58 protein-coding genes and 1 riboswitch (1 of these 59 running past the window's edge) are annotated in these 54527 nt (G+C 70.9%); of the genes, 23 read left to right on the forward strand and 35 right to left on the reverse strand.

Annotated features, from left to right (window positions below; all coding sequences use genetic code 11):
- Nucleotides 1-96 precede the first annotated feature (96 nt).
- Nucleotides 97-744, reverse strand: coding sequence for a PAQR family membrane homeostasis protein TrhA (trhA, locus tag ACWCSU_RS31115; protein ID WP_449939764.1), 648 nt, complete (start codon nt 742-744; stop codon nt 97-99).
- Between the two features lie 47 nt (nt 745-791).
- A complete protein-coding gene (locus tag ACWCSU_RS31120) occupies nt 792-2324 on the reverse strand; it encodes a penicillin-binding transpeptidase domain-containing protein (RefSeq protein WP_449939766.1) in 1533 nt (510 codons plus the stop codon).
- Between the two features lie 67 nt (nt 2325-2391).
- Here ACWCSU_RS31120 and ACWCSU_RS31125 point away from each other — a divergent pair, with 67 nt between their 5' ends.
- Entirely contained in the window at nt 2392-3195 is an 804-nt protein-coding gene (locus tag ACWCSU_RS31125; RefSeq protein WP_357699218.1) for a spermidine synthase, read from the forward strand.
- Nucleotide 3196: 1 nt separating this feature from the next.
- Here the strand turns inward: ACWCSU_RS31125 and ACWCSU_RS31130 are convergent, their stop codons facing one another.
- Entirely contained in the window at nt 3197-3874 is a 678-nt protein-coding gene (locus tag ACWCSU_RS31130; protein WP_449939769.1) for a response regulator transcription factor, read from the reverse strand.
- Entirely contained in the window at nt 3867-5609 is a 1743-nt protein-coding gene (locus tag ACWCSU_RS31135; protein ID WP_449939771.1) for an ATP-binding protein, read from the reverse strand. Before ACWCSU_RS31135 ends, ACWCSU_RS31130 begins: the two co-directional genes overlap by 8 nt.
- Nucleotides 5610-5742: 133 nt before the next feature.
- Here ACWCSU_RS31135 and ACWCSU_RS31140 point away from each other — a divergent pair, with 133 nt between their 5' ends.
- Entirely contained in the window at nt 5743-7179 is a 1437-nt protein-coding gene (locus ACWCSU_RS31140) for a serine hydrolase (protein ID WP_449939774.1), read from the forward strand.
- On the opposite strand, the gene ACWCSU_RS31145 is transcribed toward ACWCSU_RS31140, so the two are convergent.
- From ACWCSU_RS31145 to ACWCSU_RS31185, 9 genes are read right to left on the reverse strand one after another with little or no spacing between them, the layout of a single operon-like run.
- Nucleotides 7174-8712, reverse strand: coding sequence for an amylo-alpha-1,6-glucosidase (locus tag ACWCSU_RS31145; RefSeq protein ID WP_449939776.1), 1539 nt, complete (start codon nt 8710-8712; stop codon nt 7174-7176). The genes ACWCSU_RS31140 and ACWCSU_RS31145 overlap by 6 nt on opposite strands.
- Complete coding sequence (locus tag ACWCSU_RS31150) at nt 8713-9534, reverse strand: carbohydrate ABC transporter permease (protein ID WP_449939778.1); 822 nt, start codon at nt 9532-9534, stop codon at nt 8713-8715. It abuts the gene before it with no gap.
- A gap of 10 nt (nt 9535-9544) precedes the next feature.
- Nucleotides 9545-10474 (reverse strand): carbohydrate ABC transporter permease, encoded by a 930-nt coding sequence (locus ACWCSU_RS31155; RefSeq protein WP_357699206.1) that lies wholly within the window; start codon nt 10472-10474, stop codon nt 9545-9547.
- 3 nt (nt 10475-10477) lie between these two features.
- Complete coding sequence (locus ACWCSU_RS31160; protein ID WP_357699204.1) at nt 10478-11767, reverse strand: ABC transporter substrate-binding protein; 1290 nt, start codon at nt 11765-11767, stop codon at nt 10478-10480.
- Between the two features lie 34 nt (nt 11768-11801).
- Nucleotides 11802-12557 (reverse strand): SDR family NAD(P)-dependent oxidoreductase, encoded by a 756-nt coding sequence (locus tag ACWCSU_RS31165; protein ID WP_357699202.1) that lies wholly within the window; start codon nt 12555-12557, stop codon nt 11802-11804.
- Nucleotides 12554-13732, reverse strand: coding sequence for an ATP-NAD kinase family protein (locus tag ACWCSU_RS31170; RefSeq protein WP_449939783.1), 1179 nt, complete (start codon nt 13730-13732; stop codon nt 12554-12556). The genes ACWCSU_RS31165 and ACWCSU_RS31170 overlap by 4 nt, the downstream gene beginning before the upstream one ends.
- A gap of 3 nt (nt 13733-13735) precedes the next feature.
- A complete protein-coding gene (gene gcvPB, locus ACWCSU_RS31175; RefSeq protein ID WP_449939784.1) occupies nt 13736-15292 on the reverse strand; it encodes an aminomethyl-transferring glycine dehydrogenase subunit GcvPB in 1557 nt (518 codons plus the stop codon).
- The gene (gene gcvPA, locus ACWCSU_RS31180; protein WP_449939786.1) at nt 15289-16620 is read right to left on the reverse strand and encodes an aminomethyl-transferring glycine dehydrogenase subunit GcvPA; all 1332 of its coding nucleotides are present in this window, start codon (nt 16618-16620) and stop codon (nt 15289-15291) included. The genes gcvPB and gcvPA overlap by 4 nt, the downstream gene beginning before the upstream one ends.
- Nucleotides 16617-18563: a beta-galactosidase gene (locus ACWCSU_RS31185; RefSeq protein ID WP_449939789.1), complete on the reverse strand. Its 1947-nt coding sequence runs from the start codon at nt 18561-18563 to the stop codon at nt 16617-16619. The genes gcvPA and ACWCSU_RS31185 overlap by 4 nt, the downstream gene beginning before the upstream one ends.
- A 112-nt stretch (nt 18564-18675) precedes the next feature.
- On the opposite strand from ACWCSU_RS31185, the gene ACWCSU_RS31190 reads away from it, so the two are divergent.
- The 4 genes from ACWCSU_RS31190 (at nt 18676) to ACWCSU_RS31205 (ending at nt 21325) form a co-directional block, all read left to right on the forward strand.
- Nucleotides 18676-19314, forward strand: a complete 639-nt coding sequence (locus ACWCSU_RS31190; protein ID WP_357699192.1) for a GntR family transcriptional regulator — start codon at nt 18676-18678, stop codon at nt 19312-19314.
- 65 nt (nt 19315-19379) lie between these two features.
- The gene (locus ACWCSU_RS31195) at nt 19380-20351 is read left to right on the forward strand and encodes a pirin family protein (protein ID WP_357699190.1); all 972 of its coding nucleotides are present in this window, start codon (nt 19380-19382) and stop codon (nt 20349-20351) included.
- A 63-nt stretch (nt 20352-20414) separates the two neighbouring features.
- On the forward strand, nt 20415-20963 hold the full coding sequence (locus ACWCSU_RS31200; RefSeq protein WP_449939792.1) for a MarR family winged helix-turn-helix transcriptional regulator: 549 nt from the start codon (nt 20415-20417) through the stop codon (nt 20961-20963).
- Nucleotides 20960-21325 carry a nuclear transport factor 2-like protein gene (locus tag ACWCSU_RS31205; protein ID WP_357699186.1) on the forward strand — a complete coding sequence of 122 codons (366 nt, stop codon included), beginning with the start codon at nt 20960-20962 and terminating at the stop codon, nt 21323-21325. The genes ACWCSU_RS31200 and ACWCSU_RS31205 overlap by 4 nt, the downstream gene beginning before the upstream one ends.
- Here ACWCSU_RS31205 and ACWCSU_RS31210 read toward each other — a convergent pair.
- The 6 genes from ACWCSU_RS31210 to ngcE form a co-directional block, all read right to left on the reverse strand.
- The gene (locus ACWCSU_RS31210) at nt 21318-21644 is read right to left on the reverse strand and encodes a nuclear transport factor 2 family protein (RefSeq protein ID WP_364084643.1); all 327 of its coding nucleotides are present in this window, start codon (nt 21642-21644) and stop codon (nt 21318-21320) included. The two genes, ACWCSU_RS31205 and ACWCSU_RS31210, sit on opposite strands and share 8 nt — an antisense overlap.
- Entirely contained in the window at nt 21641-22747 is a 1107-nt protein-coding gene (locus ACWCSU_RS31215; RefSeq protein WP_357699182.1) for a low temperature requirement protein A, read from the reverse strand. Before ACWCSU_RS31215 ends, ACWCSU_RS31210 begins: the two co-directional genes overlap by 4 nt.
- Nucleotides 22748-22795: 48 nt before the next feature.
- Nucleotides 22796-23341, reverse strand: coding sequence for a superoxide dismutase family protein (locus ACWCSU_RS31220; RefSeq protein WP_364084646.1), 546 nt, complete (start codon nt 23339-23341; stop codon nt 22796-22798).
- 79 nt (nt 23342-23420) lie between these two features.
- Nucleotides 23421-24275, reverse strand: coding sequence for a carbohydrate ABC transporter permease (locus ACWCSU_RS31225; protein ID WP_357699179.1), 855 nt, complete (start codon nt 24273-24275; stop codon nt 23421-23423).
- Entirely contained in the window at nt 24275-25192 is a 918-nt protein-coding gene (locus ACWCSU_RS31230; protein ID WP_357699177.1) for a carbohydrate ABC transporter permease, read from the reverse strand. The genes ACWCSU_RS31225 and ACWCSU_RS31230 overlap by 1 nt, the downstream gene beginning before the upstream one ends.
- Before the next feature lie 4 nt (nt 25193-25196).
- On the reverse strand, nt 25197-26645 hold the full coding sequence (ngcE, locus tag ACWCSU_RS31235; RefSeq protein ID WP_449939797.1) for an N-acetylglucosamine/diacetylchitobiose ABC transporter substrate-binding protein: 1449 nt from the start codon (nt 26643-26645) through the stop codon (nt 25197-25199).
- 154 nt (nt 26646-26799) lie between these two features.
- Here ngcE and ACWCSU_RS31240 point away from each other — a divergent pair, with 154 nt between their 5' ends.
- Nucleotides 26800-28035 carry an alkyl sulfatase dimerization domain-containing protein gene (locus tag ACWCSU_RS31240; RefSeq protein ID WP_449939800.1) on the forward strand — a complete coding sequence of 412 codons (1236 nt, stop codon included), beginning with the start codon at nt 26800-26802 and terminating at the stop codon, nt 28033-28035.
- A gap of 36 nt (nt 28036-28071) precedes the next feature.
- Here ACWCSU_RS31240 and ACWCSU_RS31245 read toward each other — a convergent pair whose 3' ends face one another.
- A complete protein-coding gene (locus ACWCSU_RS31245; protein ID WP_449939803.1) occupies nt 28072-28983 on the reverse strand; it encodes a hypothetical protein in 912 nt (303 codons plus the stop codon).
- A complete protein-coding gene (locus ACWCSU_RS31250) occupies nt 28980-29522 on the reverse strand; it encodes an RNA polymerase sigma factor (protein ID WP_449939805.1) in 543 nt (180 codons plus the stop codon). The genes ACWCSU_RS31245 and ACWCSU_RS31250 overlap by 4 nt, the downstream gene beginning before the upstream one ends.
- A gap of 92 nt (nt 29523-29614) precedes the next feature.
- On the opposite strand from ACWCSU_RS31250, the gene ACWCSU_RS31255 reads away from it, so the two are divergent.
- Nucleotides 29615-30055 carry a nucleotide triphosphate diphosphatase NUDT15 gene (locus ACWCSU_RS31255; protein ID WP_449939806.1) on the forward strand — a complete coding sequence of 147 codons (441 nt, stop codon included), beginning with the start codon at nt 29615-29617 and terminating at the stop codon, nt 30053-30055.
- A gap of 9 nt (nt 30056-30064) precedes the next feature.
- On the opposite strand, the gene ACWCSU_RS31260 is transcribed toward ACWCSU_RS31255, so the two are convergent.
- From ACWCSU_RS31260 to ACWCSU_RS31275, 4 genes are all read right to left on the reverse strand, one after another.
- Nucleotides 30065-30403: a hypothetical protein gene (locus tag ACWCSU_RS31260; RefSeq protein WP_449939808.1), complete on the reverse strand. Its 339-nt coding sequence runs from the start codon at nt 30401-30403 to the stop codon at nt 30065-30067.
- 206 nt (nt 30404-30609) lie between these two features.
- Complete coding sequence (locus tag ACWCSU_RS31265; RefSeq protein ID WP_449939810.1) at nt 30610-31470, reverse strand: hypothetical protein; 861 nt, start codon at nt 31468-31470, stop codon at nt 30610-30612.
- A gap of 374 nt (nt 31471-31844) precedes the next feature.
- A complete protein-coding gene (locus ACWCSU_RS31270; RefSeq protein ID WP_357699163.1) occupies nt 31845-33059 on the reverse strand; it encodes an aminotransferase class III-fold pyridoxal phosphate-dependent enzyme in 1215 nt (404 codons plus the stop codon).
- A complete protein-coding gene (locus ACWCSU_RS31275; RefSeq protein WP_357699161.1) occupies nt 33056-33976 on the reverse strand; it encodes a carbohydrate kinase family protein in 921 nt (306 codons plus the stop codon). Before ACWCSU_RS31275 ends, ACWCSU_RS31270 begins: the two co-directional genes overlap by 4 nt.
- 70 nt (nt 33977-34046) lie before the next feature.
- Here ACWCSU_RS31275 and ACWCSU_RS31280 point away from each other — a divergent pair, with 70 nt between their 5' ends.
- Both ACWCSU_RS31280 and ACWCSU_RS31285 read left to right on the forward strand, forming a co-directional pair.
- On the forward strand, nt 34047-34631 hold the full coding sequence (locus ACWCSU_RS31280) for a TetR/AcrR family transcriptional regulator (RefSeq protein ID WP_449939812.1): 585 nt from the start codon (nt 34047-34049) through the stop codon (nt 34629-34631).
- 62 nt (nt 34632-34693) lie between these two features.
- Nucleotides 34694-35332, forward strand: a complete 639-nt coding sequence (locus ACWCSU_RS31285; RefSeq protein ID WP_449939813.1) for a class II aldolase/adducin family protein — start codon at nt 34694-34696, stop codon at nt 35330-35332.
- A 23-nt stretch (nt 35333-35355) separates the two neighbouring features.
- Here the strand turns inward: ACWCSU_RS31285 and ACWCSU_RS31290 are convergent, their stop codons facing one another.
- Nucleotides 35356-36924 (reverse strand): DUF885 domain-containing protein, encoded by a 1569-nt coding sequence (locus tag ACWCSU_RS31290; RefSeq protein WP_449939815.1) that lies wholly within the window; start codon nt 36922-36924, stop codon nt 35356-35358.
- Between the two features lie 23 nt (nt 36925-36947).
- Between ACWCSU_RS31290 and ACWCSU_RS31295 the strand changes: the two genes are divergently transcribed.
- On the forward strand, nt 36948-38165 hold the full coding sequence (locus ACWCSU_RS31295; RefSeq protein WP_357699153.1) for a DUF4032 domain-containing protein: 1218 nt from the start codon (nt 36948-36950) through the stop codon (nt 38163-38165).
- On the opposite strand, the gene ACWCSU_RS31300 is transcribed toward ACWCSU_RS31295, so the two are convergent.
- The gene (locus ACWCSU_RS31300; protein ID WP_364084685.1) at nt 38159-38761 is read right to left on the reverse strand and encodes an NAD(P)-dependent oxidoreductase; all 603 of its coding nucleotides are present in this window, start codon (nt 38759-38761) and stop codon (nt 38159-38161) included. The two genes, ACWCSU_RS31295 and ACWCSU_RS31300, sit on opposite strands and share 7 nt — an antisense overlap.
- Nucleotides 38762-38815: 54 nt before the next feature.
- Here ACWCSU_RS31300 and ACWCSU_RS31305 point away from each other — a divergent pair, with 54 nt between their 5' ends.
- The 5 genes from ACWCSU_RS31305 to ACWCSU_RS31325 all read left to right on the forward strand — a co-directional run bounded on the left by ACWCSU_RS31305 (nt 38816) and on the right by ACWCSU_RS31325 (nt 41316).
- Entirely contained in the window at nt 38816-39166 is a 351-nt protein-coding gene (locus tag ACWCSU_RS31305) for a winged helix-turn-helix transcriptional regulator (protein WP_357699149.1), read from the forward strand.
- Nucleotides 39167-39303: 137 nt separating this feature from the next.
- The gene (locus ACWCSU_RS31310) at nt 39304-39678 is read left to right on the forward strand and encodes a roadblock/LC7 domain-containing protein (RefSeq protein ID WP_357699147.1); all 375 of its coding nucleotides are present in this window, start codon (nt 39304-39306) and stop codon (nt 39676-39678) included.
- 3 nt (nt 39679-39681) lie between these two features.
- Complete coding sequence (locus ACWCSU_RS31315; protein WP_449939817.1) at nt 39682-40515, forward strand: hypothetical protein; 834 nt, start codon at nt 39682-39684, stop codon at nt 40513-40515.
- A gap of 32 nt (nt 40516-40547) precedes the next feature.
- The gene (locus ACWCSU_RS31320) at nt 40548-40919 is read left to right on the forward strand and encodes a roadblock/LC7 domain-containing protein (RefSeq protein ID WP_357699143.1); all 372 of its coding nucleotides are present in this window, start codon (nt 40548-40550) and stop codon (nt 40917-40919) included.
- Between the two features lie 25 nt (nt 40920-40944).
- Nucleotides 40945-41316 carry a hypothetical protein gene (locus ACWCSU_RS31325; RefSeq protein WP_352352019.1) on the forward strand — a complete coding sequence of 124 codons (372 nt, stop codon included), beginning with the start codon at nt 40945-40947 and terminating at the stop codon, nt 41314-41316.
- Between the two features lie 9 nt (nt 41317-41325).
- On the opposite strand, the gene ACWCSU_RS31330 is transcribed toward ACWCSU_RS31325, so the two are convergent.
- The 4 genes from ACWCSU_RS31330 to ACWCSU_RS31345 form a co-directional block, all read right to left on the reverse strand.
- The gene (locus ACWCSU_RS31330) at nt 41326-42207 is read right to left on the reverse strand and encodes an alpha/beta fold hydrolase (RefSeq protein WP_449939818.1); all 882 of its coding nucleotides are present in this window, start codon (nt 42205-42207) and stop codon (nt 41326-41328) included.
- Between the two features lie 54 nt (nt 42208-42261).
- The gene (locus ACWCSU_RS31335; protein ID WP_449939820.1) at nt 42262-42975 is read right to left on the reverse strand and encodes a hypothetical protein; all 714 of its coding nucleotides are present in this window, start codon (nt 42973-42975) and stop codon (nt 42262-42264) included.
- Between the two features lie 176 nt (nt 42976-43151).
- Nucleotides 43152-43286, reverse strand: a riboswitch (cyclic di-AMP (ydaO/yuaA leader).
- Between the two features lie 165 nt (nt 43287-43451).
- Nucleotides 43452-43652: a DUF5302 domain-containing protein gene (locus tag ACWCSU_RS31340; protein ID WP_357699139.1), complete on the reverse strand. Its 201-nt coding sequence runs from the start codon at nt 43650-43652 to the stop codon at nt 43452-43454.
- A gap of 47 nt (nt 43653-43699) precedes the next feature.
- Nucleotides 43700-45154, reverse strand: coding sequence for an MDR family MFS transporter (locus ACWCSU_RS31345; protein ID WP_449939823.1), 1455 nt, complete (start codon nt 45152-45154; stop codon nt 43700-43702).
- 56 nt (nt 45155-45210) lie between these two features.
- Between ACWCSU_RS31345 and ACWCSU_RS31350 the strand changes: the two genes are divergently transcribed.
- The 4 genes from ACWCSU_RS31350 (at nt 45211) to ACWCSU_RS31365 (ending at nt 47896) form a co-directional block, all read left to right on the forward strand.
- A complete protein-coding gene (locus tag ACWCSU_RS31350; protein WP_357699135.1) occupies nt 45211-45708 on the forward strand; it encodes a PadR family transcriptional regulator in 498 nt (165 codons plus the stop codon).
- A gap of 84 nt (nt 45709-45792) precedes the next feature.
- Nucleotides 45793-46779, forward strand: coding sequence for a rod shape-determining protein (locus ACWCSU_RS31355; RefSeq protein ID WP_449939826.1), 987 nt, complete (start codon nt 45793-45795; stop codon nt 46777-46779).
- Complete coding sequence (locus ACWCSU_RS31360) at nt 46776-47345, forward strand: DUF421 domain-containing protein (RefSeq protein WP_357699131.1); 570 nt, start codon at nt 46776-46778, stop codon at nt 47343-47345. Before ACWCSU_RS31355 ends, ACWCSU_RS31360 begins: the two co-directional genes overlap by 4 nt.
- An 89-nt stretch (nt 47346-47434) precedes the next feature.
- Complete coding sequence (locus ACWCSU_RS31365) at nt 47435-47896, forward strand: hypothetical protein (RefSeq protein WP_357699129.1); 462 nt, start codon at nt 47435-47437, stop codon at nt 47894-47896.
- Between the two features lie 4 nt (nt 47897-47900).
- On the opposite strand, the gene ACWCSU_RS31370 is transcribed toward ACWCSU_RS31365, so the two are convergent.
- From ACWCSU_RS31370 to ACWCSU_RS31385, 4 genes are read right to left on the reverse strand one after another with little or no spacing between them, the layout of a single operon-like run.
- Nucleotides 47901-49115 (reverse strand): ABC transporter permease, encoded by a 1215-nt coding sequence (locus ACWCSU_RS31370; RefSeq protein ID WP_357699127.1) that lies wholly within the window; start codon nt 49113-49115, stop codon nt 47901-47903.
- Nucleotides 49115-49915 carry an ABC transporter ATP-binding protein gene (locus ACWCSU_RS31375; RefSeq protein WP_449939830.1) on the reverse strand — a complete coding sequence of 267 codons (801 nt, stop codon included), beginning with the start codon at nt 49913-49915 and terminating at the stop codon, nt 49115-49117. The genes ACWCSU_RS31370 and ACWCSU_RS31375 overlap by 1 nt, the downstream gene beginning before the upstream one ends.
- A gap of 53 nt (nt 49916-49968) precedes the next feature.
- Nucleotides 49969-51099: an efflux RND transporter periplasmic adaptor subunit gene (locus tag ACWCSU_RS31380; RefSeq protein WP_449939832.1), complete on the reverse strand. Its 1131-nt coding sequence runs from the start codon at nt 51097-51099 to the stop codon at nt 49969-49971.
- Nucleotides 51099-51614 (reverse strand): hypothetical protein, encoded by a 516-nt coding sequence (locus ACWCSU_RS31385; protein ID WP_357699121.1) that lies wholly within the window; start codon nt 51612-51614, stop codon nt 51099-51101. The genes ACWCSU_RS31380 and ACWCSU_RS31385 overlap by 1 nt, the downstream gene beginning before the upstream one ends.
- A 132-nt stretch (nt 51615-51746) precedes the next feature.
- Here ACWCSU_RS31385 and ACWCSU_RS31390 point away from each other — a divergent pair, with 132 nt between their 5' ends.
- From ACWCSU_RS31390 to ACWCSU_RS31400, 3 genes are all read left to right on the forward strand, one after another.
- Complete coding sequence (locus ACWCSU_RS31390) at nt 51747-52403, forward strand: response regulator transcription factor (protein WP_357699119.1); 657 nt, start codon at nt 51747-51749, stop codon at nt 52401-52403.
- Entirely contained in the window at nt 52400-53599 is a 1200-nt protein-coding gene (locus ACWCSU_RS31395; RefSeq protein ID WP_364084724.1) for a sensor histidine kinase, read from the forward strand. The genes ACWCSU_RS31390 and ACWCSU_RS31395 overlap by 4 nt, the downstream gene beginning before the upstream one ends.
- A 70-nt stretch (nt 53600-53669) precedes the next feature.
- On the forward strand, nt 53670-54527 hold the 5' portion of the coding sequence (locus tag ACWCSU_RS31400; protein ID WP_449939835.1) for a serine/threonine-protein kinase. Its footprint extends 729 nt past the window's final position; only the first 858 of its 1587 coding nucleotides appear in the window; it begins with the start codon at nt 53670-53672; the stop codon falls past the right edge of the window.

The raw sequence follows: 54527 nt of genomic DNA on the forward strand, positions 1-54527 counted from the left end.
CGCCCCTGGAGGTTCTCAACGAGGCCCTTTCAACCCAGACGGCCGCATAGGCTGCGCTCATAACACAGCTGTCCGGAATCACCGTGGCCCCTCAGTCTACATGTGGGAGTAGACCACGATCGACACCGCGATGTACTGCACCAGGTACGCGGCGATCGTGAAGGCGTGGAAGACCTCGTGGAAGCCGAACCAGCGCGGCGACGGATCGGGCCGGCGCAGGCCGTAGACGACGGCGCCCGTCGAGTAGAAGACCCCGCCCACGGCCACCAGCACGACGGCGGCCACCCCGGCCCCTTCGAGCAGTTGCGGCATCACGAAGATCGCGGTCCAGCCCAGCGCCAGGTACAGGACGGTGTAGAGCCAGCGCGGCGCGCTCATCCAGAACACCCGGAACAGCACCCCGGCCAGCGCGCCGCCCCACACGACGGACAGCACGGCGACCCTGGCCGCGCCGTCGAGGGCCAGCAGGCCGAACGGCGTGTACGTGCCCGCGATGATCAGGTAGATGTTGGCGTGGTCGAACCGGCGCAGGACCTCGGCCAGGCGCGGCCCCAGCGTGCCCCGGTGGTAGGTCGCCGAGATGCCGAACAGCAGCGCCGAGGTGATGGCGTAGACGCCGGCCGCCAGGCGGGCCTGCTGGGTCGGGCCGAGCGCCACGAGCACGAACCCGGCCACCAGCGTCACCGGCAGCGCCCCGGTGTGCAACCAGCCTCGCAGCCTCGGCTTCACGGTGATGGTCGTCATGTAACCTACGGTACCGTAGGTTACGGATTCGGCTGAAGTGCCGCTGGTCACAGTCCGTTCAGGAAGCGCACGGCGATCGGCACCGCCGCCGAGCGGCCCGAGCCCCCGTTCCTGACGAACACGCAGAACGCCAGGTCGTCCCGGTAGCCGATGAACCAGCCGTGCGACGTCTGGCCCTCGACCTCGGCGGTGCCCGTCTTGCCCGCCACGCCCGCCGGCAGGCCGGCCTGGCTGGCCGTCCCGTGGTCCACGACGGCGGCCATCATCTCCCGCAACGCCCCGACCACCCCCTCGTCCAGGTGGACGTCCGGGAACGGCTCGCCGTCCACGCGGCGCACGTCGTCCTCCGACAGCAGGCGGGGCGAGCGCCACGTGCCGCTCTGCACGGCGGCGGCCACGGTGGCCATGCACAGCGGGGTGGCCACCACCGTGCCCTGGCCGATGACGTTCAGGGAGAACATGTCGGTGTCGTCGGTCTCCTGCATCGTGCCGCACCGGCCGCCTACGCCCGTCGCCATCGTCCGGTCGAACCCCCACCGGGCGGCGGTCGCGCGCAGGTCCTCCATGGTCAGCCTGGTCGTGGCCTGCTCGACGAAGGTGGTGTTGCAGGAGTAGGCGTAGGCGTCGGCGAAGGTGACGGTCCCCCGGTCCGCGCCGCCGTCGTTGCTGATCGGCGCCGAGAAGTCCGGCGTGTACGAAGCCGGGCAGCCCATCTCGTCGGCCGGCGTGACCCCCTTCTCCAGCAGCGCGGCGGCCACGATCGTCTTGAACGTCGAGCCGGGCGGGAAGGCGTCGCGCACCGCGCTGAAGTTGTCCTCCAGCCGGTCGGCCAGGGCCAGGATCTCGCCCGTGCTCGGTCTGAGCACCACGATCGAGGAGTCGGCCACGCCATCCAGGGCCCGCGCGGCGGCCGCCTGGACCGGCCGCGACAGGGTGGTGCGCTCGACGTTCGCCTTCGGCAGGCGGCTCAGCAGCGCCTTGTCGGGCTGTCCCGGCACCCTCGACACCAGCTCCAGCCCCTTGTTGGCCTTGGCGAACTCGGGCTTGAGCGGGTTGAGGTAGGAGTCGGCGTAGCTGTCGTTGGGGATCCTGGCGCCCTCGCTGGTGACCAGCTCGGCCGCCGTCGCCTCGACCTCCTCCAGCTCCAGCGTGCCGCCGCCCTTGAGCAGCGGGTGCAGCGTCTCGGGCGTCCACAGCACCCGCCAGGTCCGGTCGCGCACGCCCAGCCGCAGCGTGCTCTCGAACGGCCACGGCCCGAGGTCGGTCAGCTGGCGCACGCCCGCGAAGCGCACCTCGGCCGACTCCTCCCCCGTGCCGCGCACCGGGCCCGGCGTGAGGCTGATCGACTCGACGCCCAGCTTCTGCGACAGCGAGCGGTGCCGGTCGAAGAAGTCGGCCGGCGGCCGGTCCACCAGCAGGGCCATGCCCGCGACGTCGCCTTTCCGCCAGGCGTCGAAGTAGGCGGCGGCGGTCTGGGCGGCGCTGCCCTTGACGTGGTCGGCGGCCAGAACGGCGAAGGCGCCCGCCCCTAATATCGCGACAACCGCGATGACGAGCACAATCAGCCTTCTGCGTCGCATACGGTTCTCCCAGGGAGGGATCAGCGTGGCACGTGGACAGCGGGAACCGATGCCTGGCCTTTATCCGGTGACGTTCGGTGAGGTCGAACTTCTCCGGGACCTGGACAGGCAGGACGGCTGGGTGCTGTCCAAGGATGGCGTACCGCAGTCGTACGTTGACCTGCAAGACCCGACATTTCTGGATTTCGAGTACGTCCGGCTCATGGCCGACGTCATCGACCTGCTGCCCGAGGGGCCGCTGAGCTGCGTCCACGTCGGGGGCGGCGCGTGCACGATCCCCCGCTATGTCGCGGCCACCCGTCCGGGCTCGCGGCACATCGTGATCGAGCCCGACGGCCTGCTGGTGAACCTCGTCCGCGAACAGCTCGACCTGCGCTCGGTCCCCCGGCTGAAGGTCATCGTCGCGGGCGGCCGCGAGGGCACGGCCAAGGTGTGGGACGAGTCGGCCGACCTGGTCGTGCTGGACGCGTTCACGGGCGCCACGATGCCGGTGGAGCTGGCCACCGTGGAGTACATGGGCGACCTGGCTCGGGTGCTGCGCCCGGACGGCACGCTGCTGGTCAACATGGCCGACGGCAAGGGCCTGGCGTTCGCCAAGCGGCTGCTGGCCACGGTGTGCGACACGTTCCGGCACGTGGCGCTGCTGGCCGAGCCGGGGATCATGCGGGGCCGCCGGTTCGGCAACCTGATCGTCGCGGCCTCGCGTACGGAGCTGCCGCTCGACCTGCTGACCCGGCGCGCGGCCGGCGGGCTCACCCAGGCGCGCTGCCTGCACGGGGAGGCGCTGAAGAACTTCATCGGCGGGGCCTACCCCATCAAGGACGGCGACTCAGTCCTCGCCCCGGTCCCGCCCCCGGCCGTCTTCGGCTGAGTCAGCGGTCGGCCGGGCCGAGGTAGGCGAGCACGGCGGCCACCCGTCTGTGCACGTCGCCGCTGTTCTCCAGCCCCAGCTTGGTGAAGATGGCGTTCACGTTCTTCTCCACCGAGGAGATCGACAGGTGCAGGGCGCGGGCGACGCCGGCGTTGGAGCGGCCGTGGGCCATCTCGCGCAGCACGTCGCGCTCCCTCGGGGTCAGCGACTCCCCCTGCCCGCGGACCTCGCGCCTGGCCAGCAGGCCCTCGACCACCTTGGGGTCGATGACCGAGCCGCCGCCGGAGACCGCCCGGATCGCGCCGAGCAGCTCGTCGAGGTCGCCCACGCGGTCCTTCAGCAGGTACGCGAACCCGGCCGTCCCGTGCTTGAACAGCTCGAAGGCGAACAGGGCGTCGGAGAACTGCGACAGCACCACCACGCCGATGCCGGGATGCGCGGCCCTGATGCGATGGGCCGCGTCGATGCCCTCGAAGCCCTGACGCCACTGCCCTCCGGGCATGCGGATGTCGGTGACGACGACCTGCGGCTCCAGCCTGCGTACGGCGTCCAGCAGCTCGTCGGCGTCGCCGACCGCGCCGACGACGGTGACCTCGCCGGACAGTTCGAGGAGCTGCCGGGTGCCCTCGCGTACCAGGTAGTGGTCGTCGGCGACGACCGTGCGGACGGGCTCAGGCATCGGCCGGCACCCAGGCGTGCATACGCGTCCCCTTTCCGGGCTCGCTGTCGAGTTCCATGCCGCCGCCCAGCGCGTCCAGGCGGTCGGCGAGCGTGGCCAGGCCCCGGCGGGCGGCGGCGGCCGGGTCGAAGCCCTTGCCGTCGTCGGCGACGGTGGCCCGTACGCGGCCCGGCGCCAGGGTCAGGCGCACCTCGATCCGGGCGGCGTCGGCGTGCTTGAGCGCGTTGGCGACGGCCTCGCTGACGGTGAAGTACATCGCGCCCTCGATCTCGTCGGCGAAACGGCGGGCCCGCAGCCCGGGGTCGGAGGTGACGGTCGTGGGCACGGGCAGCCGGGAGCAGCGTTCCTCGACGGCCTCCACCAGGCCGCCCTGGCTGAGCGCCGACGGATGGATGCCGGCGGCGAGCTCGCGCAGGTCGGTGAGCGTCTGGCGGGCCTGCTCGCGCAGGCGGGCCAGCGCGTCGGGGCCGGCGCCGGTGACGCGGGCCAGCTCCAGCCCGGCGATGAGGGCGACGAGCTGCTGCTGCACGCCGTCGTGGATGTTGCGCTCGATCCGCCGTCGCTCGGCCTCCTGCGCGTTGACCAGGCGGGCGACCAGTCCGGCGCTCTGGATCGCCAGCCCGGCGGGCACGGCCAGGGCCTCCAGGAAGCGCCGGTCCTCCCGGTCGTACCGGCCGGCTCGGCGCGGGCCCAGCTCGATGCGTCCGAGGCCGCCGCGCACGGGCACGGTCAGCGCCGTCCCGCCCTCCTCCTCGCCCGCGGCCACCCGGGTCCCGTCGGCCAGCTCCACGGCCGCCCACCTGGCCTCCAGCCCGTCGCGGACGGCGGCGGCGAGCCGTCCGAGCTGCTCGACGGGCTCGGGCGTGGCCGCCAGCGCGGTGCCGAGCCCGGACAGCACCTCGTCGACGGTGGGCCGCAGATCGAAGATCAGGTGCAGGCGGGAGCCTCGCAGGCCGAACCGGATGTCGAGCAGCCGGTACCGGACGATCCCCACCAGGACGGCGGCCGGCAGCGCCGTCATCAACGCGAAGACGCCGATCAACGCGGCACCCCACAGCCGCGCGCTCAGCACGTACAGAAGCAGCACGCCCGCGAGGAGCTGGACGGCGGCGCCCGCGACCATCCAGGCGTACTGGCCGCGCTCGGCCGGCTCGCTGCGCCGCCAGCGGACCACGAGCCCGGCGAGGACCACGACGGCTGTCAGGAAGACGAGGAGCTGGCCCAGCGCGCTGGCCAGGGACGCCCAGATCAAGGCGGCGGACAGCTCGGCGGGCAGCTCTCCCGGCCGGGCGGGATCGGTCACGAACAACCCGTATCCCACCGTGTGCATGGCGATCGCGATCCCGCCGAACCAGGCCACGGGCCGCCAGCGGCGGGACGGCAGGCGGCCGTCGGGAAAGAGCAGCGGGACGAAGATCCAGGTCAGGCCGAAGTACATGGCGTAGAACGCGGACATCCAGACGACGACCGGCCCGGCGTAATGGAACCTGATGGCCAGGCCGGAGCCCAGCGTGCCGAGGCCGAGGCAGGCGGCGGCGGCCAGGAACAGCCAGCCGTAGCGCAGGTCGGCGCGGCGGACGACGAGCAGCCAGCCCAGCGCGGGCAGCACCACGCCGAGGACGGCGTAGGCCCACTCCTGCGGCGCGATGCCCGTCCGGGACTCCATCAGCGCGCCCGCGAGGGCGCCTCCGGCCCCGATCGTCGCCAGCGACCCGGCGAGCAGCCTGGAACTCATGAACCACCATCGTCCGGGGGAACTGAAAGGGCGTCTATGAGGTTATCCGCACCTTTCATGCGGCTACCCTCACCTGCGAGAACGGTGGCCCATATGGTGGGCGCGGGCCCTGCCGCGGCTGTTGGCTGGGGTCATGTCTCACCACAAGTTCCCGGTTCCGGCCACGGCCGGGGTCAGGTCTCACCACAGGTTCCCAGTTCCGGCCACGGCCGGGGTCAGGTCTCACCGCAGGTTCCCCGTTCTGGCGACGGCCGTCATGGCGGCGGCGGTGACCGCCTGCGCGGCGCAGCCCGTCCCCGCCCTCGCCACGGTCACGGCCGCCACCACGTCCACCCCCGCCGCCCGCGTGGCGGCGGAGATCCCCGACACCCCCGCCGGCAGGCAGCTCACCTGGCTGCTGGACGCCGTCAACCGGCTGCCGGTCGGCGACGCCGAGCTGGCCGGGCACTTCGCGCCGAGCTTCCTCGAACGCATCCCTCCGGCGCAGGTCAACCAGGCGCTGGCCGGGTTCGGGGGCCTGCGGCTGGACAGGCTGGACCAGGCCCAGGAGCGGTCGCTGTCGGCCACCGTCACGGCGGCCGGCAAGGCGTTCACCCTCGCGCTCAGCGTGGACGGCACCGACAGGATCGACTACATCCAGTTCAGCGGCGTCGCACCGGCGAGCTGGTCGGAGCTGGACCAACGGCTGCGCCAGGTCGCGCCGCGCGCCGGCTTCCTGGCCGCCGAGCTGACCGGCGACGGCCGCTGCCGCCCGGTGCACGCGGTGGCCGGCGCGAAGACCTTCCCGCTCGGCTCGATGTTCAAGCTGTACGTGCTGGGCGCGGTGGCCGAGCGCATCAGGAGCGGCGCGTTCGGCTGGGACACCCGGCTCACGATCCGGCCGGAGCTGAAGAGCCTGCCGAGCGGCGAGCTCCAGGACCGCCCGGACAACAGCCAGGTGACGGTGCTGGAGGCGGCCCGGCTGATGATCTCCATCAGCGACAACACCGCCGCCGACCTGCTGATCGACAAGGCCGGCCGCCGGACAGTCGAGCGGGTCATGCACTCGTGGGGCGGCGACCGGCGCAACGTGCCGTTCCTGACGACCAGGGAGCTGTTCGTGCTCAAGGGCGCCGACCACCCCCGGTACGCCGAGCGGTACCTGTCGCTCGGCACGTCCGCGCGCCGCGACTACCTGGCCCGGGTCGTGGACAAGGTGCCGGTGTCGAAGGTGCGGGCCTGGAGCGAGCCGCGCGAGCTGGACCGTCTGGAGTGGTTCGCCACACCCGCCCAGGTCTGCCGGGCCTACGGCGAGCTGGCCCGGCTGAAGGACGCCCGCGTCGGCGAGGTGTTGTCGATCACCGACGCGGGGTTGCGGCTGGACAAGGCGCAGTGGCCCGTGGTGTGGCACAAGGGCGGCTCGGAGCCGGGCCTGGTGGCCATGAGCTTCCTCGCCCGTACGGCCGGCGGCCGGACGTACGTGGTGTCCACGACCGCCGTGAACCCGTCCGCGCCGCTCCAGCAGGGGCCGGTGGCCCAGGAGCTGCTGACGCTGACGCGGGGGGCGTTCACGCTCGTCACGTCCTCATAGGGCGGCGTGGGCGAGGTCGACGAACAGGGCCGAGGACCAGCCGAAGCCGGTCGTGGCGCGGCCCGCCCGCCGTCCCGTGAGGGGGTTCCAGTACTCGTACAGACCGCCGCCGTCGCGCACCATGGCCAGGGTGCGCGCGGCGAGCTCGTCGGCGACGTCCGGACGGCCGGAGCGGCGCAGGCCGTCGATCAGCAGGTAGTTGACGTTCAGCCAGACCGGGCCGCGCCACATGGCGTCGGGGTCGAAGCGCGGGTCGTCGAAGGCCACCGTGGGGACCGGACGTTCGGCCCAGAAGGAGGGCGAGGTCAGGTCCTGGACCAGCCGGTCCGCGATCTCGGCCGGGAGGCGGCCGGTGAGCAGCGGCATGAGGTCGAGCGGCGTGCGCACGTCGGCGTCGGCAGCTCCGGCGACCTTGGTGACGAAGCGGTGGCCGTTCCAGCGGCGTTCGACCATGCGGTCCACGAGTTCCTGCGCCCTGGCCCGCCACCCGCCGGCGTCCTTGCCGAGCACGGTGGCGATGTCGCCCAGGCGGTCGTACTGGAGGGCCAGGTAGGAGTTCAGGTCCGGGGGCTCGGCGCGCGGGCCGCCGTCCCAGATCGGGCTGTCGTCCAGGCCCGACGAGTACGGGTGCAGGTACTCGGCCAGGCCGTCGCCGTCCGGGTCGGAGTGGGCGAACCACCATTCCTGCGACCTGACCAGCGGCTCGTAGACCTCGGCCAGGAAGGCGGGATCGGGGTCCACCTCGTGGATCTTCCACACGGCCCACGCGGTGAGCGGCGGCTTGGTGACGGGCACGACGTGCCGGATCGGCTCGCCGCCGACGTGCTGGGCGAGCCGGGCCAGGTCGGAGCGCGGCAGGTCGGTGGTCTCGGCGAGCACTCCGTGGTCGTGCACGACGTCGGGGATCAGGCCGTCGGGCCGCTGGTTGTCGAGCAGGATGCGGATCTGCTCCCTGGCCAGGGCGGGGTCGGCGTGCCTGAGGGCGATGGCGTGGAAGTAGGAGTCCCAGTTCCACAGGCCGACGTAACCGTACTTGGAGGGGACGAGGGACTCCCTGCCCTGGATGCGTACCAGGTTGACCGCCAGCGTCCACCAGGCCTGCTCGGCGCGTTCGCGCAGCTCGGCGGGGACGGCGGGCATCCGGGCGAACCAGGCGGCCCAGCGTTCGGCGGCCCGGGCCAGGACCTCGGCCCCGTCGCGGACGGTCGGCTCGCCGGCGAGGGTGACACAGCCGTCGATGGCGGTCTCGCCGCCGTCCCAGACGGCCCGGGCGCCCTCGCCGACCGCGACGAGGGCGCCGGGGTCGGCGAAGGCCAGGGTCACGTCGCCGTCGAGCTCCACCCGGTCGGGCAGGGCCCGGCGTACGCGCAGCTCCCGGGAGCCGGCGTAGAACCGCAGGCCGGCGCGGACGGTCGTGTCGTCGAGCCGGGTCTCGTAGAGCGCCTCGGCGACGCGCAGCGAGCCGTCGTCGGCCGCCATGACGAGCAACCGCGAGCCGCGCTCGGTGAAGGGGCGTTCGCGCAGGTCCAGCACTTACTTTCCTCCCAGGCCGGAGGCGGCCATCGAGTTGATGATCTTCCGCTGCCCGATCAGGAACGCGATCAGCGTCGGCACCACGGCGATCGCCGAGGCCGCCAGGATCTGCCCGTAGTCGGTCGCGCCGTGCTGCTGGGCGAACTGGCTGAGCAGCAGCGGGACGGTGAACAGCTCCGGCGTGTTCAGGAAGATCAGCGGGAACAGGAACGAGTTCCAGGACGCCAGGAACACGATGATGCCGAGCGCGCCGAGCCCCGGCCGGATGTTGGGCAGCACGATGCTCCAGAAGCACCGCCACCGGCCCGCGCCGTCGATCCTGGCCGCCTCCTCCAGCTCGATCGGCACCGCCCTGATGAACTGGCGCAGCAGGAACACCGCGAACGGGTTCGCGATCGTCGGGACGATCAGCGACAGATGCGAGTCGATCCAGCCGAACTTGGCCAGCATCAGGTACAGCGGCACGATCGTCACCTGCGACGGCACCATCTGCGTGGCCAGGAACAGCACGAACAGCACGCCCGAGCCCCTGAACCTGATCCGGGCGAAGGCGTAGGCGGCCATCGCCGAGGTGAGCAGGGTGAGCACCACGTTCAGGGCGGCGATGTAGAAGCTGTTCCAGTACGCCAGCCCGAACGGCATGGTCGACAGCGCGTCGGGATAGTTCTGCCAGGTCCAGGGGTCCGGCAGCCAGGCGGTCGGGTCGTTGATCATCTGCCGCACGCCCTTGGCGGAGGTGAACAACATCCACACGAACGGGAACAGCATGAGCAGCCCGCCGATCGTGAGCGCGGCGTGCAGACCGATCTGCCGTGATCTCATGCGTACCGCCTCACGAGTCGTAGTGGACGAAGCGCTTCTGCGCGGCGAACTGGACCAGCGTCACGAGCAGCGTCAGCACCAGCAGGATCAGGGCGGCCGCGCTGCTCGGCCCGAACTCGAACTTCTTGAAGCCGAGATCGAAGATGTGGTACACGATCGTGCGCGCGCCCTCGTTGTCCTTCGGGTCCACCAGCACGTAGATCTGGTCGAACGCCTGGAACGAGCTGATCACCGCGACCACGCTGGAGAAGAAGATGGTGGGCGACAGCAGCGGCAACGTGACCGACCGGAAGATCCGGAAGGGGCTCGCGCCGTCAATCCGGGCGGCCTCGACGACCTGCGGCGGGATGGTCTGCAGCCCGGCCATGAAGATCACCACGTTGAGGCCGAGCGAGGACCAGATCGTCACCACGGCGATGGCCACGATGACCCAGCCGGGGTCGAGCAGCCAGTCGGGGCCGCTGACGCCGAACCAGCGCCGGAGCGAGGTGTTCAGCACGCCGTTCTCGTCGCCGGCCAGGATGACCTGCCACATCAGGGCGACGGCCACCGAGCTGGTGACGACCGGCATGAAGTACACGACCCGGTAGACGTTGCTGCCCTTGATGCTGTTCAGGGCCACCGCGATCAGCACCGCGAGGGCGAGCCCGAACGGCACGGTCAGCAGCGCCAGCTTGACCGTGTTCCACACCGCGCGGCCGAACAGCGGGTCGGTGAGCTGGGCGGCGAAGTTGGACAGCCCGGCCCACGACTTCTCGCCGAGCCCGTCCCAGTTCATGAAGGCCAGCACCACGGCGAACCCGAGCGGGATCACCAGGAACACCACCAGCGCGCCGACCTGCGGCGCGAGGAAGATCGCGGCCCACCAGCCGTCGCGGTCGCGCAGCTTCTTGGCGGGCCGCGCGGCGGTCTTGCCGCGCGGCCCGGCGAGCACGGCCATCCGCTAGCCCAGCTTGCCGTCGACGAGGGTCTGCAGCTCGGTCATGCCCTGCTCGAAGCCGAGCTTGCCCTGCCAGACCTTCATCAGGTGCTCGTTGATCGAGGCGGTCAGGCCGGGCACCGCGACCTCTTCGGGATAGTTCGCGAAGCCGGTGTCACGCACGTCGAGGAAGGTCTGGGCGTGCGCGGGGTAGTTGCCGGCCAGCACGACCTGCTCGGCGCCCTTGATCGAGGGCACCGCGCCGCCGTCCTTGAGCCGCATGAGCTGGCCCTCCTTGCTGACGAACTCCGTCAGGAAGGTGAAGGCCTCCTTGGGCTGCTTGGTGCCCTTGTTGAGCGACAGGTAGGAGGCCGCCACGGCGCCGGGCATCGGCTCGCCGGTCTCGGACGGGAACGGGACGATGTCGTAGTTGTCCAGCTCGCCGCCCTTCTTGACGATGTCGATCACCCAGCGGCCGCCGGCGTAGAAGCCGACCTTGTGCTTGATGAGCTGGGTGTTCCCGCTGTTGCTCGCGGGCTGCAGGTCCGCGCTCAGGAACGTCTTGTCCTGGTAGCCCTTGGCCAGCGTCTCCAGCGCCTTGCGGGACTTGGGGTCGGTGGTGGCGACGAACTTGCCACCGTCCCAGACCTTGCCGCCGAAGCCGGAGATGACCGAGTACGTGGATCCGTACCAGTTCCAGTAGACGGACCCGCCCAGGCCCGCGGCCTTGAGCTTGGCGTTCATGTCCAGGTACTTGGCCATGGTCCACTGCTTGGACGCGTTGAGGGTGGCCGGGTCCTCGGTGATGCCGGCGGCCTTCAGGGCCTTCTTGTCGTACCAGAGGACCTCGGGGTTGGTGTCGTTCGGGACGCCGTAGATCTGGCCGTCCTTCTTGGCGCCGCCGTACACGCCCTCGAAGAAGTCCTCGGGCTTGCTCTTGGAGTCGGGGCCCGCGAGCTGGTCGTTGAGCGGCTGGACGACCCCGGCGGAGACGAACTTGCCGATGTTGTCGTCGCCCACGAAGAACACGTCGGGGGCGGTGCCGCTGGTGAGCTGGGCGAGCAGCTTGGGGTGGTAGTCCTCGTACTTGGCGACGGACTCCAGCTTGAGCTTGATGTTCGGGTGGCGCTGCTCGAAGTCCTTGGTGAAGGACTCGTAGAGCTTGACGTCCTCGGCCGATCCCCAGGTGGACCAGCGGACGGTGACCTGCCCCGCGGCGGCGTTCCCGCTCACGCCTGGAACATTCCCGCCACCGCCGCTGCAGGCGGTGGCGGCGGTGGCGAGCAGACCCAGTACGGCCAGCGCACGCTTCATGATGGGCTCCTTCAGGGGGTGGTGCTGTTGGGGGCTACGCGAGCCCGCCGCCGTCGACGACGAGAGCGGATCCGGTGACGTAACTGGCGGCGTCGCTCGCCAGGAAGAGGACGGCCTGGGCGATCTCCTCGGGGCTGCCGGAGCGGCCCATCGGCCGGTCGGCGGCGTCGGCCTCGAAGGCGGCCCAGTCCTCGTTGAGCTGGCGGGCCTCGTCCCGCAGCATCGGGGTGTTCGTGTCGCCGGGGTTGACGGAGTTCACCCGGATCCCGGCCTTGGCGTGGTCGATCGCCAGCGCCCTGGTCATGTTGACGACGGCCGCCTTGGAGGCGCAGTAGGAGATCGCGTTCCCACCGCCCTTGAGCCCCCAGCCGGAGCCGGTGTTGACGATCGAGCCGCCCTCGGTCATGAGCGGGATCGCGTGCTTGCACATCAGGAACACCGAGCGCACGTTGACCGCCATCACGCGGTCCCACTCGTCCACGTCGAGGTCGAGCGCGGTGGTGCGGCGGATGATGCCCGCGTTGTTGAACAGCACGTGCAGGCCGCCGTAGGTGTCCACGGCCGTGCGGGCGATGCGCCGGCAGTCCTCCTCCGCGGACACGTCCCCCTGGACGGCGACCGCGGACGCCCCCGCCTGCGTGATCGCCTTGGCCGTCTCCTCGGCCCCCGCGCCGTCGATGTCGGCGACGACGACCTGGGCGCCCGCCTCGGCGAAGAGCACCGCCGTCGCCCGGCCGATGCCGGAGGCACCGCCGGTGACGATCGCGACCTTGCCATCGAGCCTGTTCATCCGTAGAACTCCTCACTTGCCGCACAAATGCGATAAATCGTGCTTTCGCGGTATCCGGTGATCACCCGTACGTGCCCGGCCAGCTTCCGGTCCAGTTCCTGGTCCCCGCTGTCGGCCAGCAGCGGCCGCCCCCCGAGCCCGGCCAGCTTCTGCTGCGTGGCCAGCACGACCAGCCGGTCGCCACCGCCGCCCCCGAGCACCTCGTCGAGCACCCGGGGCGAGACCTGCTGGTTGCCGCGGCCGAGCACGAAGCCCTGGCCGCCGATCACCGACAGCACGATGACCGATTCCCGGCCGCGTACCAGCTCGAACAGCTCCCCTTCGGTCACGTCGGCGGCCACCAGGTCCGCGCCGCCGTCCGCGCGGGCCTCGACCACGTCCACGCCGAGCAGCGTGGTGGCGAGCCCGAGCTCCCTGCCCACCGCCGCCGTGGTGGCGCCGGGGCCGAGCACGTAGCGTGCCCCCGGCCGCAGCCGGGCCGCGACCGCACGGGCGATGCCCTCGACCGTGGCCGGAGCCGCGTCCGAGGAGCCCGCCTTGCGGCCCGACAGAGCCGCGCGACCTGCCGGGACGCGCAGGCTACCGTAGAGCCGGGGGCTGACGAGCCCCCGGCGGTAGCGCTCCTCGTCCAGGTCCACCACTTCGGCCTCGACGGTCTCCGGCCGGGCCAGGAAGTCGGCCGCGACGAACCCGGCGGTGGCCGGGCTGAGCGCGAAGCAGCCCGAGTACACCTTGACCCCGGCCGGTATGCCCAGCACGGGCGGCGCCTGGCCGCCCAGCTCCCGCGCGGCGTCGAGCACGTCGCGGGCCGTGCCGTCGCCGCCGGCGAACAGCAGCAGGTCCACGTCCGCCAGCGCGGCGACGGCCGCCCGCGTGTCGGCCGCGGTGGTCGCGTCCTGGACGCCGGAGGACACCAGCTCGTACGGGACCGCGGCGGCGCGGGCGCTGTCCTCGCCCATCGCCCCCGCCACGGTCACCAGCCGGACCCCGGGACGGCGGGCCAGCAGCGTGGCGACGGCCTGCGCGGCCCGCCGCCCGGCCTTGGGCTCGGCGCCCTTGGCCAGGGCCGCGCGCTGCACGTCGGCGCCGTCGCTGCCCTTGAGCCCCACGGACCCGCCCAGCCCGGCGACCGGGTTGACGACCAGCCCGATCACGCCGTTCCCTCCGGACGCCATGGCTCAGCCGCCCGCGGCCAGGTGCTTGCGCACGTACGCGCGCCAGGTCGGCGCCCACTGCTTGGGGTCGTTGAGCGGCGTCGGGTCGATCTTGTGGATCGTCTGGTTGTAGGGCGCGCCCTTGACGAACTCCGGGTCCCGCCGCGCCTCCGAGGCGACGTGCTCCAGGATCGCCGCGTACTCGTCCAGGTCCTCCCGCGAGTACGACTCCGTCGGCTCCAGCGTGAACGGCTCCGGCACCAGGTACGGGTGGTGGCTGGTCCAGTAGTGGACGCCGAAGTCGGCGGCGCGCACGCCGATCTCCTCCGAGTGCACCCCCGTCTCCTCCGACAGCTCCTGCCAGGAGTAGCGGACCTGCTCGATCCGGCGCTGGTTCCACGGCGCCGAGGCCCCGGGGATCTGCAGCACCTTGTGCATCAGGTAGTTGTTGTTCAGCGCCGCCGTCTCGGCCACCTCGCGCAGCCCCTTCGCCCCCAGGGTCATGATCCAGGCGTAGGCGCGCACGATGTTCGGGGTGACGCCGAGGAACGGCCGGATCTTGCCGACGGTCTGCGCGGGCGTCTCCAGCCCGTACGCGTCGCCGTCGAAGGAGACCACGGGCCCGGGCAGGAACGGCTCCAGCTCCGGCGAGACGCCGCAGGCGCCGGCCGCCGGGCCGCCGCAGGCATGCGGGGTGGAGAACGTCTTGTGCAGGTTGAAGTGGCACAGGTCGAACCCGGCGTCGCGGGCCCGGGTGATGCCGAGGATGCCGTTGGCGTTGGCCTGGTCGTAGCAGGCCAGGCCGCCGACCTCGTGCACCAGGTCCACGAACTCCTTGATCCTGGAGTTGTAGATGCCGGTGTCCTCGGGGTTGGTGATCATCAGGGCGGCCGTGCGCGGGCCGACGGCGGCGCGCAGCGCCTCCAGGTCGGGCAGGCCGTTGGCGTCCGGCATGAGGGTGATGACCTCGTACCCGGCGACCTTGGCGCAGGCCGCGTTCGAGGGGTGCGAGAACATCGTGGTGATGACCTGGTCCCGGTGGCTCTCGCCGCGGGCGGCGTGGTAGGCCCTGATCATGGCGATGTTGGCGTAGATGGCCGCCGAGCCCGAACCGGGCTGGAGGGACACGCGCGACATCCCGGAGATCTCGGCCAGCATGCGCTCCAGCCGCCAGTAGATCTCCAGCACGCCCTGCACGGTGTCCTCGTGCTGCAGCGGGTGCAGCTCGGCGATCGCGTTGGCGAACTGGTCGTTGACCTTCGGGCTGTACTTCATCGTGCAGGTGCCCTGGCCGATGTCGATGTTGAGGTCGACGCCCAGGTTCTCCTGCGACAGCCGCAGGTAGTGCCGCACCACGTGCGGCTGCGACATCTCGGGCAGCTTCGGCGGGGTGACCCGGCCGACGCCCTCGGGCAGCTCGACCTTCGGCGCGCCCGGCTCGGGCACGGCTATGCCGCGGCGGCCGGGGCTGGACAGCTCGAAGATGATCGGCTCGTCCCAGCGTGCCTGGTGGAAGCGGCGCAGCGGCGGCTTGGGCGCCACCGGCAGCTCCGCGAAGGACTCGGCTCCGTGCCCGCTCATGCCTGCACAACCTCCTGTACGGCTGCCGCGAGCCGGTCGATGTCCTCGATGGTGTGGCGCTCGGTCACGCAGACCAGCACCGTGCGCTCGTCCAGCGGCACGCCGCCGTAGATGCCGCGCTCGCGCAGCCCGGCGAGCAGCGCCGCGGAGTCGGGCACCTCGATCGCGAACTCGCGGAAGTGCACCGAGCCCCCGTGCCGGACGGTGACCGACCGGGCCAGGGCGTCCATGGCGTACCGGGTGCGGGCCAGGACGGTCTCGCCGAGCTCCTTCATGCCCTGCGGGCCCATCAGCGCGAGGTAGACCCCGGCCGTGATGCCCCACAGCGCGGCGGCGGTGCCCACCCATTCCTTGCCCTCTTCGCGCAGGGCGAAGGAGGTGCGGTCGTAGAAGACGTCGCCGAAGCCGTACTCGCCGGGGACCTTCGTCGGCGCGATGCCGAACAGGCGCGAGGGGAACTCGGCGACCAGCGGCTCGTGGTCCTGGGTGGCGATGTAGCCGGCGTGGCCGCCGCCGTAGTTCTGGTGGATGCCGAGCGACTGGATGTCGCCGCAGACGATGTCGGCGCCGTAGGAGGCGGGCGGGGCCAGCACGCCCAGGGAGATGGGGTCGGCGCTGACGACCAGCAGCGCGCCGGCGGCGTGCGCGAGGCCGGCCAGCTCCCGGCCGCGGGTCTCGACGACGCCGTAGACGTTCGGGGTCTCCAGGTAGATCGCGGCGTAGGAGTCGTCGAGCGCGACCTCGCCGATCTGCCCGTCCTCGGCCACCGGGGCCAGCTCGATGGTGATGTCGGGGGCCAAGAAGTCACGCAGCTTGCTCAGCTTGTCGGCGCCGATCGCCCCGGTGACCAGCACCTTCGACCGCTTGGTGTAGCGGCAGGCCATGCGCAGCGCGGTGCCGGACGCCTGGAAGCCGTCGTAGGTGGGGACGTTGACGACGTCCATCTCCAGCAGCTCGCCCATCATGCTGACGTACTCGAACAGGGCCTGGAAGCGGCCGTGGTCCTCGTACGGCTCGCCCGCGTACGCGGTCAGGAACTCGCTCCTGGAGTTGACCTCGTCGCAGACGGCGGGCACGTGGTGCGGGTAGCAGCCGTGGCCGAGGAAGCTGAGCGCCTCCTCGGTGTCGACGGTCCGGGCGAACAGGCCCTTCATGTGGCGCACCAGGTCACGCTCGGCGGTGAACGGCGCCGGAAGGTCGAGCGGCCGGTCCAGCCGCAGCTCCGCGGGGATGTCGGCGTAGAACTCCTCGACGCTCGACGCGCCGACCGCCGCGAGCATCTCGGCTCGCACGCGCGGCTCGGCGTTGGGTATGTACGGGTGCGTCACTTCTCTCCTTCGATCCTGAGCACGACGGCGTCGCGAGGGGCCAGCTCGATGCCGCCCCGCAGTTCGGCCCCGGTGAGCAGGTCCGTCCCCGGATGCGGGAGCGTGACCGGCTGCGGGGCGGTGGTGTGGTTGAGGAGGAACAGGTGGCCGCCCCTCCTGACGGCCTCCACGCCCTGCGGCACGTCGATGCGCTCGATGCCGTCCAGCAGCGGCTCCAGCACCGGCGTCACGTCGTCGAGCAGGCAGCCGACGTAGGTGACCGCGCCCTTGCGGGTGACGGCGGGCAGGCCGTCCAGGTCGCCGCCCTCGAACAGGGCGACGGGCTCGGCGCCCTCCAGCCTGATCCACTCGGCCCAGGTGCGGGCGTCGCCCAGACCGGTCCGCTGGACGTCCCCGTCGGCGAGCGGCCAGAACTCCTCCACGGCGATGCCGAGCAGGTCGGCCAGCGGGCCGGGGGCGCCGCCGGTGTGCACCTGGTCGCTCTCGTCCACCACGCCGCTGAACGGGCCCACGACGAGCCTGCCCTCGTACGCCTCCAGCGCCTTGGCCTGTTCGGCGGTGCACATGTAGAGGTTCGGGGCGATGACCAGGTCGTACGACGACAGGTCCCGGCCGGGCGGCGCGAGGTCGACGGCGATGCCCCTGGCGTGCAGCGGGGCGTACCAGGCGAGCAGCAGCTCCTTGAGCTTGAGCCGGTTGGACGGCATGGACTCGGGCGCCTCCAGGCCCCACCAGCTCGACCAGTCGAGCAGCAGCGCCACCTGGGCGCGGGTCTCGCCTCCCGCGACCTCCGACAGGCGCCGCAGGTCCTCGCCGAGCGCCAGGGTCTCGTGCCAGCCGCGGGTCCGCGTCCCGCCGTGCGGCAACATCGCCGAGTGGAACTTCTCGGGGCCGTACTTGGCCTGCCGCCACTGGAAGAACATCACGCCGTCGGAGCCGTGTGCGAGCGCCTGAAGGCTGTGCAGGCGCATCATGCCCGGCGGCTTGGGGACGTTCACCTCGCGCCAGGACACCGCGGACGGCGCGGACTCCAGCAGCAGCCAGGGCCCCTGCCGCAGCGAGCGCATGAGGTCGTAGCTGAGCGCCACCTGCACGTGCGAGCCGGGATCGGCGGGGTCGGGGTAGGCGTCGTCGCTCACGAAGTCCTCGGCCTCGGCCCACTTCCAGTAGTCGAGGCCGTGCAGGATGCTCATGAAGTTCGTGGTGACCGGGACGCTCGGTGTGATCGCGCGCAGCGCCGCCTTCTCGGCCAGGAACAGCTCCAGGAGCGCGTCGCTGCAGAAGCGCCGCCAGTCGAGGAGCTGGGCGGGGTTGACCGGGCCGGGCGCCGTCCTGGGCGGCTCGACCTGGTCGAAGCTGGTGTAGTGCTGGCCCCAGCAGGAGGTGCCCCAGGCGGCGTTGAGGGCGTCGACGGTGCCGTACCGGTCTTCCAGCCAACGGCGGAAGTGGGCGGCGGACTCGGGGCAGAAGCACTCCAGCGTGTGGTCGGCGTACTCGTTGCCGATGTGCCACATGGCCAGCGCCGGGTGGTCGCCGTAACGCTCGGCCATCGCGGTGGCCATCCGTACGGCGTGCTCGCGGTAGACCGGCGAGCTCGGGCAGTAGCCCTGCCGGGAGCCGAACTCCAGCCGCACGCCGTCGGCGTTGACCGGCATCATCTCGGGGTGCTCGCGCACCAGCCACGGCGGCGGCGTCGCGGTCGCGGTGGCCAGGTCGGCGGCGACGCCGTGCTCGTGCAACAGGTCCAGCACCCGGTCGAGCCACGCGAAGTCGTACGCCCCCCGCGCGGGCTCCAGGCGCGACCAGGAGAACACCGCGACGGTCGCCATGTTGACCCCGGCCTCGGCCATGAGCCGCACGTCCTCGGCCCACACCTCCTCCGGCCACTGCTCCGGGTTGTAGTCCCCGCCGAACAGCAGCCCCGGCATCCGGGTCAGCCCCACTCGAACTCCTCGATCATGCAATGTAATATTTTGTATGCCGAATTCATAGTGCAGTATTTTGCATCACGTCAAGGGTTAAGATTCGGTTGACCTGAACGAGAGGAAGTCCCCCATGCCGATCGAGCGGCGACCGTTGCGCGAGCAGATCAGGGAAGAACTGCTGAGCCGGCTCGATCGAGGTGACTTCGCCGCCGGGACCGACATCAACGAGGCCTCCCTAGCCGCCGACCTGGGCGTCAGCCGTACCCCTCTGCGCGAGGCACTGATCACCCTGGCGGGCGAGGGCGTGCTGGAGAGCACCCAGGGGCGCGGGTTCCGGTTCGCCCCGGTGAGCCGGCGCGAGTTCCGCGAGCTGTGCGAGATCGTGGCCGCCCTGGAGTCGCTGGCCCTCGACTGCTCCGACCCGGCCCACCTGCGCTCGATCGCCCCCGACCTGCTGAAGCTGGCCCAGGACTTCCCCGACAACGTGGCCGAGCAGCAGATCATCGAACGTCACGACGACGAGTGGCACGACCTGCTGCTGAGCGGCTGCCGCAACGAGCGCCTGCTCGACCTCATCACCAGCGTCAAGGCCGGCATGCGCCGCTACGCCCACCTGATCGCCGGCGACGACGCACCCCTGGAGCGCGAGGCCGCCGAGCACCGCCGGATCGCCGAGTTCCTGCAGGCCGACGAGCCGGCCAAGGCCGCCCAGGCGTTGCGCGACAACTGGATCAACGGCATGGAGCGGATGATGTCCCGCATCCCGTAGCCCCACGGAATAGTTGAAAACTAAACTTGGTTGCATGGGGCAGATCCCGCTGGAAGGAGCGCGACATGCCCGCCGTAACCGTTGAGAACCCGCTCACCCTCCCCCGCGTGCCCGCGCCCGTGGCGGGAGTGCCGGAGCGGAAGGTGCTCGCCGTCGAGACCGCGCCCAGCGGGTTCGAGGGTGAGGGCTTCCCCGTGCGCCGCGCCCTTGCGGCGATCAAGCTCGAATACCTCGACCCGTTCGTCATGATGGACCAGATGGGCGAGGTCGACTACGCGGCCGGCGAGCCCAAGGGCACGCCCTGGCATCCGCACCGCGGCTTCGAGACCGTCACGTACATGATCGACGGCGTCATGGAGCACCTCGACTCCAACGGCGGCGGCGGCACGATCACCAACGGCGACACCCAGTGGATGACGGCCGCGTCCGGAATCCTGCACAAGGAGGCGCCGCCGGAGTGGCTGGTCCAGAAGGGCGGCCTGTTCCACGGCATCCAGCTCTGGGTCAACCTGCCGGGCGCCAAGAAGATGATCGCGCCGAAGTACCAGGACATCGGGCGTTCCAGCGTCGCGCTGCTGAGCAGCCACGACGGCGGCGCGCTGGTCCGGCTGATCGCGGGCGAGCTGGCCGGCAACACCGGGCCCGGCAGCACGCAGACGCCGATCACGCTGCTGCACGCCACCATCACCCCGGGCGCGCGGCTGAGCCTGCCGTGGCGCAAGGACTACAACGCCCTGGTCTACGCCCTCTCCGGCCGCGGCACGGTCGGCGCCGAGCGGCGTCCGCTGCACGGCGGGCAGCTCGCGGTCTTCGACGGCTTCGGCAACCGGCCGGGCCGGACCACCCTGGGCGAGACCATCACGATCGAGGCCAAGGACACGCTCGACGTGATCGTCCTGGGCGGTGAGCCGATCGGCGAGCCCGTGGCGCACCACGGCCCGTTCGTCATGAACACCCGCGCCGAGCTGGTCCAGGCGTTCGAGGACTTCCAGGCGGGCCGCCTCGGCACGATCCCGGCCGAGCACGCCCAGTCCTGACCGTCCTCCCCGAAGGCCCGTGCGTCGCGCACGGGCCTTCGCGTTTTCTGGTAGACATTCATTGTGAAGGACGTACATAAATTCGACCAGGAGCCGGACGGCTCCCTCTTCGACCCGCGGGCCAGGGCGGCCATGAGTGAGTTCGTCGGCGGCGGCGACACCGCGCCGTTCGAGGCGGCCGCCGCCGTGCGGACGGCGTACCAGGCCGTGGAGCGCATGCGCGCACACGGCAGCGAGGGGCGCGGGCTCAGCTCCGGCGCGATGGACGTCCTGCTGCGCCTCGGCGCGGCAGGAGCCGGAGGCGGCATCAGCATCGGCGACCTGGCCCAGGCCGCCGGGGTCAGCTCGCGCAACGTCACCGGACTGGTGGACACCCTGGAACGCGACGGCCTGGCGCGGCGGGTCCAGGACAGCCGCGACCGGCGCTCGGTGCTGGCCGTGATCACCGACGAGGGCCGGGCGTGGATCGAGGCGTTCCGCACGCCGTCGCAGCTGGCGATGCGGGCGATGTTCCAGGGGTTCACGGCCGCCGACCTGACCGCGCTGCGGCACCTGTGCCTGCGCCTGGCCGACAACCAGCAGCGACTCTCGGCGCACCTGGAGGGGCGATGACCGGCACCCGCGAGGTGGTCAGGGCCTACCACGAGGCCAGGCTCCGCGCCGACGTACCGGCCGCGGCGGCGCTGATCGGCGAGGAGTTCTCCTTCAGGAGCCCGTTCGTCTCCTCGACCGACCCCACCGGCCACCTGGCCGGCATCGAGGCCCTGATGAGCGTGGTGACCGGCGTCGACCTGATCAGCGAGCTGTACGGCGACTCGGCGGCGACCCTCGTCTACGACCTGCACACCGCCACTCCGGTCGGCACCCAGCGCACCGCCGAGCACTTCACCCTCGGCCCGGACGGGCGGATCCGGTCCATCATGCTGATCTTCGACTCCGCGCCCTGGCGGCCGATGGAGGCGGCGATCAGGTGAGCGGCAGGGCGGCGGCGGTCTGGCGCCAGATCCTGCCGTCCCTGACGACCAGCGTCCCGAACGTCGTGACCCGGTTCCCGCCGACGGTCATGACCGCGTTGTAGAAGATCACGTCCCCCTCGATCCGGAGCGACATGATCTCCTCCACCCGCGGCCCGGCCGCCAGGTAGGCGGTGAACAGCTCGCGGATCTCGGCGGCGCCCCTGGCCGCGCGGTCGAACCGGACGACCACCGCCTCGTCGTGGTACTGGGCGAGCAGGGCCTCCAGGTCGCCGTCGGCGATGGCGGCGAGCTGGCGGTCGAACACTTCCTGGGTCACGATGTGCCTTCCGGGGAGGGGCGCAGCAGGTCGTAACCCACCTGGGCGGCGCCGAACAGCAGGACGAGCGGGAGCGCCGCCGCGACGGGCAGCGCGGAGGAGGCGAGCGTGAGCACGGCGGCGGCCAGCCGGACGACGCCCGCCCGGCGGTCGGCCGAGCACAGGTGCTGGAGGCCGAGCACGGCGAAGACCACGGCGGCCGGCACCCCGACGGCCCAGCTCGTCCCCGACGGGTGCATGAGCGCGTGCTCGATCCCGATGCCGAACGCCACCAGGCCCATCGAGAGCGGCAGGTGCGAGTAAACCCACACCTGCCCGGCCAGCTTGGTGCGCAGCACGACGGACTCGTCGACGTGGTCGAAGTACAACCACCAGAAGGCCATCGCGATGGCCACCCCGGCCAGGGCGATCAGCAGCACGGACGGGGTGACGTCGTGCCCCTTGAGCCCGGTGACCACGGCCGCGACCACCTCGCCGAGCACGATCACGACGAACAGCCCGAACCGCTCCGGCAGGTGCTCGCTCTGCGGCGGCAGCTTGCTCTGGTGGCCCCGGCTGAGCAGCGGGGTCGCCAGGTCGATCACCAGCGCCACGGCCCACATCGCGTACCGCTGCGGCGGATCGACGGCGAGGGAGGCCAGCCAGATGACTGCGGCGACGGTGAACCCGGCCGCGTACCGCACGGTGAGCGGCCGGGCCTCGGGCACGTGCCGGCCGGCCCTGAGGTAGGCGACGACGAGCAGGATCCGGGCCGCCGCGTAGGAGAGCGCGAACAGGGCCGAGCGCTGCTCGATGTCGCTGACGCTGGCCGCCATCGTGGCCACCGCGAGGATCTGCGGCAACGCGAGCAGGCGATGGCTGACGTCGTCGGTGTCGAACCGGTTGGCATAGAAGACGTAACCCGCCCAGGACCACCAGACCGGCACGAACAGGCCGACGAAGGTGAGGACGCGGCCGGCGTCGGCGCCGCCGGCGAGCACGTCGGCCAGCTCGGCGACCGCCACGACGAAGACGAGGTCGTAGAGTAGCTCAAGCCAGGTGGCCCGGCGGTGCACCTGCTCGAACAACCGTAAGCGGGGCGGCTGCCATCGGCGGCTAGTCAACGCGGGACCTCCACAATATGTAATTGTGTAATTATGCACGCCTTTCGGCTAGTGCAGTGTCAGGCAGGCCACCCGAGGGCCCGCCTCGCCCGCGTGGGCGCCGCTCTTCGTGGTGGGCCGGGCGTGGATGACCAGCGACTTCGGCAGGGCGGCGGGGTCGAGACTCCAGGAGTGACGGGCCGTCGAGCGGCCCGCGCCCGACCCGTCGGTGGTGACGTCGAGCCAGATCTCGCTGGCCGGGTCGGCGTGGCCGGGGTTGTGCTGGTAGTGGCCGCCGGCGTCGTCGGGGTCGGTGCCGCAGGGCGCGGTGTGCAGGTGGGCGCCGTAGTGGTGGCGGGGCAGGAAGCCCTCCACGACCAGCGAGGTGCGGGTCGTGCCGCCGCTGGACTCGGCCGTGAGGCTGGCCTGCGCGCCCTCGGGGGCCAGGCGGCGGTCGTAGGCGATCGCCGCGGTGTCACCCGAGGTGAACTCACCGCCGCCGCTCAGTTCCGGCAGCCCCGACGGGCTCGGTTTCGCGACCTCCTGCAGCGGCGCCGGTGGCCCCGCGCAGGCGGCCGTCGTGAGCAGGACGAGCAGAAGTGCGGGAACGCGCATGAGGGACCCCCGGATGTGCTGGCGAAGGCCCCTCACTCTAACGAGTAGCCGTACGACTACGACGCGTGTTCGGCGAATCTCACTTCAGCGCGCCCGAGCTCAACCCGGACTGGATCTGCCGCTGGAAGATGATGTAGATGACCATCACCGGCAGGATGGTCATGCTCAGCGCGGCGAACAGGCCCGGCCAGTCCGCCTCGTAGCCGGCCCTGGTGGAGATCCTGGCGATGCCGAGCGTGAGCGGCCACTTCTCCGGCGCGCCGCCCATGAGCGCCAGCGGCAGCAGGTACTGGTTCCACTGCCCCAGGACGTTGAAGATCGTGATGCTGACCAGGCCGGGCTTGGCCATCGGGACCATGATCTGGAAGAACGTCCGGGTGTGCGAGGCGCCGTCGATCAGGGCCGCCTCGGCGACCGCCTCGGGCAGCGTGCGGAAGAACGCGGCCAGGAAGAAGATCGTGAAGGGCAGCGAGTACGCGATGTAGACGATGATCAGGCCGATGTGCGAGTCGAGCAGCCCGAACTGCTTGACGACGAAGAACAGCGGCCCGAGCGCCAGGAAGATGGGGAAGGCGAGCCCGGCGACGAAGTAGTAGTAGATCAGCTTGCCGCCGACGAAGCTGTAGCGGCCCAGCACGTACGCCGCCATCGAGCCGAACAACATCGTGCCCGCCGTGCCGAAGAACACGACGATGACCGTGTTGAGCATGTACTGCCCGACGTGCGCCTTGTCCCAGGCCCGCCCCCAGGCGTCCAGCCGCAGCGCCCCGGGGAGCTGGAGCGGGTCGCCGAAGATCTCGGTGTTGGTCTTGAACGAGGCCAGGAACGTCCACAGCAGCGGCAGGATGATCAGCAGGGCCCAGACGGCCAGGGCCACGTGCGAGAGCCCGCTCAGCACGCCGGGCCGCGGCCTGCCCGCTCCACGCGAAGCCATCAGAGCTCAACCCTTTCACGCCTGGTCGTACGGAGCGTCAGCACGGCGAACGTCACTGTCAGGAAGAACAGCACGACGCCCATCGCCGAGGCGTAGCCGACCTTGTGGTAGTCGAAGGCGGTCTTGTAGATGGTGATGGGCAGGATGGTGGTGGCCCCGTCCGGCTCGCCCCGGTCGCCCGCCAGCACCTGGATCAGCGCGAAGCCGTCGAAGGCGGCGATCCCCAGGTAGATCCAGCCGACCTGGAGGGTGTCGCGCAGCAGCGGCAGCGTGATGGAGAAGAACAGCCGCATCCGGCCGGCGCCGTCGATGGAGGCGGCCTCGAAGTAGTCCTTGGGGATGGCGGCCATGCCCGCGGAGAACAGCACCACGTAGAAGCCGACCGCCTGCCAGACCATCACCGCGATGATCGACCAGAGCGCCAGGCCCGGCTCGGTGAGCCAGCCGATCGGCTCGGAGAGCCCGAGCCTGGCCAGCGTGCCGTTGATCACGCCGTCCTCGTCGGGACGGTAGATGGCCTGGAACAGCACGCCGACCACGGCCACGGCGAGAACCTGGGGGAAGAAGAACACCACCCGGTAGAAATTCGACCCCCAGACCCCACGCATTCCCGCGCCGCGGGTGCCGCCGCCGAGATTCAGCAGGAACGACAGGAACAGCGCGATGACGATCGTCAGGAGCGGCAGCACCAGCAGGAGAATTCCGTGATTGCGCAGGGCCTGCCAGAAATTGTCGTCGTCGAACAACCGGCCGAAATTGTCCAGCCCCACGAATCGGACGACCGAGCTGACGCCGTTCCAGCTCGTCAGGGAGAGCTGGAACGCCTGAACATATGGGCTGATCACGAAGACCGTGTAAAGCGTGACCGGGACGGCCAGGAACCCGATGACGAATCCGTACTTGCGCAACCGCTCCATGTGCTCAGGCGCTCCGCGTCTGCTTGGTGATGGAGTCGTCCTTCTTGACGTCGTCGGCCTTCTTCTGCATGCGCGTGCAGAATTCGTCAGGGGTGATGCGGCCGGACATCAGGACGTTGGTCTGCTCCCAGCCGTAGTCGAACAGCTCCTTGTACCAGCCCTCGAAGCGGGCGTCGGTGATGATGTTCTCGCCGGCCGCGTCCTGCGCCTTGGATGCGCTGACCAGGCCGGGCGGGAACTCGGAGCTGTCGGCGGCGCCGGTCACCACCGTGAGGTTGTTGGTCTTCTTGGTGAAGCCCGCCGCGCCCTCCTTCGACAACATGATCCGCAGGTACTCCAGGCCGCCCTGCGGGTTCTTGCCCTTCGCCGCGACGACGAAGTTCTCGCCCACGCCGACCTGGATCGCGCCGTACGGCATCTTGTCGGAGGCGGTGACGTCGGGGATGGGGGCCAGGGCGTACTCGAAGTCGAGCGGGATGTCCTTGGTCATCTCGTTCTCCAGCCAGGAGCCGCACGGGTAGAACAGCACCTTGTTCTGAAGCTGCTTGACCTGGGTCTGGGTGTGGTCGAGGCCCAGGTACGCCTTGTCGCCGTACTTCTGCTGGATGTCCAGCCATGCGGTGACCGCCTGCTTGACCGCCTCGCTCGTCCAGGCGTTGTCGACGAGGTTGTCGATGTCGATGATGACCTGGTTGCCACCGATCTTGGCAGCCGTGTACAGGACGTTCCAGAGCTGGTAGTACGGGCCCTTCTTGCCGGGGTAGGCGAAGAGCGCGATGCCCTCCTTCTTGGCCGCCTCGCCGAGCGCCGTGAACTCGGCCCAGGTCTTCGGCACGCTCCAGCCCTTGGCGGCGAACAGCTTGGCGTTGTACCACAGCGCCCGGTGGGACACGGTGTAGTTGAGCACCAGGTCCTTGCCGTCGAGCTTGCCGTTCTGCAGCACGAGCGGCGTGATCGTGTCGCGGACCTTCTTGGACGGGTCGTCGAAGGAGGGCGCGTCGTAGAGCGGGGTCAGGTCGGCCAGGTGGCCCTCGGTGGCCAGCGCGGCCAGGTCGAGCGCCTCGGGGCCGGAGTTGTTGATCACGTCGGGCATGTCGTTGCCGACGATGCGCGGCCGGAGCTGGGTGCCGATCTGCTGGGTGGCGGTGTGCTTGATCGTGACGCCGGCGTGGGCCGTCTTGTACAGCTCCTCGTGCAGGTCCTTGGCGTAGGAGTCGCCGTAGCCGCCGCTGAAGATGACTACTTCGAGCGGCTTCTTGACGTCGACGCCGAAGGGGTTCTTGGGGTCCGCCGACGCCGCGATCGACGTGGCGGGCGCCGCCGTGGGCTGGTCGCCGCCACCGCCGCTGGTCGCGCAGGCGCTCAGCAGGCTCGCGCCGGGCCCGGCCACGAGCGCGGTCATGCCGATACGGCGGAGCAGCTGACGCCGAGTGATCTCGCCCGGGTGGGTCATGGGGGCTCCCGAAGAGGATTCAGTTAGGAAAGTTTCCTAAACGTTTGCCCGAACGTACGAACGCCCGCCGACACGCGTCAAGAGGGCGCAATCGAGACGTGACCTTGCCGTGATCCCTTGCCTAGAACGACGTTCTAAAAGCAAGGTTGGTCACATGATTATCGAGTACGCGGACCGGGTGTGGCGCGGCGAGTCTGACGACAGCATCGTGGACACCGGCATGGAGGGCAAGGGCGTCCAGACCGTGACGGAGGGTGTCGGCTGGTGGTCGGGGTTCGGCAACGCGATCGCCTTCGAGACCGAGGGCGAACTGCTGCTCTTCGACACCGGCGGACCGTGGGCCGCCGCCCGCCTGCACGAGGACGTACGCCGCTGGTCCCGGGCGCCGCTGACCACCGCGTTCTACTCCCACGGGCATGTGGATCACGTCTTCGGCACCGGGCCGTTCGAGGAGTCGGGCCCTCGGGCCACCGTGTACGCGCATCAGGCGGTGGTCGATCGGTTCGACCGGTACGTGCTGACAAATGGTTACAACACGGTGATCAACCAGCGGCAGTTCCAGAACACCCGCCTCCGCTGGCCCACCGACTACCGGCGGCCCGACGTCACCTACACCGACGCGCTGACCGTACGGCGCGGCGGGCTGACCTTCGACCTGCTGCACGCCAAGGGCGAGACCGACGACGCCACCATCGGCTACGTGCGCGAACACCGGCTGCTGCTGCCCGGCGACCTGTTCATCTGGGTGACGCCCAACTGCGGAAACCCCCAGAAGGTGCAGCGATACCCGCGCGAGTGGGTGCACGCGCTGCGCCTGATGGCGGCCCTCGACGCCGAGATCATGCTGCCCAGCCACGGCGCCCCGATCTTCGGCGCCGACCGGGTGCGGCAGGCGTTGCTGGAGACGGCCGAATGGCTGGAGTCGATCATCACGCAGACGCTCGACCTGCTCAACGCGGGCGCCCGGCTCGACGAGATCGTGCATGCGGTGAAGCCGTCCGAGCATTATTCCGACCGCCCTTATCTGCGGGCGCGTTATGACGAGCCGGAATTCGTCGTACGCAATCTCTGGCGCCTTTACGGCGGCTGGTACGACGGCAATCCGGCCAATCTCAAACCGGCTCCCGACGCGGTTCTGGCCAAATCCGTGGCGGAACTCGCGGGCGGGGCGCAAGCGCTCGCCGACGCGGCGCTCAAGGCCCTTTCCGAGGGGGACGAACGGCTCGCCGGACATCTCGCGGAAATGGCCGCCCTGGCGGCTCCTGACGATGCGGGTGTGCACCGGGTCAGGGCCCAGGTTTTCGCCGCCCGGGCGGCCGGTGAACAGTCACTGATGGCAAAAGGCATCTTCACCTGGGCGGCCACGGAGTCGTCGAACCGGGCCGGTTAGCGGAAGCGCTACGACGTCGGGCCGCTCAGCGACGGGTCACTCGTTCTCGATCCACCAGGGGCTCGGCATCGGAGCGGGCCGCGACCTGGGCAGGGAGTCCCGAGGGACCTCGGGTCCCGCCTTCACGTTCAGCTGGACGGTGTCCGACGCGATCAGCATCACTCTGTCGGCCGTCCAGTCGTCCTTGACGTACTGGGCGTCGACGCCGTACCCCCTGCCGGTGCCGTCGGCCTTCATCCACATCACCACGTACTCGATCTTCAGCCCCCGCCGCGCCAGCTCGGCCCGGATCTCCCCGACGCTCTTGCCGCGTACCTCCAGCCCGTCCGGAACCGGTTCCGGGACTCCCGGCGGGGCAATGACGGCGTACCGCTCGCCCGGCGCGGCCGGACGGCCGATCCCGAAGACGATCCTGCCCTTGTAGCCGGTGGGCATGGAGACCGTGCCGCACCAGACCGACGCGCAGGTCCCGGCTTTTGTGACGATCACGCCGGTGCCCGGCGGGAAGCTCCCGGGGGTGGCGGGGCCGAACAGCATGCCCGCGTACTGAGAGGCGACCGGGATCTTGCGTACCTGCGCGTCCAGGCCGACGGCCTTGAACGCCTCGGTGAAGGCGGCCGAGTCGGCCTCGGGGTCGGTGATGGCGACGTCGATGAAGTCGTCACCGGTCTTGAGGGTGACGGCGGCGTTGGCGTACTCGGTGGCCGGGCCGGCGACCGGCAGCGTGACGGCGAGCACGGCGGCCAGCCCGGCGGCCACGGCCCCCAGCACGAACGTCCTGCGCAGCGCCCGGCGGCGCGGCCTCCGGACGGGCCCGCGCTCCTCGGGCACGCGCTCCTCCGACATGATCGACCGCATGAGCGCCCGCGCCCCCGCGCCGGACGCCTGCCCCACGGGCTCCCCCGCTAGCTCCTCGTCGCCCACGCGGGCGAGATCGGCGATGTTCACAATGAGCTCCCTTCCAGGGCCACGGCGTGCGGGTGCTCGAACCCGGTCTCGGTCAAACGGCGGGCGAAGCGCCGGCGGGCTCGATAGAGCCGGACCCGTACGGCGTTGCGCGTTATGCCCAAGGTCGTTGCGATCTGGCCGGTGTCCAGCTTCTCCCAGGCGACCAGGGTGAGCAGTTCGCGGTCGTCGTCGGAGAGCAGGCGGAACGCCCGGGCCAGCGGCGACAGGTCCTCGGCGGACGGCCCGGCGACCACGGGCGCGGCGGCCAGTTCCGCGCGCAACGCCTCGGTACGCCGCTCGTGGCGGCGCTCACCCCGCCGGTGGTTGGCCAGCACCTTCCTGGCCACGCCGTACAGCCAGAGCCGGGCCTCCTCCCCGCGCGGCACCTCCTCAATGCGCCGCCACGCGATCACGAACGTCTCGGCCACGACGTCGGCCGCGTCGTCGGGGTCGGGACATCGGCGTAACGCGTAGCCGAGCAGGGGTCTGTAGGAGGACGCATAGATCTCCTCGAACCGGCTCTCGGGATCGGCTCCCATCCGGTCTCCTTACGTGAGTGTCAACAACACTCACCCCATGTCCGGATTTTTGGCAGCATTACAGCTCTTTGCGGGAGGAGTCGGTTTTGACGGTGAATCGCATCGTAGGCGTGGGTGTGCTGCTCACGGACCCGGACGGGCGCGTGCTGCTCGGTGAGCGGGTGAAGGCGGGCGAGCCCCTGTCGTGGTGCCTGCCCGGTGGGGCGGTGGAACCGGGCGAGACCTTCGAGACGGCGGCCGTCCGCGAACTGGCCGAGGAGACCGGCATCCGCGACGCCGGCCCGCCGGTCGTCACCGCCGTGGCCCTGGACCACCCGGAGGGAGCCGTACGGGTGACGGCGGCGGTCACCATGCTGCGGGGCGCCGACGCTCCGCAGGTGACCGAGCCGCACGTCTTCCGCTCATGGCAGTGGTTCGCCCTGGACCGGTTGCCGTCCCCACTGTTCCCGGCGACCGCCCTCGTGCTGGCCGTCCCGGCTTCCGGCTCCCGCGACGGGCTCCACCGGATCACGCCACCCGCCGCCCGGGCGTGATCCCGCTCGTCAGGAGAAGACCTCCTGGAGAGATCGTCCGGCGTTCGCGCGCACGGTCCAGGCCACGAGGTGGTCGACCTCGGCGCAGGCGTCGATCCGCTCACGGACGTCGTCAGGCACCTCGACCCCACGCTCGGCCAACAGACACTTGAGCACACACTTCATGCCCGCCAGCCGGGCATGATCCCTGTACTCCTCCTTGTAGTTCTCGCCGCACCCCTCCTCGTAGCCCGCCATGTAGGCCAGCAGGCCGAGCAACCAGTCGGGCGCCTGGAGCCCCGTCCTGGAGCGCTGGTTCCACGCTTCGCGAACGGAAGGGCGGTAGACCGGCCAATTGATGGACGTCATGCTCTCCTCTCAAACGCCGAATCCCCGCGAGCGGGGTCGAACCGACAGCTGATCACGTGTTCTCAGCCCATCTCCGGGATGTCCGGCATGGCGCCACGCCCTGGCAATCCGTCATCCCGGACGCAGTCAGAGATCTGCCGCTGAACCAGCAGGTGGATCGATCAGAACCTGGAGCGGGTGTACCTGGGCACCCGCTGCCAAGGGCGTCAGCCGTCCGAATCGTCGAACAGGTCACGGGCGGACTGAACGCTGCTCGCGCGAACAGTCCAGTGCATGAGCAGGTCGACGTCCGTACAGGCATCGATGCGCGCGCGGACGTCCTGGGGGACATCGATTCCACGCGCGTCCAGCAGGTACAGCACGATTCTCCGTGCGGTCTCGTGACTGCCCGCTGTGTGGCCCGCTGCGTGGCCCACTGCGTGCCCCCGGCCGAAGTGTTGGTGGGCGAAGCGGCTGTGGAGCGGCCATTCGGTGGACGCCATGATCTCCTCCAAGATGTCTTTGACCTCGGGCGCGGACATGCTGCAAGCGTATTCACTGTACTTCGGAGCGTGATCGCCGCCGGTCTCCACCAGCGCCGTCGCGAACGCCTCGATGACCTTCCGCTCACGTCCGTGGATCATGACGGACATGACCGCGAGTTCCAGGTGGGCGGCGGCCTCTTGCGGGTCGGTGATGGCCGGTACGTCGTCGGGGCCCAGCACGTACGCCTGGAGGCGGTAGCCGGTGAGCCCGGTGTCGATCGGCTGGGAGTAGTAGGCGGCGGCTCTCCGGTCGGGACAGACGACCAGGACTGTCACGTCGCAGCGCAGCATCAGCCACTGCGCGGCGGCGTAACGGGCCAGTTGCCGGGGGTCTTTGGACTTGTCCTGCTGGATCTCCACGATGATGGCGTGCGCGGGGCTCTGGGGAGGGCCGAGCACGATGCCGAGGTCTGGTTCGATGTCGTCGGAGGGCCTGGTGTTGAACAGGCGGTCCTCCTGCCGGACCAGCGAGGTGGAGGGTAGGTCGACGCCCATGAGGTCACGCAGGATCTCCACCGCCACTTGAGGCCGGTTGGCGAACATCTGTCTGAGAGCGTCATGTCGGGGGGACGGCATGACACTTATTGTCACATGGCGAGCGCGTAGTGTGACCATCGCTCAAGAGGAGCGGTCGTCCGGGGCTGCGAGCTGGATGCAGGCGCTACCGCGGGTGGTGGTCGGCCGGGGAAGCACGACGAAGAGAGGGCTCGAACGACGGCCGGAGCACCTGAGGGGCCAGAGGGCCGTTCGCGGCGGCGCTCCTCAGGCTCGCGTCCCGTAACCGGGAAGCGCCGTTCGAGGTGAGGTCTTACGCGCCCGCCCGGCAGACAGCCAACGGGCGGCCCAAAGGCGCCCTCCGGGGTGGGTCCCGCACGCCCACCCGGTAACCAGGTAACGGGTGGGCCGCGGCTGGAGGGTCAGGCGAAGTGGGTGCGGGTTTCGGTGAAGGCTTGGTCGGTGGCTTCCAGGGCTCGGGCCACGTCCTCCTCCGTGTGGGCCGCCGACATGAACCAGTTGTGCCAGGGGTGCAGGTACACCCCGTGCCGCAGGCAGGCGTCGCTCCAGTACAGGGCCGTGGACAGGTCGGCGTCGCCGTCGAAGCTGAGCCACGGGATGGTCACCGGGCCGGTCTGGTTCACGACGAACCCGTGGGACTTGGCCTGGGCGTACAGGCCCTCCCTGAGCTGGGTGCCGGCGCGTTCCATGGCGGCGATGCCGTCCGTGTCGCGCAGGGTCTCGATGGTGGCCTTGGCCGCGGCCATCGCCACCGCCGAGAACCAGAACGAGCCGGTCGTGTAGAGGGTCTGCGCGGCGCCGCGCAGGGCGTCGGTGCCGGTGACGGCGGCGATCGGGTAGCCGTTGGCCATGGCCTTGGACCAGGCGGTCAGGTCCGGACGGACCCCGTACGGCTCCCACGACCCCCGCAGGTCGATGCGGAACCCGGCCCGCACGTCGTCGATCACCAGGGCCGCCCCGAGGCGGTCGGCCAGGGCGCGGGCGCCGCGTGCGAACGCGGGCTCGACCAGCTCCTGGTCCTCGAAGGAGTCGTGCTTGAAGGGGGTGCAGATGATCGCCGCGACGTCGCCCTCGACGGTGGCGGCGGCGGCCTCCAGGGACTCCAGCGAGTTGTAGGAGAACTCGACCAGGTCCGCGCGCTCGTTCGGGGTGGTGCCGGCGGTCGAGGGCGTGCACCAGGGGTCGGCGCCGTGGTACGCGCCGTGCGCCATCAGCACCTTCGTCCGCCCGGTGGCGGCGCGGGCGACCATGAGCGCCTGGGTGGTGGCGTCGGTGCCGTTCTTGGAGAACATCGCCCAGTCGGCGCTCGGCACGGTGTCGACCAGCAGCTCGGCCAGCTCGACCATGATCGGTCCGGGGCCGTTGAGGCAGTCGCCGAGCGCGAGCTGCCGGGCGGCGGCCTCCTCCACGCGCGGGTGCCGGTGCCCGAGCACGACCGGGCCCCAGCTGCACATGAGGTCGATGTACTCGCGCCCGTCCACGTCCCATTGGCGGCAGCCCTCGCCGCGCTGGAAGAACTGGGGGTAGCCGGGGGCGAAGATGGCCGCGTTGAGGTGCCCGTACATGCCGCCGGGGACGACCTTCAGCGCGCGCTCGCGGAGTTCGGCGTCTGTCATGCGAGAGTCCTTAGGGTGGAGTCGAGGTCGGTGAGGCCCGCGTCGGAGCCGAGGCCGGTGGCCACGCGGGCCGCCGCGGCGGTGCCCCAGCGGGCGGCCTCCAGCACGTCGCGGCCGTGCAGGAGCCCGGTCAGGAATCCGGCGCAGTACGCGTCCCCGCACCCGGTCGTGTCGGCGACCTCCGTCTTCAGCGCCGGCACCCGCTCGGGACCGCCGTCGGAGGTCAGCACGAGGCTGCCGGCCGCGCCGAGGGTGACGAGCACGCCCTTCGGGCCGTCGGCGAGCAGGGTCGCGGCGGCGGTGTCCACGTCGGCGTCGCCGGTCATGAGCAGGGCCTGCGACTCGTTGGGCAGCACGTAGTCCACGTGGGGCAGGAACGCGCGGGCCATCGCCAGCAGGTCGGGCAGCTCCGACAGCAGGTCCATCGTGACGATCGTGCCCGCGGCCCGCACCTCGTCGAGGAGGGCGAAGAAGGCGGGGTCGCCCAGGCCGAAGGTGACGTCCATGCCGCCCAGGTGGATGGCCCGCGCGCGGCGCAGCACGTCGGGGTCCAGGTCGGCGAGGGTGACGCCGAGGTTGGCGCCGGGCACGTGGAAGCTGGGCCGGCCGCCGTCGGGGCGGATGGGCAGGATCGAGGCGGCGGTCTGTTCGCCGGCCCTGCGGACCAGGCGGGTGGCGTCCACGCCGCGCTTGGCGAGGACGGCCTGCAGGAAGTCGCCGAGCTCGTCGTCCCCGATCGCGCCCATGGTGATCACGTCGTTGCCGAGTTTGACCAGGTCGACGGCGGTTCCGGCGGCGGCGCCGGCGGCCGTGAGGCGGATCTGCTCGACGAGTACGGTGTCCTGGCCCTCGGGGATGTGCTCGACGGGCCTGGCGAGGATGTCGACGATGTGCACGCCGACAGTGGCGACGGTCATGGTCTAAATAGACAGACGTCCGAATAAAAAGTCAATATGGTGGGAGTCGCCGCGACAAGAGGGGGATCCGATGCCGAAGATCGTCGATCACGATGAGCGCAGGGCCGAGGTCCTGTCGGCGGCCCGCAGGGTGATCGTCAGGGACGGCATCGACGCCGCCACCACCAGGGCCATCGCCAAGGAGGCCGGTTACTCCAACGGGGTGCTCGCGCACTACTTCGCCGACAAGGACGAGATCCTGCTGTCGGCGCTGCGCCAGTCGCACCAGCGCATCAGGGCGCGGCTGACGCGCAAGGTCGAGGGCGTCACCGGCCTGGCGGCCCTGCGCGAGCTGCTGCTGGACAACCTCCCGCTGGACGCCGACCGCACCCAGGAGAGCCGCCTGGAGGTCAGCTTCTGGAGCCGCAGCCTGGCCTCCGAACGGCTGGCCGAGGTCCAGACCGCCGAGGCCGACGAGCTGCGCGCCGCCGTACGGGAGCTGCTCGGCCAGGCCCGCGCGGCCGGCGAGCTGCGCGCGGACGGCAGCCTCGACGACCTCGCCGAACACCTGCTCGCCCTGGTCGACGGCCTGAGTCTGCACCTGCTCCTCTACCCGGGCCGGCTCACCCGCGTCGACCTCGAACGCCTCATGCTCCAGGCCCTCGACCGCCTCTGAGGCGAAAAGCACCCAAAAACGTCGCTGGAAGTATTTCGGACGACCGACTACTCTGCCGTCGCATGAGCCTCCGCGAGCAGTTGTGCGAGTACGGCAGGCGCGCCGTCGAGCTGGGCCTGGTCATCGGCACCTCGGGCAACCTGAGCGTGCGCCGGGGCGACCAGGTGGCGGTCACCCCGTCCGGTGTGGCGCTCGACCGGCTGACCCCGGAGGCGTGCCCGATCGTGGACATGGAGGGTTACCTGGTCGAGGGCGAGCTGCAGCCGTCGTCGGAGACCCCCATGCACCTGGCCGTCTACCAGGCGACGGGCACTCAGGCGATCGTGCACACGCATTCGGTGTTCGGGACGGTCGTGGCCACGACGATGACGGAGCTGCCGCCGGTCCACTACAACGCGCTGCTGCTGGGCGGCGTGGTCAAGGTGGCCGAGTACGCCACGTACGGCACGCCGGAACTGGCCGCCAACGTGCGGGCGGCGCTGGAGGGCAGGCAGGCCGCCCTGATGGCCAACCACGGCGGGGTGACCATCGGGGCGACGATGGAGCAGGCGTTCGAGGCCACCCGCCTGCTGGAGTGGCTGTGCGAGGTCTACGTACGCGGGCTCGCCGTGGGCAAGCCCGCGGTCCTGACCGACGAGCAGCTCGCCGCCGTCGTGGAGCGCGCGGCCAACCCGCCGGCGTTCCCGCGCCGCCCGAGCTAGCCCCGGGAGCGCGAGCGGGCCGGTCAGGCCAGCGCGGCCTGTTCGGCCAGGCCCAGGGGCAGGCCGCCGGACCCGGCGATCCGGTCGTGGAACTCGCGCAGCGACCCCGTGAACGACTCGCGGATGCGGTCGATCTCGATGGCCCCCGTCAGGTACGACGGCGCCTGCGTCGGCCAGGCGCAGTAGCGGTTCACCTCGCCCCGGGCGGTGCCGGGCGACAGCGACGCCTTGGTGGCCATGAACGTCTCGGCCTCCTCGATCGACATGTCCTCGCAGTGCAGCGCGGTGTCGACGATGATCCGGGCGGCGCGGAAGAGGCGGAAGTCCAGGTGGGCCAGCTCGGTGGCGGGGGTGTCGAAGTAGCCCTGCTCGTGCAGCACCTTCTCGACGTACAGGGCCCAGCCCTCGGTGAAGTACGGTGTCCTGAAGACCTTGCGGACCGTACGCGGGTTGTCCGCCATGTACGACAGGTGCCAGTGGTGGCCGGGGTAGGCCTCATGCACGGCGATCGAGGGCATCTGGGCGCGCGCGTTGGTCCGCAGGCGCTGGCGTACCTGCTCCTCGGTGAAGTCGTCAGGGGTGAAGGGGACGAAGAAGATGCCCCTGCGCGAGCTGCTGAGCGGCGGCGGCGACAGGTAGTGGGCGACGTACAGCACCGGGCGGGCGTACTCGGCCGACGGCAGGACCTCGCACTCCTCCCCCTCGGCGAAGGTGACGAGCCCGCGCTCGCGGACGAACTCACGGGCCCGCCGGGTCTCGGCCTCGTACTCGGACCGCATGGCCTCCAGGGTGGGCGGGTGGTCGTCCATGAGGGACTCCATCGCGGCCCGCCAGTCCTCGGTGCCGTTGAGGCCGAGGGCGACCCGGCGCATCCGGGCGTCCAGGTCGCTCCAGGCGGCCCTGCCCTTGGCGTGCAGCTCGGCGGCGCCGTAGGTGAGCATCTCGCGCTCGCGCAGCAGGGTGGAGTAGAGCTTCTCCCCCATCCGCCAGGTGCCGCCGCACTGGAAGCCTTCGAGGAAGGCGACCAGCGCGTCGAACGCGTCGGCGGCGGGCTCGGCGGCCTTGGCCAGCCGGGCGCGCAGGGCCTCGTCGGCGACCATCGCGGGGAGCGTGCGGGTGAGGAAGTTGCGGCCGGTACGGGCCTGGCCGAGCCCCCGCGTGACCAGCAGCGGCGCGGCGAGGTCGGGGTCCAGGTTGGCCTGGCAGGCGGCCAGCACGCCGGGCACCTCGGCCAGGCGCGAGACGGCGGCGGCGACGAGCTCGGCCTCCGGCTTGAGCCGCTGCTGGAAGGCGTTGAACAACGATCCGAAGACGGCCGAGAGGTAGAGGCCCGGGTTGCGCCGCCACTCGGGCCAGGATTCGAGCGCGACCGAGCCTCTCAGCTGGGACAGGACCAGGTCTCTGTCGATGGCGTCGTCCAGCGAGTCGGCCGGGGACTTGGAGAGGCGTTCGATCCAGCGGATCTCCTCCCGGGCGCGGTTCTCCCAGGCGGAGGCGGTGAAATCGCCGAGGGTGTGGTCGTAGCCGTCGGCTCCCAATTGGCTGGCGACGACGGGACGGTCGGAAAAGTACCAGTTGAGAAACTCGTCCACCTACGCACCATATCCTGACGTTCATGCCCCTGCAGATCACTGGCGCGCTAGGCGACCCCGACCTCATCCGGCTCCCCTGGGACGTCCCGCTGGCCGACTGGCCCAAGCATCATCTGGTCGATCTGCCGCGCGGCATCTCCCGCCACGTCGTACGGTTCGCCCGGCTCTCCGGCAAGGTCTACGCGATCAAGGAGATCAGCGAGCGGTACGCCAGGCGGGAGTACCAGCTCCTGTGGGACCTGGCCCGGCTGGACGCCCCGGCCGTGGAGCCCGTGGCGTACGTGACCGGCCGCGACGACGACCTGGACGCCGCGCTGATCACCCGCCATCTGCAGTTCTCGCTCCCCTACCGCGCCGTGATGTCGGGCACCCTGCGCCCCGACACGCTCACCCGCCTGCTCGACGCGCTGGCCGTGCTGCTGGTGCGCCTGCATTTGAACGGCTTCTACTGGGGCGACTGCTCGCTGTCCAACACGCTGTTCCGCCGGGACGCCGGCGCCTTCGCCGCCTACCTGGTGGACGCCGAGACCGGCGAGATGCACCCGATGATCAGCGAGGGCCAGCGGCTGACCGACATCGACGTCGCCCACACCAACATCTTCGGCGAGATGCTCGACCTGGAGGCCGGCGGGCTGCTGCACCCGTCGATCGACCCCATGGAGACCGCGGAGGACATCGTCACCCGCTACCACCGCCTGTGGGCCGAGATCACCGACAGCGAGATCATCGACGAGGTCGACTGGCACCGCGTGGAGCAGCGCATCCGCCGCCTGAACCTGCTCGGCTTCGACGTGGCCGAGATGATGGTGCGGCGCAAGGTCGGCACCGGCCGGCTGATCGTGCGGCCGAAGGTGGTGGACGCCGGCCACCACCAGCGCCGGCTGATCAGGCTGACCGGGCTCGACGTGGAGGAGAACCAGGCGCGGCGGCTGCTCAACGACCTGGACGGCTACCGGGTCGCCAAGGGCCTGCGCCACGAGGACGAGGCCATCGTGGCGCACCGCTGGCTCGCCGAGGTCTTCCACCCCACGGTCGACGACATCCCCGCGGAGCTGCGCGGCAAGCTGGAGCCCGCGCAGCTCTTCCACGAGATCCTCGACCACCGCTGGTACCTGTCGGAGACGGCGGGCGGCGACGTCGGGCTGGCCACGGCGGTGAAGTCGTACGTGGACAACGTGCTGGTGCACAAGCCCGACGAGAAGGCGCTGCTGCCCGACGACCAGGACGAGGACGATCAGTAGGCGACGGTGATGCGGGTGCGCGGGTGGGCGTTCTCCGCCAGTTCGTCGGCGATCGCCACCGCGTAGTCCTCGGCCGTGATGAAGCTGCGGCCGTCCGCGTCGCTGAGCAGGTCGTCGTGGCCGATCCGGTAGACCCCGGTGCGCTCGCCCGGCGCGATCTCGGCGGCGGGTGAGACGTAGGTCCAGTTCAGGTCGGTCACCTCGCGGTAGAGCCCGAGCACCGCCCGCGCGGCCCTGGCCTCCTTCTTGTAGATCTCCGGGAAGCCGGGCGTGTCGACGAGGTCGAGGCCGGGGCCGGCCTTGAGGCTGCCCGCGCCGCCCACGACCACCACGCGGCTCACCCCGGCGGTCCGCAGGCCGTCGATGAGCGCGCGGTTGGCGGCCAGGAACGGCGGCTCGGGCTCGGTGCCGTCGCGCGGCGGGGCGATGGCGCAGACGACGGCGTCGTAGCCCTCGGCGAGCGTGGCGGCGTCGTGGACGTCGCCCTTGACGGGACCGCGGCGGCTGACACCGGTGACGTCGTGGCCGCGGCCGGTGAGTTCGGTGACGATGCGCTGGCCGATCATGCCGGTCGCGCCGAACACGAGGATCTTCATGAGAAGCACAGTATCCAATGGATACTGGTTACTTCATCGTGCTATAAGTACCTTATGGATACCGGTGATGCCTTCGACCCGAACTGCCCGACCCGGCTGGTCCTCGACCGGATCGGCGACAAGTGGTCGGTGCTGGTGCTGCTCAGCCTCAGCGACGGGCCGATGCGCTTCACCGTGCTGCGGGGGCGGATCGGCGGGGTGACGCCGAAGGTCCTCACGCAGACGCTGCGGGCCATGGAGCTGGACGGGCTGATCACCCGCGAGGTCTTCGCCGAGGTGCCGCCGCGGGTGGAGTACGCGCTGACCGACCTCGGACGCTCGCTGCACACGCCGATCTCGGTGGTGGCGCGGTGGGCCGAGGAGAACGTTTCCGAAATCATCCGGCATCGTGAAAAAGTCTCGTGAATTGATCTTATTTCCGCACTAGTGATGCTTTTCTTCGCCCTGGCCGTATAAAAACGTATCTCCTGGTAAAACGCGTCCCTTCTGATCTCTTGTGACCCCCTACGCTTTCCCCGTCCCACGACGGAGGGAGGCTCGCGGTGCTGGGAGTGGACACGTGCCTGGCGGAGGTCATGTCGATACCGGGCGCGCTCGACGCCATGCTGGTCGACGGCACCAGCGGCATGGCGGTCGCCTTCAGCAGCGCGTCCGGCGTGGACGCCGACAGGTCCGCCGCCGCGCTGACCGAGGCGCTGCGCGCCACCACCGACGGGCTGACCCGGACGTGTCCCGGCGAGATCGTGCGCATCGACGACATGCTCGTCACCACCGACCGGGGGCACCACCTGCTCCGGCTGCTGGAGACGGTCTTCGAGGGGCCGCTGGTCATCTACGTCCGCCTCGACCTGGAGCGCTCGAACCTGGCCCTGGCCCGTTACCGCCTGCGGGCCATCTCCGACCTGCTGACCACCTGAGCCATGGCCGCGCTCGACTCGCTCCTGTCCGGACTCGCCCGCGAACGCGCGACGGGCGCCCTCCGCCTGGGCAGGAACGGCACGATCTACCTGTCGGGAGGGCGCGTGACGTACATGGAGTGCGCCCAGGCGCCGGGCGTCGAGCGGCTGTTCGCGGCCCGTGGGCGGATGTCGGAGTCGGCCCTGCGCGCCCTCCAGGCCGACGGCGGCCGCACCCGGCTGCTCCAGGAGGGCCCGGTCACCCTGGCCGAGCTCCAGTACGCGGTGCTCGGCGTGGTCCAGGACGCCGCCTTCTTCCTGCTGCCGGTGACCGGCGTGCGGCCGAAGTTCCGGCCCGGGGAGGAGCACTGGCTGGGCGGGCAGTGGTTCTTCGACGTCCCGGAGCTGGTGCGCGAATCCGCCCGCCGCCGCGAGCAGCTCGCCGGCATCTGGCCCTCCGCCGACGTGGACACCCAGCCCGTACGGCCGATCCCGCGCCTTCCCGGGCACGGGGTGACGCTCAGCCAGGTGCAGTGGGAGGTCGTCGTACGGGCCGACCAGAAGGCCACCCCGCTGGAGCTGGCCCGGCAGCTCGGCCGGTCGGGATACTCGGTGCTGCTGGCCGTCAGGAAGCTGGCCGCCGCCGGCCTGCTCGTCCCGCCGGACCCGGTACGGCCCGCGCAGCCCCGGCGCCACCCCGACGACGGGGAGGCGCTGCCCAAGCGGGTGCCGAGCCCGGTGGCCGTCCCCGCCGGCGACGGGCGGACGGGGACGGCCGCCGGGCCGGTGCCGACGGGCGACCCGACCGATCTGACGCTGCTGCGGCGGCTGAAGAAGGCGCTGGAGGAGATGCCGTGAGGTTCCCCTCACGACGCAGGAGGAGGCCACCCGTGGAGCTACGGCAAGAGGTCCTGGCGGAGATGGAACTCCTGCGCGGACGCACCCCTGACGTCACCGGCAGCGTCGCCTGCACCGTGGACGGCCTGCGGATCGCCGGCGACCTCGACGGCGACACCGGCGAACAGGTGGCGGCGCTGTCGGCGGCGCTGCTCGCGATGAGCAGCCGGATGCTGACCATGGCGGGCCGCGGGACGTTCGAGGAGACCCTCGTGTCCGGCACCGCCGGGTTCGTGGCCCTCTACGCCGCGGGCCCCACGATCGTCCTCACGGTCCTGGCGGGACCCGGCGCCAACGTCGGGCTCCTACGGCTGGAGGGCAGGAAGACGGCGGCCTCCGTGGCCGCCGTGGCACGCAAGCACTGACCATCCCACCGAAGCGGAGGAAAGCATGGCAGGCATGGACGTCTCCCTCAAGGAGATGATGAGCATCGACGGCACGATCGGAGCGGCGATCGTCGACCACGGCAGCGGCATGGCGCTCGGCACGCTCGGCGGCTCGAAGGAGCTGGACCTCCAGGTCGCGGCGGCGGGCAACACCGAGGTCATCAAGGCCAAACTGCGCACGATGGACTCGCTGGGCCTCAAGGACGGCATCGAGGACATCCTCATCACGCTGACCGCGCAGTACCACATCATCCGCCCGCTCACCGGCCGCAGCGGCAAGGGCCTGTTCCTCTACCTCGCCCTCGACCGTAACCGGGCCAACCTGGCCCTGGCCCGGCACATGCTCAAGGTCATCGAGGAGAAGCTGGAGCTCTGACCGGCCCGCTCACGGCTCCGTGGCGACCTCCGGGCGTACGGCGGCCGCGGAGCCGGTGTGGGCGCTGATCTCGGCGATGATCTCGGGCCAGAGGGGGCGGGGCAGGTCGTGGCCCATGCCGGGGTAGGTGACCAGGCGGGCGCCCGGGATGGCGGCGGCGGTGGCCCGGCCGCCGGCGATCGGCACGAGCTGGTCGTCCTCGCCGTGGATGACCAGCGCGGGCGCCCTCAGCCCGCCCAGTGCCGCCGTACGGTCGCCGGAGGCCATGATGGCGGCCAGCTGGCGGGCCGTGCCGGCCGGGTCGTGGCAGCGGTCGAAGGCCAGCCCGGCCAGCCTGCCGACGCGTTCGCGGTCCAGCTCGTAGCCGGGCGACCCGATGACGGACCAGGTCGCCAGGGCGCCGGCGACGACCGACTCGCGATCGGTCGCGGGCTTGGCGAACAGCACCGCGGCGGCCGCCTCGGTCGGCGGGGCCGCCTGGGGGCTGGGCGTGGACATGATCGAGGTCAGGCTCAGCACGCGCGCGGGATGCCGGATGGCCAGCGCCTGGGCGACCATCCCGCCCATCGAGGCGCCGACGACGTGCGCGGCGGGCAGGCCCAGGACGTCCATGAGCCCGGCGCTGTCGTCGGCCAGGTCGTCCAGCACGTACGGCGAGGGCGCTCCCCATGGGGGAACGCCCTCGTCGTGGAGGTGCGTGGACAGGCCCGCGTCGCGGTTGTCGAACCTGACGACGTGGTGCCCCCGCTCGGCCAGGAGTTCGCAGAACTCGTCGTCCCAGTGGATGAGCTGGGCGCCGAGTCCCATGATGAGCAGCAGGGGCCTGCCCGCGGGTGAGCCGAAGCTCTCGTAGGCGATCTCGATGCCGTTGGCGGCTGCGCGCTGGATCACAGCGACCAGAATGTCATTCTGGTCGTCCGGCGTAAAGGCCGGAATGTCCGTGGGTCAGTCGTTGAGGAGCTTGCGCAGGCGCTCGCCGCCGAGCACCACGCCGCCACCGGCCAGGACCAGCACGCCGGCCATGACGGTGCCGCCCATCGCGACGGTCTTCCCGACGTTGCCCTGACCGCCGGCGGAGGTTGCCGCGTCGTCGGCGGGCGCCTCGGCCAGGACCTTGGGGGGCTCGGCCGGGTTGGCGTCGTACCTGCTCCAGGCGCCACTGGAGAAGGCCACGGGGTAGTTCTTCTTGCCCTTGCCGTCGCCCCACTTGGTGATGACGTAGTCGATCTTGATGTGGCCCTGGCCGCCGTTGCCGTCCACGCCGAGGGTGTCGGAGTTGAAGGTGCCGCCGGTCAGCTCGGCGAAGGTCTTGGCGTCGAGGTCGAGCATGACGCCGCGGTTGGAGGGCTCGCCGGGACCGCGGTCGCCCACGAAGAACGGCATCTTCTTGCCGTTGTAGGTCACGTAACCCTCGGTCATGAGGGGCCAGCTGGGACTGGCGGCCAGGCCCTTCTGCATGGGCTTGCCGCTGGCGGGAAGACCGGTGTCGCCGGCGCGGCCGGAGGAGTCGTCCCAGAAGTACGAAGCCTTGGTGGATCCCTTGAGCAGGATCTTCTGGTCGTCGCCGGTGTCGGCGTGGGCGCCGGTGGCGGAGATCGTCAGCGCGCCCATGGCGGACACGGACAACAGGGCGAGAGAGCGCAGGCCAAATCGAGACATGAAGCAGTGAAGTCCTTCGCGAGGGGACAGGGGGAACGCGCGTGACTACGGTGCGTAACCGGGCAGAGCGCCGAAAGGGTGGTTACGCGGCGCGTGGGGGAAAGTCGGGGAAGAGACCGCTCAGCAGGCGGTCGTCACTACACTGTCCGGGGGTACGACGAGGTGGTACATGCGTGAAGTCCTCTCCATCTCGCCTACCGGGTTAGCTGACGGGTTCGGGCGTGGAGATGCCCTACCGGCACAGGGCCGGATTCACCCCAATGAGATGGGTCCCCGGTTCCCGACAAGTCGGGATTCGGCGCCAGCTGTCGCCCCTCTCCTGGTAGGGACTACGCCACCAGCTGGTAATTGGTTAAGACGGTACCCAGAGATTCGGACAAATACAAACGAATCGTCATGAACCGGGTAAAGATCTACCTGTCGAGGTAAAGAGAAAGGGGGCACGGCATGCCGTACCCCCAGCTAAATTCGACCTTTCAGCCGCCGCTCTTGCGCCTGAAGGATCTTTTACTCGAGGCCGGGCCGTGCGCCCCGTGGATCTTCGACGGGTCCACGCCCCTGCCACCCGCGGCCGAGTCGGCCTGCTGCCCGCGCTTGCGTTCCAACGCCTCCCGGAACTTGCGCTTCATCTCGTCCTCGGGAGTCTCGCTGACTTCCGGCTCCGGTGTTTCCGCCATGAGGACCTCCTGGTATTGGGGACATCCACAGCTTCGCATGACGCCGCTTACGACGCGAAACCGGCCTCCACTCTGCTCTCCGGCGACGGCGTCTGCTCCAGCCGCCTGCCGGGCATCATGACCAGCGCGACCAGGGCGATCACCGCGCCCGCCACGCCCAGCGACGGGATCACCACGGCCGCCGCCGAGGCGTGCGCGGCCGCGAGCCCGTGCACGGGCGCGTCCGTGGTGATGACCGACGTGTACGCGGTGCCGGCCAGCGCCAGCGCCACCGAGCCGCCGATCTGCCGGAAGAAGGTGAGGTTGGCCGAGGCGGTGCCGATGTACTGCGGCGCGACGGCCTGCTGCACGGCCACGGTCAACCCCGACAACATCGGCCCCATGCCGAGCCCGATGAGCACCATCCACCCGGCCAGCAGCAGGCCGTCGGTGCGCAGGGTCAGGTTCAGGCAGAGCAGGCTGCCGGCCACCAGCAGGAACGGCGCCCCCACCAGCCACGGCTTGTACGTGCGCGTCCTGGACATCAGCGTCCCCATGAGCGCGCTGCCCGCCACCATGGCCAGCGTCATCGGGTAGATCCTCAGCCCGGACTCGGTGGCGCTGACGTTCAGCGCCTGCTGGAAGTAGCGCGGCAGGAACACCACACCGGCGTACATGCAGAAGGCCGTGAAGAACGAGGTCGCGTTGACCAGCGTGTACGTGCGGTCCCGGAACAGGTGCATCGGCATGATCGGGCTCGCCACCCGCAGCTCGACCAGCACGAACACGGCCAGCAGGACCAGGGCCAGCAGGATCGGCCCGGCCACGGGCAGGGAGGTCCAGGAGTTGCCGTCCAGGCCCTTCTCGGTGAGGCCGAGCAGCAGCGCGCTGATGGCCACGCTGAACACCGCGATGCCCAGGTAGTCCGGCCGCCCCCCGCCGCCGGTGCCCGGACGGAACGGCAGCCGCAGCGCCACGATCGCGATCAGCGCGATCCCGAGCGGCACGTTCACGTAGAAGGCCCACCGCCAGCTCGCGTGGTCGGTGAACAGCCCGCCCAGGAACGGCCCGGCCAGGTACGTCAACGCCATCACGCCGCCGAGCGCACCCTGCACCCGGGCGCCGTTCCGGCCGGGCGGGAACATCTCCATCACCAGGGCCAGCGAGAGCGGCAGCAGCGCGCCCGCGCCCAGCCCCTGCACGGCCCGGAACACGATGAGCTGGGTCATGTCCTGCGCCAGGCCGCACAGCGCCGATCCGACGACGAACACCGACATCCCGACGAGCAGCAGCGGCTTCCTGCCGTGCTGGTCGGACAGCCGGCCGTACAGCGGCACGGTGACGGTGGAGGTGAGCAGGTAGGCCGTGACCACCCACGTGTACAGCCGCGTGCCGCCCAGCTCGCCGGTGATGCGGGGCAGCGCGGTGCCGACGATCGTCTGGTCGAGCATCGCCAGGAACATCCCGCCGAGCACCGCCAGCAGCACCAATCCATTGCCCTTGGCCTTCATGTCATTAGTCACAGGTAGAGAGTGATAGGTAAGAGCTGACATGTCAAGCCTTTGCTATGCTGGCGGGCATGTCCCTGCGGATCGCCCTTCTCGGGCTGCTCTCCGGCGTCGGCCCGGCCAGCGGCTACGACCTGGCCAAGAAGTTCGAGCACTCGCTCAACCACGTCTGGCAGGCCGGGCACACGCAGATCTATCCCGAGCTGGTCAAGATGGCCGCCGACGGCCTGGTGACGGTCGAGCACGAGGGCGCGCGGGGCCGCAAGATCTATGCCATCACCCCCGAAGGCCGCGCGCTGCTCACCGACTGGCTGGTCGGCCACGACCCGTCGGCGACCGTGCGCAGCGAGACCGCCCTCCAGGCGTTCCTGTTGCCCCTGCTGGACACCGAGCAGGCCATCGCCGTGGTCGAGCGCATCAAGGCCCACTTCGTGGCCCGCCTCGCCGTGCTCGACTGCGTCCCTGAGGGCAGGCTCGGCAACTACGCGCTCACCCTCGGCCTCCGCCAGGTCCGCTCCGGCGTCGCCTGGGCCGACGAGACCCTGGCCGCCCTGCGGCGCGAAGGGTAAAACGGAACTCTTCGGTTCCTGGTGTTGCGTTGGAGCAGCCCCGGATATACACCCAGGCATGATGGTCTACCTCCCAGTACGGCGATGAGCCTCCTGGGTCGTGACCTGGCGATCGACCTCGGCGCGGCCAGCACGAGGATCTATGCCAAGGGCAAGGGCATCGTGCTCGACGAGCCCTCGGCCGTCATGCGCGACAGGGAGACGGGCAAGGTCCTCGGCTACGGCGCCGAGGCCGCGGACGCCGTGGACGTCACGGACGGCGAGACGTACTGGCCGATCAGCGACGGCCTGCCCCAGGACGGCGAGCTCGCCCGGCGCATGATCAGGCACTTCCTGCGCAAGGTGCACCGGCACCCCTTCCCCCGGCCGCGTCTGGTCATGGCCGTGCCCGACGAGTTCACGCCGATCGAGCGGGTGGCGCTGCGCGACGCCGGGTTCGAGGCGGAGGCCCGCGGCATCCTGCTGGTCAAGCATGCGATCGCCGCGGCGCTCGGCGCGGGCCTGCAGGTGCGCGACGGCACCGGGCACATGGTCGTCGACATCGGCCGCGACGCCGCCAGGGTCGCCGTGCTCTCCTGCGGGGCCGTGGTCGCCGCCGGAACCGTGCGCGGCGGCGGGAACGCCGTCACCCGCGCCGTCGCCCGCCTGGTCGAGGACGAGCACGGCCTGCTGGCCGACGACCGGCAGGCCGAGTCGGCCAAGCTGCACGCGACCCGGGAGCCGGCCGGGAACGTGCTGATCCACGGCAGGGACGCCGGCACCGGCGAGGAGCGCGCGGTCGCGCTGCCCGCCGCCCGGGTCCGCGAGGCCGCCGTGCAATCGGTCGAGCACATCGTGCGGGCCGCCGAGTACACCATGGAACGTTGCCCTCCCGAGCTGACCGCCGACCTGGGCGAGCGGGGCATGGTGCTGGTCGGCGGCGGCGCGCTGCTGCCCGGCCTGTGCCGGCGGATGCAGGAGGGCCTGTCCATGCCGGTGCGGCGCGCGGAGCGGCCCAGCGACTCGGTGGCGCTGGGCCTCGGCCGCTGCGTGGAGGACCTGGGGCTGATCGCCAAGCTGAGGCGCCGGTGAACGACCTGTTCGACCTGGGGGTCTCGCTCGCCGACAAGACCGTCAGGACGATCGCGGTCTACGTGACGATCGCCGTCCTGCTCCGCATCGCCGGAAAACGCGGCATCGCGCAGCTCAACAACTTCGACTTCGTGGTCATGCTGCTGATGAGCAACGTCGTGCAGAACGCGATCATCGGCCCGGACAACTCGCTGATCGGCGGCCTGGTCGGCGTGGTGATCCTGGTGGCCGTCAACGCGCTCGTGGTGCGGTGGGCGGCGACCGTGCCCGCGGTCGGCAGGATGTTCGAGGGCGCCCCGGTCGTCCTGGCCCGCGACGGGCACTTCATCCCCTCCGCGCTGCGCCGGATGGGCGTACGGCAGGCCGACCTCAACGTGATGCTCCAGCTCAGAGGCGCCGACAGCGTCGCCGACACCGAAGTGGTACGCCTGGAGCCCGGCGGCTCGCTGCTGGTCCGCCTGCGCCCCGAGGAGGAGGACGTGGAACGCGGCGACCTGGAGGAGCTGTACCGGCGCCTCGACCGCATCGAACGCAAGCTGGACGACCTGAAAAGCGGACCCTCCTGAGAATGGCGGCCGAACGACCATTAGATATCGATCATTAATGGTGCGTTAATCGCCCTGCGCCCGGAATTGATCTCCGATATCGTCCTGATGTGCGCCTGGCTGGTCGCTCGGTCGTGATGTCCGCGGTGCTGATCTGCGTCGCGGTCGCGGCAGCCTGTACCTCCGGCCGCCAGTTCTCCTTCGAGGAGGCGGCCAGGCAGCTCACCGCCGACACCGACACCCTGCTCACCAGCGCCGCGCTGCGCGTGGCGCCGGACCACCGCTCCGACGAGACCGAAGACCGCTCGTGCGTGCCCGGCCAGGTGCGCCGGCTCGTCCGGGCCGAGGGCGAGGCCGCCGACGCCCCCGACGGCCTGCTGGACACCCTCCAGGACATGGGCTACGACCGGATCGTGGAGGACCTCGACCTGCGTGACGAGAGCCCCGAGGTCTCCGTCGTGCGCAACCCCCGGACGAACCTGACGTTCGAGCTCACCGTCCTCGACGGGCCGAACGTCAGGATCGTCGGCAGGACGACCTGCTACGTCCCGCAGGAGGACGCCCGCTCCTGACGCCTCAGGGCGCCGACAGCGCCTCCGTCGGCGACAGCCGCGAGGCGCGCACGGCCGGGTAGAGCCCCGCCACCGCGCCGATGAGCAGCGTGGCCACCAGGCCCCCGACGGTCGCCCAGCCGGGCACCACGGCGGGCCACTCGCGGGAGAAGGCGTAGCCGACGGTGACGCCGGCCCCCAGCAGGATGCCGCCCACGCCGCCCAGTGCGGACAGCAGCAGCGACTCGGCGAGGAACTGGGTGCGGATCTGGCCGCGCGTCGCGCCGAGCGAACGGCGCAGGCCGATCTCGGCGCGGCGTTCCAGCACCGAGATGACCATCGTGTTGGCCACGCCGACGCCGCCCACGATCAGGGCCACCGCGCCGACGCCGAGCAGCAGCCCGGCGAAGGCCTGGCTGGTCGCCTGCTTGGCGGCCAGCGCGTCCGACGGGCGGGACACGTCCACCTCGTTGGGCGCCTCGGGGTTGGCCGTGCCGGCCAGCACCGACCGTACGGACTCCAGCCTCGTCTCCTGCGAGCGGGTGTAGAGCGTGGTCGGGTGCCCGTCGAAGTCCAGCCTGGACTCCGCGACCGGCCAGCCGACCAGGGCCGCGCTGTCCAGCTCCTCGGCCAGGGGCACCGGGTCGAGCACGCCGACCACCGTGAACCGGATGCCGCCGATCACCACCTGCGTGTCGGGGGTGACCGCGCCGATGCCGAGCCGCCGGGCGGCGACCGAGCCGAGCACGGCGGCCGGGTAGCGCTCGGTGGCCGCGTTGAGCCAGGTGCCGCTGCGGACCGTCGCGCCCACGGTCGGCAGCAGGTCGAGACGGGCGGCGGCGGTGCCCAGGCCGTTGGTCTGGGGCGCGGGGATCTCCTCGCTCCGGTAGACCTTGGCCTCCGGCACCCTGCCCGTGGACGAGACCGTCTCCACCGGGCCGATGCGCTCGATCATCGCCTCGGCGTCCATGGGCATCTGGGCCGCCTCGCCCATCAGCGTGGTGCCGGAGGAGACGGTGAGCAGGTTCGTGCCCAGCGCGGACAGCGTACGGTCCAGCTCGGCGCTGGAAGAGGACGAGATCCCGACCACGCCGATCATCGCAGCGATGCCGATCGCGATGCCCAGCGCCGACAGGAACGCCCGCAGCGGGCGGGTGCGCAGGCCGACCGCGCCCACGCGCATCACGTCGCGCGGGCGCATCTTGGCCGGGGAGAGCCGGGGGCGCTCCAGCGTGGCCATCACGCCACCTCGGATTCGACGGACTCCCGCACACGCACCCCGCGCTCCCCGCGCGCCCCGGAGCCGGGGGCCGAGTCGGAGCGGGAGGCCGTGTCCGGGCTTGAGGCCGTGTCCGGGCTTGAGGCCGTGTCCGGGCTTGAGGCCGAGTCGGCGACGATCCGGCCGTCCCGCATGCTCACCTGGCGGGGCAGGCCAGCGGCGATCTCCCGGTCGTGGGTGATGATCACGATGGTGGTGCCGCTCCCGTTCAGTTCGTGCAGCAGGTCCATCACGCCGGTGCCCGAGACCGAGTCCAGCGCGCCGGTGGGCTCGTCGGCCAGCAGCAGCGGCGGGTCGCCGGCCACCGCCCTGGCGATGGCCACGCGCTGCCGCTCGCCGCCGGACAGCTCGTGCGGCTCGTGGTCGACGCGGTGCGCGAGGCCGACGCGGCGCAGCGCCGTCGCGGCCCTGCGGCGGCGTTCGGGCAGGGGCAGGCCGGTGTAGATCAGGCCGTCGGCCACGTTGTCCAGGGCGGAGACCTTGGCGGCCAGGTGGAAGTGCTGGAAGACGAAGCCGATCGTGGTGGCGCGCAGGGCGGAGAGCTGGTTGTCCGACAGCTTGGAGACGTCGTAGCCGTCGATCTCGACGCGGCCCGCCGACGGGCGGTCGAGGGTGCCGACGATGTTGAGCATCGTGGACTTGCCCGAGCCCGACGGGCCGACGATGGCGACCAGCTCGCCGTGCCGGATCTCCAGCGACACCGAGTCCAGCGCGGCCACCCCGCCGGGGTAGCTCCTGGAGACGCCGGTGAGCGCGATCATGGGCCACCTCATCCCGTGGTCCGCGGGGGGCGGGGAGGGGTTCGTGGTGTGGGTCATTTCGGGATTCCGACCGTCATGCCGTCGGTGAGACCGTCGCCGGAGATCTCGACGCGGCCCCCCGCGAACAGCCCGGTCTTCACCGCCACATATCGCGACTTGCCACCTTCGACCACCTCCACCCCGAACCCGCCCTCCTGCAACGCCACCAGCGCCGACACCGGCACGGTCAGCACGTCCTTCCGCCGGTCGGCGGTGAACGTCACCTTCACCGCCGCCTTGTCGAGCCCCTTGGCGGCCTTGGCGTTGCCCAGCGAGATCAGCACCTCCAGGCGGGTCTCCGGATCGGCGTTCTGCCCCTCCCCCGGCTCGATGATCGTGGCGACCTCGGTGATCCGGCCGGTCACGTCCTTGCCGCCGGGCAGCGCGACCGAGACCTTGGTGCCCTTCCTGGCCATCCGCTGGTCCTCGGCCGCCAGCTTGGCCGTGACGACCTTCTTCGTGCCCGTGTAGGTGAGGATCTTCTGCCCCGGGGCCGTGGGCTGGCCCCGCTCGGCCTCCAGGCTCTCCACCCGGACCTTGCCGGGAGCGAAGACGACCCGTCCCAGCTCCACCACGCCGGTCTCGTCCAGGCCGCGGTCCTCCTGCCACTCCCTCACCGCCTGGGCGGTGTCGTAGGTGTACTCGTCGTCCACGGTGAAGCCGTCGTAGCCGAGTTTGCGCAGGTTGCGTTCCAGGTTCTCGACGTCCCTGCCCTCGGCGCCGATCCTCAGGTCGCGGTAGGCGGGGGTGGTGCCGTACAGGAGCATGACCGGCTTGTTGTCCAGGCGGAACAGGGACCGGCCGCGGGTGATCTGGTCGCCGCTGCCGGGGAGCCAGGTGACCGTGCCCGGCTTCCTGGCCGTGGCCGTGGTGACCGGGCCGTAGCCGAGTTCGCCGTCGGCGTCCCTGGTGTCGTTCAGCGTCTGCCGGGTGACCGGGGCGGTGGCCGGGGGCAGCGTGGCGGCCGACGTGGCGGGGGCGGCGCCGCCGTTCAGCAGGCCGCCGGGGTTGACCGCCAGGACCGCCGCCCCCGCGGCGGCGGCGACCCCGATGAGGACGACGATCGTCCGGCCGCCGCGGCGGCGGCGCGGACGCGGTGAGGGGGCGTCCGGCTCGGCCCTCTCGTCGATGGTGGCCCTCCCCATCAAGAGCCTCCCTGTCCCCCGCCGATGTTCATCCGGCACTTCTCCTGCGCGGACTTGAAGTCGGGGTCCTCGGCGACCTCGCGGTTGATGCGCACCATGCCGCCCTCGGGATCGGGGAACGCCTCCACGCCGTTGTCACGCATGCACTGCGCCTGCTTGCGCATGTTCTCGGCCTGCTTGGGGTCGCCGCCCTTGCCCGACGTCATGCCCTCCGGCTGGAACTGCTTGCAGGCCTCCATGGCCTTCTGGACCTTCTCCGGGCCGCCGGAGCTCTTGTCGAACTTCATCTCCATCCGGCCGTCCGGGCCGGGGTCGGGCATGTCCAGGCCCTGTTCGCGCAGGCAGGTGGTGTACTTGACGGCCTGCTCGCTGCGGTCCGTGGTGGCCGAGGCGCCGGCTGACGGCCGGGCGCCGGTGCCGGTCACCGACGCCACGTCCGATCCGCTCTCCTGGGCACCGCACGCCGTCAGGAACAGCGCGGCCGCGGCCAGCGCCATGAGGGGTCGTCCTCGCATGAATGCTCTCCTCCGTCGGATCCGATGGCCTTCGAGGGGAGATGCAATACGCGGCCGTGTTTCTCCAGCGTTTCCATCCCGACTTATCCCGATCAAATGCCACCCGCGTCACAATCGAGCCGGAGGTATGGAATGCGGGTGCTGGTGGTGGAGGACGAGCGCATGCTCGCCGGCGCGATCGCCGAGTGGTTACGCGAGGAGACCCACGCGGTCGATCTCGCCCACGACGGCGAGGCGGCGCTGGAACGGATCGCGGTCAACGACTACGACGTGGTCGTGCTGGACCGCGACCTGCCACGCGTGCACGGCGACGACGTGTGCAGGGAGCTGGTCGCCTCCGACTCCGACGCGCGGGTGCTGATGCTCACGGCCGCCGCCCAGCTCGACGACCGGGTGAGCGGGCTGTCCATGGGCGCCGACGACTACCTGACCAAGCCGTTCGCCCTCCCGGAGCTGGCGGCGCGTGTCCTGGCGCTGGGACGGCGCTCACGTCCTGCCACTCCCCCGGTGCTGCGCCGGGCCGGGATCACGCTGGATCCGGCGCGCAGGGAGGTGTTCCGGAACGGGCGGTTCGTCCCGCTGTCGAAGAAGGAGTTCGCCCTACTGGCCGAGCTGATGCGGGCGCAGGGCACGGTCGTCTCGGCCGAGCACCTGCTGGAGAAGGCGTGGGACGAGCACGCCGACCCGTTCACCGGCGTGGTGCGGCTGACGATACTCAAGCTGCGCCGCAAGCTCGCCGACCCGCCGGTGGTGGAGACCGTGCCGGGAGTGGGGTACCGCATCCCATGAGACGTCCGCACCCCACCCTGAGGCTGCGCCTCACGCTCGTGTACGGCGCGCTCTTCCTGGTGGCGGGGCTGGCCCTGCTGGGCGTCACGTACCTGCTGTTCAACCAGCAGCTCTCGCAGTCGTTCGAGAGCCGGTTCACGACCAGTGACGGCACCCGCAAGAACGTCATCTTCCTCAAGCAGGACGGCGTCGAGCTGGTCGGCCCCGCCGCCGTCAAGTGGATGCGGCAGCAGGAGGAGGGGGTGCGCGAGGCCGCCGTGACCTCGCTGCTCACCCAGGGCGCGATCGCTCTGACCGTCGTGTGCGGGACCGCCGTCGGGCTGGGCTGGGTGGTGGCCGGACGCGTGCTGGCCCCGCTGCACCTGGTGACCGAGACCGCGCGCCGCATCGCCGCCGCCCCGATGGCCGAACGCGGCCTGCACGAACGGATCGCGCTCCACGGCCCCCCGGACGAGGTCAAGACGCTGGCCGACACCTTCGACACGATGGTGGAACGGCTGGACCACTCCTTCGACGGCCAGCGCAGGTTCGTCGCCAACGCCTCGCACGAGTTGCGCACGCCCCTGACGCTCAACCGGGCGCTGGTGGAGCTGGCCATGCACCGGCGTACCGCCTCCGACGACGTCAAGGAGCTGGGCGAGAGCCTGTTGCAGATCAACACCCGCCACGAACGGCTCATCGCGGGCCTGCTGCTGCTGGCCCGCTCCGAGCAGGAGATCGCCGACCGTTCCCCGGTGGACCTCGCCGACGTCGTCACCCACGTGGTCGCCCAGACCGCGCGCGACGCCGAGGAGGCGAAGGTCGTGGTGAAGGAGGACGCCGCTCCGGCGCCGACCGTGGGAGACGCGCTGCTGCTCGAACGGCTGGTGCACAACCTGGTGGAGAACGGCGTCCGGCACAACCTCGACGACGGCACCGGCTGGGTGCGGGTGTCGAGCCGGACGGTCCCCGGCGGGCTGGTCCAGGTGGAGGTGGGCAACAGCGGGCCGAGCGTGCCGCCCTACGACGTGCCGCTGCTGTTCAAGCCGTTCCACCGGCACGGCGCCGAGCGGGTGGTCACGGGGATGAGCGCGGGGCTCGGGCTGTCGATCGTGCGCTCGGTGGCCGTCGCGCACGGAGGCGACGTGACGGCCCGGCCCCGCGAGGGCGGCGGTTTGATCGTTACGGCGACGCTGCCGGCTGCTCGCGCAACTTGACTACAAATCCTGATATTGGTCGCTATCGTAAGTAACTTCGTTCATTTCAGTATCAGGAGTCACTTCTCTCATGGCGCACGTCGAACCGCTGCGGGAGGGTGACCCGGCGGTCGTGGGGGCGTACCGGCTGCTCGGGCTGCTGGGCGCGGGCGGCCAGGGGACCGTCTACCTCGGGCGGGCGCCCGACGGGCGGACGGTGGCGGTCAAGGTGCTGCGCCACGGCGCCGGGCCGGACGAGCGGTTCGCCAAGGAGATCGAGGCGGCGCGGCGGGTGGAGCCGTTCTGCATCGCGCAGGTGCTCGACGCGTCCCCGGGGCCGCAGCCGTACATCGTGACCGAGTACGTCGAAGGGCCCTCGTTGCAGCAGGCGGGCCGCCACACGGGGGCCGACCTGCAACGGCTCGCCGTCGCCACGGCCACGGCGCTGGCCGCCATCCACCAGGCGGGCGTCGTGCACCGGGACTTCAAGCCCGCCAACGTGCTGCTCGGCCCAGGCGGGCCGCGGGTGATCGACTTCGGCATCGCCCGTGCCGCGGACGCGTCGGCCACCATGACGAGCGGCATCGTGGGCACGCCCGCGTACATGGCGCCTGAACAGCTCGCGGGACAGATGGTCGGGCCGCCGGCGGACGTGTTCGCGTGGGCCGCGGTCGTGGTGTGGGCGGGCACCGGGACGCCGCCGTTCGGCCAGGACACGCTGCCCGCGATCATCAACCGGATCCTGAACAACGAGCCGCAGCTCGGCGACCTGCCCCGGCCGCTGCGCTCGATCGTGTACGACTGCCTGGCCAAGGACCCGGCGGCCCGTCCGACGATGCGCGACGTCCTCCTCCGCCTCCTCGGCGGCGACGCCCCCACCCCGGCCCACCCCTCCCAGCTCCAGGGACCACGGCACCCCACCCCGTCCGGCGCCATGGGGCACCCCGTG

Source organism: Nonomuraea sp. NPDC001699 (genome assembly GCF_053596455.1).

Bases quoted from the DNA above. Each gene is read 5' to 3' on its own strand.
- trhA (WP_449939764.1), bottom strand. From the start codon at position 744: ATGACGACCATCACCGTGAAGCCGAGGCTGCGAGGCTGGTTGCACACC.
- ACWCSU_RS31120 (WP_449939766.1), bottom strand. From the start codon at position 2,324: ATGCGACGCAGAAGGCTGATTGTGCTCGTCATCGCGGTTGTCGCGATA.
- ACWCSU_RS31130 (WP_449939769.1), bottom strand. From the start codon at position 3,874: ATGCCTGAGCCCGTCCGCACGGTCGTCGCCGACGACCACTACCTGGTA.
- ACWCSU_RS31135 (WP_449939771.1), bottom strand. From the start codon at position 5,609: ATGAGTTCCAGGCTGCTCGCCGGGTCGCTGGCGACGATCGGGGCCGGA.
- ACWCSU_RS31140 (WP_449939774.1), top strand. From the start codon at position 5,743: ATGTCTCACCACAAGTTCCCGGTTCCGGCCACGGCCGGGGTCAGGTCT.
- ACWCSU_RS31150 (WP_449939778.1), bottom strand. From the start codon at position 9,534: ATGAGATCACGGCAGATCGGTCTGCACGCCGCGCTCACGATCGGCGGG.
- ACWCSU_RS31155 (WP_357699206.1), bottom strand. From the start codon at position 10,474: ATGGCCGTGCTCGCCGGGCCGCGCGGCAAGACCGCCGCGCGGCCCGCC.
- ACWCSU_RS31160 (WP_357699204.1), bottom strand. From the start codon at position 11,767: ATGAAGCGTGCGCTGGCCGTACTGGGTCTGCTCGCCACCGCCGCCACC.
- ACWCSU_RS31165 (WP_357699202.1), bottom strand. From the start codon at position 12,557: ATGAACAGGCTCGATGGCAAGGTCGCGATCGTCACCGGCGGTGCCTCC.
- ACWCSU_RS31170 (WP_449939783.1), bottom strand. From the start codon at position 13,732: ATGGCGTCCGGAGGGAACGGCGTGATCGGGCTGGTCGTCAACCCGGTC.
- gcvPB (WP_449939784.1), bottom strand. From the start codon at position 15,292: ATGAGCGGGCACGGAGCCGAGTCCTTCGCGGAGCTGCCGGTGGCGCCC.
- ACWCSU_RS31190 (WP_357699192.1), top strand. From the start codon at position 18,676: ATGCCGATCGAGCGGCGACCGTTGCGCGAGCAGATCAGGGAAGAACTG.
- ACWCSU_RS31195 (WP_357699190.1), top strand. From the start codon at position 19,380: ATGCCCGCCGTAACCGTTGAGAACCCGCTCACCCTCCCCCGCGTGCCC.
- ACWCSU_RS31205 (WP_357699186.1), top strand. From the start codon at position 20,960: ATGACCGGCACCCGCGAGGTGGTCAGGGCCTACCACGAGGCCAGGCTC.
- ACWCSU_RS31220 (WP_364084646.1), bottom strand. From the start codon at position 23,341: ATGCGCGTTCCCGCACTTCTGCTCGTCCTGCTCACGACGGCCGCCTGC.
- ACWCSU_RS31225 (WP_357699179.1), bottom strand. From the start codon at position 24,275: ATGGCTTCGCGTGGAGCGGGCAGGCCGCGGCCCGGCGTGCTGAGCGGG.
- ACWCSU_RS31230 (WP_357699177.1), bottom strand. From the start codon at position 25,192: ATGGAGCGGTTGCGCAAGTACGGATTCGTCATCGGGTTCCTGGCCGTC.
- ngcE (WP_449939797.1), bottom strand. From the start codon at position 26,645: ATGACCCACCCGGGCGAGATCACTCGGCGTCAGCTGCTCCGCCGTATC.
- ACWCSU_RS31240 (WP_449939800.1), top strand. From the start codon at position 26,800: ATGATTATCGAGTACGCGGACCGGGTGTGGCGCGGCGAGTCTGACGAC.
- ACWCSU_RS31250 (WP_449939805.1), bottom strand. From the start codon at position 29,522: ATGGGAGCCGATCCCGAGAGCCGGTTCGAGGAGATCTATGCGTCCTCC.
- ACWCSU_RS31260 (WP_449939808.1), bottom strand. From the start codon at position 30,403: ATGACGTCCATCAATTGGCCGGTCTACCGCCCTTCCGTTCGCGAAGCG.
- ACWCSU_RS31265 (WP_449939810.1), bottom strand. From the start codon at position 31,470: ATGTTCGCCAACCGGCCTCAAGTGGCGGTGGAGATCCTGCGTGACCTC.
- ACWCSU_RS31270 (WP_357699163.1), bottom strand. From the start codon at position 33,059: ATGACAGACGCCGAACTCCGCGAGCGCGCGCTGAAGGTCGTCCCCGGC.
- ACWCSU_RS31275 (WP_357699161.1), bottom strand. From the start codon at position 33,976: ATGACCGTCGCCACTGTCGGCGTGCACATCGTCGACATCCTCGCCAGG.
- ACWCSU_RS31280 (WP_449939812.1), top strand. From the start codon at position 34,047: ATGCCGAAGATCGTCGATCACGATGAGCGCAGGGCCGAGGTCCTGTCG.
- ACWCSU_RS31285 (WP_449939813.1), top strand. From the start codon at position 34,694: ATGAGCCTCCGCGAGCAGTTGTGCGAGTACGGCAGGCGCGCCGTCGAG.
- ACWCSU_RS31295 (WP_357699153.1), top strand. From the start codon at position 36,948: ATGCCCCTGCAGATCACTGGCGCGCTAGGCGACCCCGACCTCATCCGG.
- ACWCSU_RS31300 (WP_364084685.1), bottom strand. From the start codon at position 38,761: ATGAAGATCCTCGTGTTCGGCGCGACCGGCATGATCGGCCAGCGCATC.
- ACWCSU_RS31305 (WP_357699149.1), top strand. From the start codon at position 38,816: ATGGATACCGGTGATGCCTTCGACCCGAACTGCCCGACCCGGCTGGTC.
- ACWCSU_RS31315 (WP_449939817.1), top strand. From the start codon at position 39,682: ATGGCCGCGCTCGACTCGCTCCTGTCCGGACTCGCCCGCGAACGCGCG.
- ACWCSU_RS31325 (WP_352352019.1), top strand. From the start codon at position 40,945: ATGGCAGGCATGGACGTCTCCCTCAAGGAGATGATGAGCATCGACGGC.
- ACWCSU_RS31335 (WP_449939820.1), bottom strand. From the start codon at position 42,975: ATGTCTCGATTTGGCCTGCGCTCTCTCGCCCTGTTGTCCGTGTCCGCC.
- ACWCSU_RS31340 (WP_357699139.1), bottom strand. From the start codon at position 43,652: ATGGCGGAAACACCGGAGCCGGAAGTCAGCGAGACTCCCGAGGACGAG.
- ACWCSU_RS31350 (WP_357699135.1), top strand. From the start codon at position 45,211: ATGTCCCTGCGGATCGCCCTTCTCGGGCTGCTCTCCGGCGTCGGCCCG.
- ACWCSU_RS31355 (WP_449939826.1), top strand. From the start codon at position 45,793: ATGAGCCTCCTGGGTCGTGACCTGGCGATCGACCTCGGCGCGGCCAGC.
- ACWCSU_RS31370 (WP_357699127.1), bottom strand. From the start codon at position 49,115: ATGGCCACGCTGGAGCGCCCCCGGCTCTCCCCGGCCAAGATGCGCCCG.
- ACWCSU_RS31375 (WP_449939830.1), bottom strand. From the start codon at position 49,915: ATGATCGCGCTCACCGGCGTCTCCAGGAGCTACCCCGGCGGGGTGGCC.
- ACWCSU_RS31380 (WP_449939832.1), bottom strand. From the start codon at position 51,099: ATGGGGAGGGCCACCATCGACGAGAGGGCCGAGCCGGACGCCCCCTCA.
- ACWCSU_RS31385 (WP_357699121.1), bottom strand. From the start codon at position 51,614: ATGCGAGGACGACCCCTCATGGCGCTGGCCGCGGCCGCGCTGTTCCTG.
- ACWCSU_RS31390 (WP_357699119.1), top strand. From the start codon at position 51,747: ATGCGGGTGCTGGTGGTGGAGGACGAGCGCATGCTCGCCGGCGCGATC.
- ACWCSU_RS31395 (WP_364084724.1), top strand. From the start codon at position 52,400: ATGAGACGTCCGCACCCCACCCTGAGGCTGCGCCTCACGCTCGTGTAC.